Annotated in this window: 50 protein-coding genes and 1 pseudogene (2 of these 51 cut by a window edge); 36 read left to right on the top strand and 15 right to left on the bottom strand. The window is 54.2% G+C overall.

Features of this window, described 5'->3' with window-relative positions:
* On the top strand, positions 1–225 hold the end of the coding sequence (locus ACF8D4_RS06070; protein ID WP_144167975.1) for a 23S rRNA (adenine(2030)-N(6))-methyltransferase RlmJ. 633 nt of this gene lie to the left of the window's left edge; only the last 225 of its 858 coding nucleotides appear in the window; its start codon lies off the left edge, out of view; it ends in the stop codon at positions 223–225.
* 149 nt (positions 226–374) lie between these two features.
* Here the strand turns inward: ACF8D4_RS06070 and ACF8D4_RS06065 are convergent, their stop codons facing one another.
* The 4 genes from ACF8D4_RS06065 to ACF8D4_RS06050 all read right to left on the bottom strand — a co-directional run bounded on the left by ACF8D4_RS06065 (position 375) and on the right by ACF8D4_RS06050 (position 3,323).
* Positions 375–806, bottom strand: coding sequence for a hypothetical protein (locus ACF8D4_RS06065; RefSeq protein WP_144167974.1), 432 nt, complete (start codon positions 804–806; stop codon positions 375–377).
* A gap of 25 nt (positions 807–831) precedes the next feature.
* Positions 832–1,479 carry a lytic transglycosylase domain-containing protein gene (locus ACF8D4_RS06060; RefSeq protein WP_392464816.1) on the bottom strand — a complete coding sequence of 216 codons (648 nt, stop codon included), beginning with the start codon at positions 1,477–1,479 and terminating at the stop codon, positions 832–834.
* Positions 1,480–1,697: 218 nt separating this feature from the next.
* A complete protein-coding gene (locus tag ACF8D4_RS06055; protein WP_045283957.1) occupies positions 1,698–2,732 on the bottom strand; it encodes a DUF3137 domain-containing protein in 1,035 nt (344 codons plus the stop codon).
* A gap of 21 nt (positions 2,733–2,753) precedes the next feature.
* Positions 2,754–3,323, bottom strand: coding sequence for a LemA family protein (locus ACF8D4_RS06050; RefSeq protein ID WP_025010793.1), 570 nt, complete (start codon positions 3,321–3,323; stop codon positions 2,754–2,756).
* A gap of 629 nt (positions 3,324–3,952) precedes the next feature.
* On the opposite strand from ACF8D4_RS06050, the gene ACF8D4_RS06045 reads away from it, so the two are divergent.
* Complete coding sequence (locus tag ACF8D4_RS06045; RefSeq protein ID WP_345842746.1) at positions 3,953–5,551, top strand: AbgT family transporter; 1,599 nt, start codon at positions 3,953–3,955, stop codon at positions 5,549–5,551.
* Positions 5,552–5,652: 101 nt separating this feature from the next.
* Here ACF8D4_RS06045 and ACF8D4_RS06040 read toward each other — a convergent pair whose 3' ends face one another.
* Positions 5,653–6,624 carry a GlxA family transcriptional regulator gene (locus tag ACF8D4_RS06040; protein WP_392464789.1) on the bottom strand — a complete coding sequence of 324 codons (972 nt, stop codon included), beginning with the start codon at positions 6,622–6,624 and terminating at the stop codon, positions 5,653–5,655.
* A 222-nt stretch (positions 6,625–6,846) separates the two neighbouring features.
* Here ACF8D4_RS06040 and ACF8D4_RS06035 point away from each other — a divergent pair, with 222 nt between their 5' ends.
* From ACF8D4_RS06035 to ACF8D4_RS06025, 3 genes are all read left to right on the top strand, one after another.
* Positions 6,847–7,710, top strand: a complete 864-nt coding sequence (locus ACF8D4_RS06035; RefSeq protein WP_392464787.1) for a DJ-1/PfpI family protein — start codon at positions 6,847–6,849, stop codon at positions 7,708–7,710.
* A gap of 140 nt (positions 7,711–7,850) precedes the next feature.
* A complete protein-coding gene (locus ACF8D4_RS06030) occupies positions 7,851–8,255 on the top strand; it encodes a hypothetical protein (protein ID WP_093981625.1) in 405 nt (134 codons plus the stop codon).
* Between the two features lie 41 nt (positions 8,256–8,296).
* A complete protein-coding gene (locus ACF8D4_RS06025; RefSeq protein WP_025010789.1) occupies positions 8,297–9,208 on the top strand; it encodes a cation diffusion facilitator family transporter in 912 nt (303 codons plus the stop codon).
* Positions 9,209–9,229: 21 nt separating this feature from the next.
* On the opposite strand, the gene hmpA is transcribed toward ACF8D4_RS06025, so the two are convergent.
* Complete coding sequence (gene hmpA / locus ACF8D4_RS06020) at positions 9,230–10,420, bottom strand: NO-inducible flavohemoprotein (RefSeq protein ID WP_392464784.1); 1,191 nt, start codon at positions 10,418–10,420, stop codon at positions 9,230–9,232.
* A gap of 389 nt (positions 10,421–10,809) precedes the next feature.
* Here hmpA and ACF8D4_RS06015 point away from each other — a divergent pair, with 389 nt between their 5' ends.
* The 4 genes and pseudogenes from ACF8D4_RS06015 (at position 10,810) to ACF8D4_RS06000 (ending at position 17,110) form a co-directional block, all read left to right on the top strand.
* On the top strand, positions 10,810–12,996 hold the full coding sequence (locus ACF8D4_RS06015; RefSeq protein WP_392464782.1) for an OsmC domain/YcaO domain-containing protein: 2,187 nt from the start codon (positions 10,810–10,812) through the stop codon (positions 12,994–12,996).
* 283 nt (positions 12,997–13,279) lie between these two features.
* Positions 13,280–13,749 (top strand): annotated as a pseudogene (locus ACF8D4_RS06010) (IS110 family transposase); the annotation flags it as partial.
* Positions 13,750–13,836: 87 nt separating this feature from the next.
* Complete coding sequence (locus tag ACF8D4_RS06005; RefSeq protein WP_392464780.1) at positions 13,837–14,826, top strand: transposase; 990 nt, start codon at positions 13,837–13,839, stop codon at positions 14,824–14,826.
* A gap of 1,519 nt (positions 14,827–16,345) precedes the next feature.
* The gene (locus ACF8D4_RS06000) at positions 16,346–17,110 is read left to right on the top strand and encodes a hypothetical protein (protein ID WP_107006002.1); all 765 of its coding nucleotides are present in this window, start codon (positions 16,346–16,348) and stop codon (positions 17,108–17,110) included.
* 288 nt (positions 17,111–17,398) lie between these two features.
* Here ACF8D4_RS06000 and hutI read toward each other — a convergent pair whose 3' ends face one another.
* Positions 17,399–18,625: an imidazolonepropionase gene (gene hutI, locus ACF8D4_RS05995; protein WP_208160344.1), complete on the bottom strand. Its 1,227-nt coding sequence runs from the start codon at positions 18,623–18,625 to the stop codon at positions 17,399–17,401.
* A 146-nt stretch (positions 18,626–18,771) separates the two neighbouring features.
* Between hutI and hutC the strand changes: the two genes are divergently transcribed.
* From hutC to hutH, 3 genes are read left to right on the top strand one after another with little or no spacing between them, the layout of a single operon-like run.
* On the top strand, positions 18,772–19,494 hold the full coding sequence (gene hutC / locus ACF8D4_RS05990; protein WP_144217772.1) for a histidine utilization repressor: 723 nt from the start codon (positions 18,772–18,774) through the stop codon (positions 19,492–19,494).
* Between the two features lie 47 nt (positions 19,495–19,541).
* Positions 19,542–21,212, top strand: coding sequence for a urocanate hydratase (hutU, locus tag ACF8D4_RS05985; protein ID WP_208161788.1), 1,671 nt, complete (start codon positions 19,542–19,544; stop codon positions 21,210–21,212).
* Complete coding sequence (hutH, locus tag ACF8D4_RS05980; RefSeq protein ID WP_101060176.1) at positions 21,212–22,753, top strand: histidine ammonia-lyase; 1,542 nt, start codon at positions 21,212–21,214, stop codon at positions 22,751–22,753. Before hutU ends, hutH begins: the two co-directional genes overlap by 1 nt.
* A gap of 124 nt (positions 22,754–22,877) precedes the next feature.
* Here hutH and ACF8D4_RS05975 read toward each other — a convergent pair whose 3' ends face one another.
* On the bottom strand, positions 22,878–23,552 hold the full coding sequence (locus tag ACF8D4_RS05975) for a DUF3157 family protein (protein ID WP_392468523.1): 675 nt from the start codon (positions 23,550–23,552) through the stop codon (positions 22,878–22,880).
* Positions 23,553–24,063: 511 nt separating this feature from the next.
* Between ACF8D4_RS05975 and ACF8D4_RS05970 the strand changes: the two genes are divergently transcribed.
* Positions 24,064–24,498, top strand: a complete 435-nt coding sequence (locus ACF8D4_RS05970; protein WP_054745069.1) for a hypothetical protein — start codon at positions 24,064–24,066, stop codon at positions 24,496–24,498.
* A 129-nt stretch (positions 24,499–24,627) separates the two neighbouring features.
* Entirely contained in the window at positions 24,628–25,908 is a 1,281-nt protein-coding gene (locus ACF8D4_RS05965) for a mechanosensitive ion channel family protein (protein ID WP_025889546.1), read from the top strand.
* 30 nt (positions 25,909–25,938) lie between these two features.
* Here the strand turns inward: ACF8D4_RS05965 and ACF8D4_RS05960 are convergent, their stop codons facing one another.
* Positions 25,939–26,559 (bottom strand): LysE family translocator, encoded by a 621-nt coding sequence (locus tag ACF8D4_RS05960; protein WP_045283906.1) that lies wholly within the window; start codon positions 26,557–26,559, stop codon positions 25,939–25,941.
* A 64-nt stretch (positions 26,560–26,623) separates the two neighbouring features.
* Positions 26,624–27,181 (bottom strand): lysophospholipid acyltransferase family protein, encoded by a 558-nt coding sequence (locus tag ACF8D4_RS05955; RefSeq protein ID WP_025010597.1) that lies wholly within the window; start codon positions 27,179–27,181, stop codon positions 26,624–26,626.
* 443 nt (positions 27,182–27,624) lie between these two features.
* On the opposite strand from ACF8D4_RS05955, the gene ACF8D4_RS05950 reads away from it, so the two are divergent.
* Complete coding sequence (locus ACF8D4_RS05950; protein ID WP_096142427.1) at positions 27,625–28,050, top strand: SgcJ/EcaC family oxidoreductase; 426 nt, start codon at positions 27,625–27,627, stop codon at positions 28,048–28,050.
* 62 nt (positions 28,051–28,112) lie between these two features.
* Positions 28,113–28,682: a DUF3365 domain-containing protein gene (locus ACF8D4_RS05945; protein WP_392464774.1), complete on the top strand. Its 570-nt coding sequence runs from the start codon at positions 28,113–28,115 to the stop codon at positions 28,680–28,682.
* Here ACF8D4_RS05945 and ACF8D4_RS05940 read toward each other — a convergent pair.
* Both ACF8D4_RS05940 and ACF8D4_RS05935 read right to left on the bottom strand, forming a co-directional pair.
* Positions 28,645–29,424, bottom strand: a complete 780-nt coding sequence (locus ACF8D4_RS05940) for an NRDE family protein (RefSeq protein WP_392464771.1) — start codon at positions 29,422–29,424, stop codon at positions 28,645–28,647. The genes ACF8D4_RS05945 and ACF8D4_RS05940 overlap by 38 nt on opposite strands.
* A 78-nt stretch (positions 29,425–29,502) precedes the next feature.
* The gene (locus tag ACF8D4_RS05935) at positions 29,503–31,107 is read right to left on the bottom strand and encodes a metal transporter (RefSeq protein WP_208125365.1); all 1,605 of its coding nucleotides are present in this window, start codon (positions 31,105–31,107) and stop codon (positions 29,503–29,505) included.
* 186 nt (positions 31,108–31,293) lie between these two features.
* On the opposite strand from ACF8D4_RS05935, the gene ACF8D4_RS05930 reads away from it, so the two are divergent.
* From ACF8D4_RS05930 to ACF8D4_RS05915, 4 genes are read left to right on the top strand one after another with little or no spacing between them, the layout of a single operon-like run.
* Positions 31,294–31,881 (top strand): YhgN family NAAT transporter, encoded by a 588-nt coding sequence (locus ACF8D4_RS05930; RefSeq protein ID WP_028780556.1) that lies wholly within the window; start codon positions 31,294–31,296, stop codon positions 31,879–31,881.
* A gap of 32 nt (positions 31,882–31,913) precedes the next feature.
* Positions 31,914–34,043: a trehalase family glycosidase gene (locus tag ACF8D4_RS05925; RefSeq protein ID WP_392464769.1), complete on the top strand. Its 2,130-nt coding sequence runs from the start codon at positions 31,914–31,916 to the stop codon at positions 34,041–34,043.
* 48 nt (positions 34,044–34,091) lie between these two features.
* Positions 34,092–34,430, top strand: a complete 339-nt coding sequence (locus ACF8D4_RS05920; RefSeq protein ID WP_144220487.1) for a hypothetical protein — start codon at positions 34,092–34,094, stop codon at positions 34,428–34,430.
* Positions 34,427–37,246: an immune inhibitor A domain-containing protein gene (locus tag ACF8D4_RS05915; protein ID WP_392464766.1), complete on the top strand. Its 2,820-nt coding sequence runs from the start codon at positions 34,427–34,429 to the stop codon at positions 37,244–37,246. Before ACF8D4_RS05920 ends, ACF8D4_RS05915 begins: the two co-directional genes overlap by 4 nt.
* Positions 37,247–37,308: 62 nt before the next feature.
* Here ACF8D4_RS05915 and ACF8D4_RS05910 read toward each other — a convergent pair whose 3' ends face one another.
* Entirely contained in the window at positions 37,309–37,887 is a 579-nt protein-coding gene (locus tag ACF8D4_RS05910; RefSeq protein WP_144220489.1) for a chorismate lyase, read from the bottom strand.
* Between the two features lie 105 nt (positions 37,888–37,992).
* On the opposite strand from ACF8D4_RS05910, the gene ACF8D4_RS05905 reads away from it, so the two are divergent.
* Together ACF8D4_RS05905 and rlmF are read left to right on the top strand one after the other, a co-directional pair.
* Entirely contained in the window at positions 37,993–38,400 is a 408-nt protein-coding gene (locus tag ACF8D4_RS05905; RefSeq protein WP_025010605.1) for a flagellar basal body-associated protein FliL, read from the top strand.
* Positions 38,393–39,472, top strand: a complete 1,080-nt coding sequence (gene rlmF / locus ACF8D4_RS05900) for a 23S rRNA (adenine(1618)-N(6))-methyltransferase RlmF (RefSeq protein WP_101060190.1) — start codon at positions 38,393–38,395, stop codon at positions 39,470–39,472. Before ACF8D4_RS05905 ends, rlmF begins: the two co-directional genes overlap by 8 nt.
* A 42-nt stretch (positions 39,473–39,514) precedes the next feature.
* On the opposite strand, the gene ACF8D4_RS05895 is transcribed toward rlmF, so the two are convergent.
* Positions 39,515–40,420 carry a helix-turn-helix transcriptional regulator gene (locus ACF8D4_RS05895; RefSeq protein ID WP_025010607.1) on the bottom strand — a complete coding sequence of 302 codons (906 nt, stop codon included), beginning with the start codon at positions 40,418–40,420 and terminating at the stop codon, positions 39,515–39,517.
* Between the two features lie 24 nt (positions 40,421–40,444).
* Positions 40,445–41,275: a formate dehydrogenase accessory sulfurtransferase FdhD gene (locus tag ACF8D4_RS05890; protein WP_025889561.1), complete on the bottom strand. Its 831-nt coding sequence runs from the start codon at positions 41,273–41,275 to the stop codon at positions 40,445–40,447.
* 278 nt (positions 41,276–41,553) lie between these two features.
* On the opposite strand from ACF8D4_RS05890, the gene ACF8D4_RS05885 reads away from it, so the two are divergent.
* The 14 genes from ACF8D4_RS05885 to ACF8D4_RS05820 all read left to right on the top strand — a co-directional run.
* Positions 41,554–42,012 carry a DUF3305 domain-containing protein gene (locus ACF8D4_RS05885; protein WP_025010609.1) on the top strand — a complete coding sequence of 153 codons (459 nt, stop codon included), beginning with the start codon at positions 41,554–41,556 and terminating at the stop codon, positions 42,010–42,012.
* Positions 42,012–42,638: a DUF3306 domain-containing protein gene (locus tag ACF8D4_RS05880; protein WP_392464765.1), complete on the top strand. Its 627-nt coding sequence runs from the start codon at positions 42,012–42,014 to the stop codon at positions 42,636–42,638. The genes ACF8D4_RS05885 and ACF8D4_RS05880 overlap by 1 nt, the downstream gene beginning before the upstream one ends.
* A 150-nt stretch (positions 42,639–42,788) precedes the next feature.
* On the top strand, positions 42,789–44,453 hold the full coding sequence (locus ACF8D4_RS05875) for a 4Fe-4S binding protein (RefSeq protein ID WP_208133911.1): 1,665 nt from the start codon (positions 42,789–42,791) through the stop codon (positions 44,451–44,453).
* Between the two features lie 10 nt (positions 44,454–44,463).
* The gene (locus ACF8D4_RS05870) at positions 44,464–45,120 is read left to right on the top strand and encodes a molecular chaperone (RefSeq protein WP_025889566.1); all 657 of its coding nucleotides are present in this window, start codon (positions 44,464–44,466) and stop codon (positions 45,118–45,120) included.
* A 75-nt stretch (positions 45,121–45,195) separates the two neighbouring features.
* A complete protein-coding gene (locus ACF8D4_RS05865) occupies positions 45,196–45,393 on the top strand; it encodes a twin-arginine translocation signal domain-containing protein (RefSeq protein ID WP_025010612.1) in 198 nt (65 codons plus the stop codon).
* A gap of 18 nt (positions 45,394–45,411) precedes the next feature.
* Positions 45,412–48,261 carry a molybdopterin-dependent oxidoreductase gene (locus ACF8D4_RS05860; RefSeq protein WP_392464814.1) on the top strand — a complete coding sequence of 950 codons (2,850 nt, stop codon included), beginning with the start codon at positions 45,412–45,414 and terminating at the stop codon, positions 48,259–48,261.
* Between the two features lie 27 nt (positions 48,262–48,288).
* Positions 48,289–48,885, top strand: a complete 597-nt coding sequence (fdh3B, locus tag ACF8D4_RS05855; RefSeq protein ID WP_025010613.1) for a formate dehydrogenase FDH3 subunit beta — start codon at positions 48,289–48,291, stop codon at positions 48,883–48,885.
* Between the two features lie 45 nt (positions 48,886–48,930).
* Positions 48,931–49,935 (top strand): formate dehydrogenase subunit gamma, encoded by a 1,005-nt coding sequence (locus ACF8D4_RS05850; RefSeq protein WP_044733398.1) that lies wholly within the window; start codon positions 48,931–48,933, stop codon positions 49,933–49,935.
* A 371-nt stretch (positions 49,936–50,306) separates the two neighbouring features.
* Entirely contained in the window at positions 50,307–50,504 is a 198-nt protein-coding gene (locus tag ACF8D4_RS05845) for a twin-arginine translocation signal domain-containing protein (protein WP_025010614.1), read from the top strand.
* Positions 50,505–50,522: 18 nt separating this feature from the next.
* A complete protein-coding gene (locus ACF8D4_RS05840; RefSeq protein WP_025889567.1) occupies positions 50,523–53,375 on the top strand; it encodes a molybdopterin-dependent oxidoreductase in 2,853 nt (950 codons plus the stop codon).
* A gap of 29 nt (positions 53,376–53,404) precedes the next feature.
* Positions 53,405–53,974 (top strand): formate dehydrogenase FDH3 subunit beta, encoded by a 570-nt coding sequence (gene fdh3B / locus ACF8D4_RS05835; RefSeq protein ID WP_025010615.1) that lies wholly within the window; start codon positions 53,405–53,407, stop codon positions 53,972–53,974.
* 53 nt (positions 53,975–54,027) lie between these two features.
* Positions 54,028–55,008: a formate dehydrogenase subunit gamma gene (locus ACF8D4_RS05830; protein ID WP_392464763.1), complete on the top strand. Its 981-nt coding sequence runs from the start codon at positions 54,028–54,030 to the stop codon at positions 55,006–55,008.
* A 429-nt stretch (positions 55,009–55,437) separates the two neighbouring features.
* A complete protein-coding gene (locus ACF8D4_RS05825) occupies positions 55,438–57,024 on the top strand; it encodes a methyl-accepting chemotaxis protein (RefSeq protein WP_025010616.1) in 1,587 nt (528 codons plus the stop codon).
* Between the two features lie 257 nt (positions 57,025–57,281).
* Positions 57,282–57,671 carry the beginning of a coproporphyrinogen III oxidase family protein gene (locus ACF8D4_RS05820; protein WP_025010617.1) on the top strand. The gene runs 948 nt beyond the window's last position, so the window shows 390 of its 1,338 coding nt (coding positions 1–390); it begins with the start codon at positions 57,282–57,284; its stop codon lies beyond the right edge, outside the window.

Raw genomic sequence — 57,671 nt, 5'->3', positions numbered from 1 at the left:
GCCATGCTGACGAAGCTGAAAGACAGCGGCATTCGGCGCCAGTTACGGATAGAGCAGAGTATCAAGCCTGACTCGGATGAATTCGGTATGACGGCGGCGGGTCTGTGGGTCATCAACCCGCCCTGGCAGTTGGATACCCAGGCCGAAGAGCTGCTGGCCTGGCTTCACCCCAGGCTCAATCAGGGTGACGGCAGCGTCACTGTCTCCTGGGAAGTGGGCGAGTAAGCTTGGTTCCATCATAAAAACTGTTGGCCGGGTCACTGGGTATTAATTGGGTACTAAGTCGGATACCGAGTTGTGTACTAACGGCCCGGCCTGTTAACAGTGGCCTTTACGGCGTCTAAGCGACTGTGGTGACAAGCGGCTGTGGTGAATTATTCCGACAGTGCTTTCAGCTCGGCCAGCGTCGCCTCATCTACGAGCCCTAGCGCCAGCGCCTGCTGCGGATTGGTCTCTATCAAATAGGCACTGATACTCATCATATTGCGCAGCGCCATGCCGTTGGGGCCATCGTAAGCCGGCTGCTCGTTCCACTGATCCTGAGCCCAGGCGGCCCAAGTGGCCTTGAGGCTGTAGCCCGCCTCACAGAAGATGGTGCGGGTCAGTTGGCTGCCCTTATCCAGCATCTCCTCGTCGTTCATGCTGTTGTCTAGCTCGCCCTTGTGGCTTTGCATGACTTGCTTTACTGCCGCTATCGCTTCGGCGGTTGCGGGAACCGGGCCAAGTTGGCTGTCATCACAGGCTATTACGGTGGAAAAGGGCATCAGCAGACAAGCACAAAAGCCGAGGGACTTGAGGTTAAACATCTTCACTTCCTTGTTGTTGCGCCTCTCAGGCGCGGCTCAAATTGCGGTAGCGCTCCAGCAAAATTTTCACCCGTTTCACATAGGCGCGGGTTTCCGGGTAGGGTGGCACGCCGCGATATTGGGTCACTGTGGTAGGGCCGGCATTGTAGGCCGCCAGCGCCCGGGTCATGTCGCCATCGAAACGGGCCAGCATCTGCGCCAGATAGCGGCTACCGGCATCAATGTTCTGTGATACCACAAAGGCGTTGCTGACACCAAGCTCTTTGGCGGTATCCGGCATCAACTGCATCAGCCCCATAGCGCCGGTACGAGACAGGGCCTTGGCGTTGAAGGCCGACTCGGCGTGGATCACCGCCCGGATTAGCGCAGGATCCAGATTGTAAGTTTGGGCGGCGAGGGCGATTTCGGTGGCATAGTCACTGTCAAACAGAGGGATTGCCTGCCAGTTTACCTTGGAGTCTGGTCGGCAGGCGAAACAATCATAGAGAATGATCTGATATTCCTGGCTGCCGGGGGGCTTGTCGCTGAACGCCATCACACCGTTGGCCTGGCGGTACTGATAGACTTTACGCTTCGGCAGACTGCTGTCACTGATGCCGTGTTCGGAGTAACGCGCCACTATACGGGGTTTGGTCGAAGGCTCTTTAGTCAAAGCTGAAATTTTTTCACCCATGACTGAAGGCTCTTTACTTATAGCTGAAGGCTTTTTTCCTACGGCTGAATGCTCTTTATCCATAGCTGAGGGCTTTTTTTCTACGGCTGAGGGCTCTTCACCCATGGCGGCCTTTTCCGAAGGCATAGGTATCTCGGTGCCGGCAAGCGCAGCAAAGGGCAGCACCGAGCTCAGCAGCCAGAGTAGCAAAGAGATGAGTCCTTGGCCGGAAGTGTGCTTCACGCCTGATAACCCGCCCGTGTTTCCAGTTTCAATATGTCAATGATAGCAAAGAGTTGCTGCATTTCACTGTGGATCTGGCTGAACTCCTTTTCGAAGGTGGCTCCCTCAAAGATGGAGGCGGTCTCGAATCTATCCTTGTTACTGGGAAACAGGATCAACAGCTGCCTGCCGTGGAAGGCGCAGCGCAGATCCCGGCCGAACTTCTTGCTCAAGTCCAGCAAACGCTCCATAAACAAGGGGTTCATCAACACCCGGCCATTGATCTGATTGTCGGCAAAGACATCGAACTCTTTTTCAAACACGGGATCTTCCAGCTTCATCTGCTTCAGCCCCGAATAGCTGGAAGAGAGTTTCCCCAGCAGGCCGCGGTCGCGGATCAATACCGCATGGCAGCCGAAGTTTTGTGGCACGGTAAAGGTCATGGCCAGTCCCTTGAATACCTCGCTGGTACGCTTCTTATTCTTGCTATCCCGATATTCTGACTTCAGCACTAATTCACTGATCCCCAGTTCGACCTGTTTATAGCTACCGGTAATAAAATCACTGGAATGTGCTATGTCGTGCTTGGGCAAAATGCCGGCATCACGAAATGGTCGCAGTGGCAAACCATCGTTGGGACTAAAGGTAAAGTCGTCGCCGAAATAGCGGAAGATCAGCGGGAACAGATCTTTTTTAACCTGTGTTTGAAACGCCTTGATGGGTTTCTTACACCAGAAAAACATCAGCAAAACCGGGGTAAGGGCGAGGGCAAACGAAGCTTCCGGGCCAAGGGAACTGTAGTACATAAGGTCGTACCAATAGTGCCAAACCAGCAGCAGAGTCACCACAAGTGTCAGTACAAACAGGGCTACCCGGGTTCGGCACTGCTTGAGGCTCTTGATCCTCAGTCTTTCATACTTACTGGCCTTGGGCTGTATATGCTGGCGATAGTATTGCTGCAGCTTGGGCAGATCTTCGCTGGGGGCCTGTAAGCCTTTTCCCGGGCGTACCGGGGAAATCTTGGCCCCCATCAGGAAGGTGATAATATTCACGGGTCAATCTTTTACTCTGTCTCAGTTCAAATAGTCGCCGGCATTGACCGGACTTTTGGCGCTTTCATCCGCCTCATAGAAGGGCAGAGCCTGTACCTTGGCCATGGAAGCTATGATTGAACCCGGGAAAATTTCCACCGCATTGTTGAGTTCAGTGACTGCCGAGTTGTAGAAACGCCGCGCCGCAGAAATATGGGCCTCCACTTCGTTATAGGTCTGCATCGCCTGCAACATGGTGTTGTCTGACTTGAGTTCAGGGTAGTTTTCTACCGACACCATCAACTGGCCAACACGGCTGTTGAGCTGGTTGGCCAAATCCAGATGTTGTTTTACCGCATCTGTGTCGGCCGGATTGTAGCTTTGGGTCAGTTGAGTGCGTAATTCGGTGATCTCGGTCAGCAGCTGTTTTTCATGGTCCATGAAGCGCTTGGCTATGGTGAGAATATTGGGTAGCAGATTGGCCCTTTTCTTGAGCTGGACATCTATGCCGGAGAGGGCTTCACGAGCCGTGTTGCGTTTTTTTATCAGGCTGACATACCAGAGATAAATCAGTATCACGGCGATCGCCAGTATCAACAAAAATCCATCCATATTTGCTAAAGTTCCATGCAGTTTTTTCTGAACTGCGCCAGCTAACCATAAAATGGCCGCAAATGCATCTTTGTTGTGATTTTGAACCTATGCTGGCCCTTTGACGGCGAGTCTTGCCAAGTCAATGAAAACCATCACTTATATGGCTTTAAATATAGATTTAAGCAAAAGCCTGTAAATCAAAGGTTTGGTCTGTACGTTTTTAGTACATGGAAATATTATGTAAATGATTCATTTGAAATATTTATCTATTTTTGAGTGGTAAAAAAACAGCAGTTTTTGACTCAAGTCTGTTGGAAGCCGCTATAGGCCATGGGAAAACTGTTTACCGTGCGCCAAAACGAAGAAATGGAATCATACTATTTACAAACAGCTTTTATTATGTTCAGGCAAGGTTCAGACAGCGTATTGTAAATTGTAATGACACAACGTTGGGGCAAAGCGAATTAGTTCAGCGAATTTGCCTTTATGGACCCGCCCTGGGTCCTTTTTTTTGCCTCTAATTTCCCGCCATTCTTCCAGGTTAAGTTTCAGTTAAAAGTGTCACGGCAAAATGGCCGGCCGCTTGTCGTAGATGTTACGGCCATGAAAATAGAACCGGCAGCCGAGCCGGCAGACAGGGAAATCAGATGCAGTCCAATCATTCTCAGCAACCGCTCGAAACCGCCAAGAGTGGCTGGTTTATCCGCTTCCTCAATGTGGTGGAGCGCCTTGGCAACCTTTTGCCACATCCCATCACACTATTTGCGTTGTTTTGCGCAGCCGTCATCCTGATCTCCGGCATTGCCGGTTATTTTGAAGTCACAGTGGTGGACCCTCGTCCCGAAGGCGCCAGTGGCCGCAGCGCCGATGGCCTGATCCATGTGGTCAGTCTAATGAATGCCGAAGGGCTGCGGATGATAGTCTCCAACCTGGTGACCAACTTTACCGGTTTTACGCCGCTGGGCACTGTATTGGTGGCCTTGCTCGGGGTAGGGATTGCCGAACGCTCAGGACTCTTGTCCGCTGGCATGCGGGCGCTGGTGATGGGAGCCTCCAAGCGCCTGGTTACCCTGACTATTGTCTTTGCCGGAATCGTCTCCAATACCGCCGCCGAGCTGGGTTATGTAGTGCTGATCCCCATGGCGGCGATGATCTTCCATTCTCTTGGCAGGCATCCCTTGGCGGGGTTGGCGGCGGCCTTTGCCGGGGTATCCGGTGGCTACAGTGCCAACCTCCTGCTGGGAACCGTGGATCCCCTGTTATCCGGGATCACCGAAGCGGCGGCGCAGATGATAGACCCTGACTACACTGTGGGCCCCGAGGTCAACTGGTACTTCATGTTTGTCTCCACCTTTGTGATCTCTTTCCTCGGCGCCTTGGTGACAGAGAAAATCGTTGAACCCAAGCTCGGTCGCTATGATGTCTCTGAAGCCAGTGTCGATTTGGAAGATCAGCGGATGGAAACCGTCACCGAACTGGAGAAAAAGGGGTTGAAAATGGCCGGTTTGGCGGCGCTGCTGCTCGGCGCAGTCTTGGCATTGACCGTGGTTCCCGAGTGGGGCCCACTGCGTCACCCCGATACGGGGGAAGTGGCCGGCTCGCCGTTTCTCAAGGGAATCGTGGTGTTTATCTTTATCTGCTTTGCCATTCCCGGGCTGGTATACGGCAAGGTGGTGGGCACCATGAAAAAAGATACCGATGTGATCAACGCCATGTCCCACAGCATGAGCACCATGGGCATGTATATCGTATTAGTGTTTTTCGCCTCGCAGTTTGTGGCCTTCTTCAAGTGGACCAATCTGGGCGCCGTGTTGGCGGTGACCGGCGCCGATGCTCTCAGCGCCCTGGGGCTGACCGGGCCGATAGTCTTCCTGCTGTTTATCATGATGTGTGGCTTCATTAACTTGATGCTCGGCAGTGCCTCGGCCCAGTGGGCAGTGACGGCGCCGATATTTGTGCCCATGTTGATGTTGGTGGGTTATGCGCCGGAAACCATTCAGGCGGCCTATCGAATAGGTGACTCAGTGACTAACCTGATCACGCCCATGATGAGTTACTTTGGCCTGATCCTGGCGGTCGCCGCGCGCTACAAGAAGGACCTGGGGATAGGTACTCTTGTGGCCACCATGTTGCCATACACGCTGGTGTTTTTCGTCGGTTGGACCCTGTTCTTCTTCCTCTGGGTATTCGGCCTGGGGCTGCCGGTTGGCCCAGGTGCGGCTACCTACTATTCACCGGCGGGCTGATGGTCTGTAACAGTGAATGACTGAGGATTTTAGTGGGAAGGGGCTTAGGTGATATACGCTAGCCCCTTTTTTAATCTTTTGGCTTTATTCGGCGCCGCGGCTTAAGGACGGCTAAAGCCAGAGTAAGTCTTGCGCCAGTTGCTGGGGCTCACCCCCAGGGCGCGTTTGAAGGCGTCTCGCAGACCGGCGGCACTGGCAAAACCGCAGCTGGAGGCAATCAGTTCCACCGACATATGGCTCGACTCGAGCAAGGATTGCGCCCGGCGGATCCGCGCCTGCCCCAGCCATGCCATAGGCGCCAGTCCGGTTTGCTCCCGGAACTTACGGTTCAGGCTACGCTGGCTTAAACAGGCTCTTTCTGCCAGTTGTGCCAAGGTCAAAGGCAGGTGCAGATTGTCCATCAACCAGAGTTGCAAATTGGCCAGCTGTTGCTGCTGCGGCAGCCATTGGCGATGAATTCTTTGCGACTGACAACCCTGACGCTCGAGCGGCATCACAAAGAAGTCGGCCGTGGTCTCGGCGGCCTGGGCACCAAAGTCACTGGCTATCATATGCAGACACAGATCCTGGCCCGCGGCCAATCCCGCCGAGGTCAATAGCTGGCCGTTGTCGACAAACAGCATGTCCTCTTCCACCTCTATATTGGGATAACGCTTGGCCAGTTCGGGCGTCAGTTGCCAGTGGGTAGTTGCCCTGAGGTTATCCAACAGGCCTGCGGCGGCCAATACGCAGGCGCCGGTGCAGATAGATGCCAGTCGCACTCCGGCCCTCGCGGCTTGCTGCAGCGCCTGAAGAACTTCGGACTCGCTGAACAGCAAGGGGTCGCGGATGCCGGGGATTATCACAGTATCCACTTGACTCAGCAGCTCAAGCGGGGCGATATCCGAGATGCTCAATGCGCCGCTGCAGATGGATTGCGCCGGGCCGCAAAAGCTTACCTGGTAAGGTTTGTGGCCGCCGCTCAGGGAAACCAGAGGAAACATCTGGTAAGGAATGGCGAGATCGAAGGCGACAAAATCCCTCAGTACCAGAATCGCAATCCTGTGCTGAGGTTGAGAAAGAGCTGAAGACATGTTTCCTGCCCGGCGCCATTCCGGCGGCCCAATAGCGTATGTGTGCAAGGCAATCTAGTTCAAGCTCAAAACCCTGTACAGCGGCTTGTGGCCAAAGTGACTGCCTGGATCACAGCCTGCTCAAGTTGGCCAGACTCTTGCGGCAATTGGCCGGTAACCGGCTGTTGCAGCCTGCAATAGGTTACTAATCTCAACGGGACTTTCTGACTCAAAGGAGCGTTTATGAACCGTCGAGACTTTACCTTATCCTGCCTGGGAACGCTGGCCGCAGCCTCTCTGGGCGGCGTGGCACCTCAAGTGCTGGCCGCGGGCGCCTCAGGCCAACGGCCGGCAGCAAACTCTTTACCCGCCGGCACCAAAGCCAGCACGAGCGGCAAGCCACATATCGCCTTTGTACTGTATGAGGGCATGACAGCCCTGGATCTCATAGGGCCGGCTGAAGTGCTCGCCGGTGAACAGTTTGATGTGGACTTTGTTTGGTACGACAAGGAAGTGGTCTATGCCGAGAGCCGCGCCAACAAGCGTTTGGGGTTAATGCCAACCGCAACCTTTGCCGAGATTGAGCAGACAAACATTCTCTGCGTTCCGGGAACCAGTAATCCATACAAACAGCTGGAGCGCACCGAAATGATTGACTGGGTGGCTCGGGTCGGCGCCAAGGCCGACTGGGTCACCAGCGTCTGTACCGGCTCATTTATTCTCGGGGCCGCCGGTTTGCTCAAGGGGTATAAGGCCACCTCTCATTGGGGCGTGTTGCAGGACTTGCGTTACTTTGGCGCCGAGCCTGTAGTCGATAGAGTGGTTCACGACCGCAATCGAGTCACAGGCGCCGGGGTCACTTCAGGGATCGATTTTGGTTTGCTGCTGCTGTCGCTGCTGACAGATGAGCAGACAGCCCGCGGCAAACAGCTGGTGCTTGAATATGATCCCCACCCCCCTTTTAACAGTGGTTCGCCCAAGCTTGCTTCTCCTGCCTTGTTGGAAGCGGTGCGCGGTGGTTATATGGATTATCTGCAAGCGGTTGCCTCCAACTCCCGCAGCCAACTGCAGGCCCTGGCAAGCAATTTGGGGATCAAGCATCCCTGAGACAGGCCTTTAAGGTTTAGCTTCAAGGCGTTGTAAATGAGGACGAAAATGGTTCCGTTTTTGTTCTAACTATAAGCTATTGTTGAACTTTTTCTATTGTCATACACTATCGGGCCCTTTGGTTTGTTGGTTGGGCCCGCATGCGTTTTTCATCTGCACGTTTGTTGCTGCTAATGGCTTGGTTGGCCACGAGTTTTACCCTGGCCGCCGAGATAGGCGACACGGCCGTGGTCGGTAAACTCTATTTCAGCGGCGCCGAACTGCCCGGGCAATTGACTCCAGAGGGGGCCGCTTGGTGGCCGGAGCCTATTTGGTTGCTGTGGCTCATGAGCCTTGGCAGCTTCTTTTGCCGTTTTCGTTGTTTTGCGCTCTGGCTGCTTGCTTTGCTGGCGTTGCAACTCAAGTTTGTGATTCGGGTCGACGACAGCCTGCTGTGGAGCAGTTGGCTAGTGTTGCTATTGCCGACACAAGTTTTGTTTGGCCTGATTTTGCTGTTGATTGACCGGGGCGAGGGCGCACGAGCCCAGGTAATCACCCTTGACTGACGATAGTCCAAGTCCCAAGCCGTATTAAGGGAGAACAATAGATGTCCAGAAAAGCCAGAGCCGCCATGGTCTCGGTCTGCTCCAATATTTCGCTGATCATCATGAAGGTGGCGGCGGGTATTGTCAGTGGCTCGGTCAGTATCATTTCAGAAGCGATTCACTCCGCCATGGATTTGGTGGCGGCCTTGATCGCCCTGTTTGCCGTGCGCCGCGCCGATGTGCCGCCTGACTGGGATCATCCCTACGGCCACGACAAGATAGAGAATGTTTCCGGGGTTATTGAGGCGCTGTTGATTTTGGCGGCGGCCGGCTGGATTATTTTCGAGGCTGTCGGCAAGTTGCTCAGCCCCTCAGAGGTGGAAGGCCTGGGCTGGGGGGTATTGGTGATGCTGTTGTCGGCGCTGGTTAACACAGGCGTCAGTGCCTATCTCTACCGGGTGGCCAGGGAAGAGCAATCGGTGGCGCTTGAGGCCGATGCCCTGCACCTTAAGGCCGATGTGCTCACCTCGCTCGGGGTAGCCGTGGGGCTGCTGCTCATCTGGGTGGGTGGCTATTTTGGCCATAATCTGGCGCTGCTGGATCCCATAGTAGCCATAGGGGTGGCGCTGTTTATTCTCAAAGAAGCGATAAGCATGTTGGATCAGGCCTTCAAGCCGCTGTTGGATCACAGCATCAGCGAAGAGGAGCTGAACCAGGCCGCCGAGATAATCGCGCACCACTGTCCCAATGAAGGCGGCTTTCACGACTTGCGTGGCCGTCAGGCGGGCAGACGGCGTCATATCGACTTCCACCTGACCTTGCCCAAGGAGATGAGTGTTGGCCATTCCCATGCCATTTGTGACCGTATCGAGCAGGCCTTGATGGCTGCCATCCCCCATGCGGCGGTGTTTATCCATGTGGAGCCGCTGGAAGAGCAGCCCGAAGAAGAAGGCTTACTGCAACAGGGCGCCTGAAGCGGCGCCCGTGTGGCTGCATCAGAGCCCTTGATGGGGGCCGAACACTTCATAGTGGATCTGCGTTTCCCCAATACCCAGGGCCAGCAACTGCGCCTTGATGCTCTGCATAAAGCCTATGGGGCCACAGCAGTAGAATTGGCCCTCGGATGGCAGCATGGCCGCTATCGGTTCCAGCACCATGGTGCCATTCAGGTCATAATCCTGTCCCTGAATATCAGTCTCAAGCGGCTGGCGATACCAGGTCAGCGCCTTGAGATTTGTCTGCTCGGCCTGTTTGCGGCGTATATCTTCGGCAAAAGCGTGCTGGGCGCCATTTTCACAGGCATGCAGCCATAGTGTCTCGGCGCAGTCTTGCTGCAGGCGGCTGTTTAACATGCTCAGCATAGGCGTCAGGCCAACTCCGGCAGATAGCAGTACAACCCGGGTGTCAGGCTCAGTATTCAGGAAAAAATCCCCCGCCGGCGGGATTAGCTCAAGCTCACTGCTGATATCGAATTCATTATGCAGCAGGTTGGAAACCAATCCTTCGTTTTCACGTTTAATGCTGATGCGATAGTTGCGGCCGTTGGGGGCATCCGACAATGAGTATTGGCGGATCTCGGTATGGGCCAGCGCCGGATGGCTGAGTTTTAGGTTCAGGTATTGCCCCGGCTTAAAATCGACCACAGGGCCGCCATCCTTGGGCGTGAGTTCGAAGGAGGTAATGGCGGCAGACTCGCGGCGTTTGTTGCTGACAACAAAGGTGCGGGTGCCGCTCCAACCCCCTTGTTTGCCAGCGGCATCGGCATAAATCTGTGCTTCGCGGCCAATAAAGATATTGGCCAACACCCCATAAGCCTTCTCCCAGGCATCCAGCACCTCTGGCGTGACGGCATCGCCGCCGAGTTCTTCCAGGGTGGCAAGCAGATGCTTGCCGACTATGGCGTATTGCTCGGGTTTGATCAGAAAGCCTGTGTGTTTCTGGGCAATTCTTTCCACGGCTTCACCGAGAACGGCCAGGTTGTCGATATGTTGGGCATAGGCGGCGACGGCATTGAACAAGGCTACAGGCTGATCGCCCTTATGCTGATGAGCCAGGTTGAACACATCTTTCAATTCAGGATTGTGGTGGAACATGCGCTGATAGAAGTGTTTGGTCAGCTCTGGGCCGGCGGCAACCAGCAGGGGAATAGTACTCTTGACCACTTGGATAGTGTGTTGATCCAACATAAAGACAACCTCAAAGATTCATTTAAGTTATATGTTCCGCGATAAAATAAACATGCATTTGATTTGGATCAATAAAAATCCTGACTGGATCTGTCAGGCATTTAGTATGGTTCGCAAAAACACTCGTGTGCGTGATGTATATCTATGTTTTATCGTATCTGGACCCTGATTCTGGCTTGTTCGTTTCTTTGGTTCGCTTCTTTGGTTCGCTTTTCTGCTTCCGGTGCCAAGTTGCCTTCAGTGGCCAACAATGACTTTTGCCGCTAAAAAGCGGATAATTCCCCCAATTTTGCTCAATTTGACCCAGATCACAGCCGGTCGCCGGTTTTACCGCTGCGGCGAGTGTCATCGGGAGAGCGGGAAACCCCGCCGGAACTCGGAACTATCCAATGGAAATCAAAGTAAATTTTCTCGACAACCTCAGACTCGAAGCCAAGTTTGATGACTTCAGTGTCATTGCCGACCAGCCAATCCGCTACAAGGGCGATGGCTCGGCACCGAGCCCGTTCGACTACTTTCTGGCTTCATCAGCGCTGTGCGCCGCCTATTTTGTGAAGGTGTACTGTGTCGCCCGCGATATTCCTACCGAAGGCATTCGCCTGTCGCAAAACAACATAGTCGACCCGGAAAACCGTTATAACCAGATCTTCAAGATTCAGGTGGAACTGCCGGACACCATCTCTGACAAAGACCGTGAAGGCATATTGCGTTCCATCGACCGCTGCACTGTGAAGAAAGTGGTTCAGACCGGCCCCGAGTTCCAGTTGGAAACCGTGAATAACCTGGATCAGGACGCCCAGGCGATGCTGATGCTTAAGCCGGATGATAGCCACAGCACCTTTATTCTGGGTAAGGATCTGCCGCTGGAGCAGACCATAGCCAACATGACCAACACCTTGGCCGAACTGGGGATGAAGATAGAGATCTCCTCCTGGCGTAACCTGGTGCCCAACGTTTGGTCGCTGCATATCCGTGACGCCGCTTCGCCCAAGTGTTTTACCAACGGCAAGGGCGCAACCAAAGAGAGCGCGCTCTGCTCGGCTCTGGGCGAGTTTATCGAGCGTCTCAGCTGCAACTTTTTCTACAACGACCAGTATTTCGGCCCCGAGATCGCCAACGCCGAATTTGTTCATTATCCCAATGAGAAGTGGTTCCAGCCCGGCCCCAACGATGAGCTACCGCCCGGGATCCTCGATGACTATTGCCTGGAAATCTACAACCCGGATGGTGAGCTCTGCGGCTCCAACCTTATCGACACCAACTCGGGCAATGTCGAGCGCGGCATCTGCGCCATTCCTTATGTGCGTCAGTCCGATGGCGAGACTGTGTATTTCCCCTCCAACCTGATTGAAAACCTGTATCTCAGTAACGGCATGAGCGCAGGTAACAACCTGGATGAGGCCAAGGTGCAGTGTCTGTCCGAGATTTTCGAGCGGGCGGTGAAACGCCGCATCATAGAAGAGGAGCTGGTTCTGCCTGAGGTGCCGAAAGCCGTGCTGGCCAAGTATCCTTCGATAGTGGCCGGCATAGAGGCGCTGGAAGCCCAGGGTTTTCCGCTGGTGATCAAGGATGCCTCCCTTGGTGGCCAGTTCCCCGTCATGTGTGTGACCCTGATGAACCCCCGCACCGGCGGCGTGTTTGCCTCCTTCGGCGCCCACCCCAGTTTTGAGGTGGCGTTGGAGCGCAGCCTCACCGAACTGCTGCAGGGCCGCAGTTTCGAGGGGCTCAACGATGTGCAAAAGCCTACTTTCAACAGCATGGCGGTGCAGGAGCCGGAGAACTTTGTAGAGCACTTTATCGATTCCAGCGGGGTGATCTCCTGGCGCTTCTTCAGTAGCAAGCCGGACTATGAGTTTGTCGAATGGGACTTCTCCGGCAGCAACGCCGAAGAGAGTCAGAGCCTGTTCGGGATTCTTGAAGAGATGGGCAAAGAGGTCTACATCGCCGAGTTTACCGAGATAGGCAATGCCTGCCGGATCCTGGTGCCAGACTTCTCCGAGGTGTATCCGGTATCGGATCTGATTTGGGACAACACCAACAAGGCGCTGGACTACCGCGAAGATATTCTTAACCTGCATCGCCTCAGCGACAGCCAACTGCAAAGCCTGTCCGAGCGCCTCGAAGACAGCCAATTGGATATCTACACGGATATCATCACCCTGATAGGCATAGAGTTTGATGAAAACACCGTCTGGGGCCAACTGACGATACTCGAACTCAGACTGCTGATCTGTCTAGCCATAGGTGAGCTGGAAGAAGCGCTGGAGCTGACCGAAACCTTCCTGCAGTACAACAACAATACCGTCGCTCGTGGCCTCTTCTATCAATGCCTGCAGGCGGTGTTGGAGATCAGCCTGGACGATGAACTCGAGCTGGACGATTACCGTTACAACTTAGGGCGCATGTTCGGCCAGGAAACCCTGGATGCCGCCATAGGGTCGGTCAATGGCACAGTGCGCTTCTACGGCCTGACCCCAACCAATATGCAGCTCGAAGGCCTGGAAAAACACCAGCGGCTGATCGAAAGCTACAAGAAGCTGCATGCTGCAAGGGCTAAGCTGGCCGCCAAGAAGTAGTCTAAGTTCAAGGGGCGTGTTTGCCCCTTGATAATCCTTATTTGCAACAACGGCTTTCGGCGACACCGAGGGGGAGTCGGTGCAATTCCTCACCCCAAAGTGTCGTATTCAGCTGCAGATATACGCCTAATTCCAGGCACAGGCGGGACTGTGACCGTCGAAAACAGGGACGTTTTCGTCGAGCGCCCATGGATAATGGAATGGACCCATCCCCTTTTAACCGGCCTTGCAATGGGCCACGATGAAGTTGTTGAAAGTCATCTGGAAAGAGGATGGGTCCACTATGAAGATTACAACCATCGGTTTGGATATCGCAAAGTTGGTGTTCCACGCTGTTGCGGTCAACAAAGCAGGTAAGCTGTTGCGGTCAACAAAGCAGGTAAGCTGGTGCGCAAGAAAATGCTTAAACGAAAAGAAGTGCTCGGTTTTTTCGCTAAGTTGGAACCTTGCCTGGTCGCGATTTAAGCCTGTGGTGGCGCTCACTATTGGAACAGGGAAATTACTGCCCTTGGTCATCAGGTTAAGTTGATCCCTCCTCAATATGTCATTCCCTATCGGCAGGGAAATAAAAATGACTACAACGATGCCCTTGCCATAGCGGAGGCGGCTCAGCGACCAAACATGCGCTTCGTGCCCGCCAAATCTATCGAACAACAAGATGTGCAGATGTTGCACAGGGTTCGTGAGCGACTCACACAGCAAACCACCGCCTTGGTGAATCAGGTTCGAGGCATGTTGGCCGAATATGGGATAAAAGACAGGACAGCCATATCTTTTTGATGTTTCGCCCAGCCTTGACTAGGCTTTGAAATACCCATCAAAGCTCAGTCGAGGTTGGTTATGACCACTGCCCGTCGCCAGTTGATAGACGCTGAAAGTACGCCCTTTTACCACGTGATTAACCGTTGCGTTAGAAGGGCATTTTTGTGTGGTGAAGATGCACTATCGGGGCGCAGTTACGAACATAGGCGTGGCTGGATAGTGGATAAAATCAGGCAGTTGTCGTCAATATTCTGCATCGACGTTTGCGCTTATGCGGTTATGAGTAATCACTACCATTTGGTGCTCAAAATCGACCTTGCTGCGCAACAATCGTTGTCACCATTTGAAGTCGTTGAGCGTTGGACAGGGCTCTTTAGGGGCAATCCTGTGGCGGCAAAGTTCCTCAAGGGCGATAGTCTCTCAGAAGGTGAGCGAATACTGTTGGATACGCTGATTAGCGATTGGCAGGAACGCCTTGGCAGTATCAGTTGGTTTATGCGCTGTTTAAATGAAGATATCGCCCGCAAGGCCAATCGAGAAGATGGCTGCAAGGGCGTATTCTGGGAAGGGCGCTTTAAGTCGCAGGCGTTGCTCGATGAACAGGCGCTACTGGCCTGCATGATGTATGTGGATTTAAATCCCATTCGCGCCGGTATTGCAGATTCGCTGCAAACTTCTGATTACACATCCATTCAGGAGCGCATAGAAGAAGTTGCTGAGCCAGCAACTGCCAACACTTCACTTAAGCCTCTGCTGCAATTTGATGGTGCAGCCACTGCCGCCGAACAAAGCGGCATTCCGTTTCACTTTGCCGACTATCTGGAACTGATTGATTGGACAGGTCGCGCGGTGCGGGAAGACAAGCGTGGCTTTATTGCCTGTTCCAGACCCAAACTGCTGTTTGAGCTTGGTATCAGCGACGATTCCTGGATAACTTCCGCCAAGGAGTTTCGCCGTCAGTACAGTGGCATGAGTGGCCGATGGGATGCAATGTGTGCCATGAAGGCCAAATATGGTGGTAAATGGTGCCGGGGTAAGCAACAAAGCCAAGCAATACATCCCCATTAACCTTAAACCGTTGGTGATATTGCAGCAACAGGCTTAAGCCTGCCGCAGGCATGCCTGGCAACCGCAGTTTTTGCATGAAGCATGCAGATTACTCGTCTTAGATAGCCTCATTTCCAAAAATCCGTCGTTATTTATCAGAGACTGACCCCTGCAACGAGCTTCCTTGCAGTTCAGAAAGTGTTTTGGATGTCCTGTCTGCTTTGGTATGAAGCACGCAGATTACTCGTCTCACAAAGGCTCATTTCCAAAAATCCGTCGTTATTTATCAGAGACTGACCCCTGCAACGTGCTCCTCGCGGCTCAGAAAGTGTTTAGGATGTCCTGTATGCTGACTCCGAAAGGGGCGGTTTTCCTATCAATGCGGTCAATGAAGTGAGACGTTCAATCGATCCAACGACAGCGGAGTAACTCAAAAGGGGCTTTGCTTGTTCAAAGTCTCTTGTATCCCCAAGGACACCCCGGATTGTTGCCAAAGTTGCCACTTGGTTTAGAGCCATAATAACCGCTGTGCCAGCGGCATAAAGTCGTGGAGCTTCGCCCCACACCCGAGAAAAGGGGGCTGTATCGACTAGCCCCCTTTTCAAACCCCCAGCGACCCCCGACGTAGCCGAAATCCCCGCTGGCTTATGAAGCAAATTGGCTGCACTCAGGACTCGCATCCGTGCTCGACCTTCGAGCCTCGACATCCCTGTCTCGGCTACGCCAATTTGCAACAACGCCTGCGGCGGCTCCGAAGGGGGAATTGGTGCAATTCTTCCACAACAGTGCTGCTTGATATTGCTTATATACCTGCAGACATATGCCTAATTCCAGGCACAGGCGGAACTGTGACCTTCCGAGCCAGGGATGGCGAGGCAGAGCTTACACGGACGTACTTGTCGCGTGTCACAGGATCGCCTGTGCGAGAGCCCACCGCAGGTGATGGGCTGCATCGTGGCCGGAAGCTCGGTCAAAGCCTATTAGCGACACCTAAGGGGAAGTCAGTGCCATTCTGTAAGGTTTAAATCTACTGATTCATTGATCGTACACCTCACTCGGCGCCCGTGCAGCACACTTCTGGACAATTCCGAGTTACAGTATTTGCTAAATTAGTAGTTATCGGACGAATTGAGGTATGGCAATACCTTCTCTACGCAGAATGGGCTACCTTGAGGCGCGTGTCTACAGATATGGTGGTGTTATACTTCTCCATGAACTAATAGGGTATTGCCATGTACTAATGGGAGAGTTTTTAGTTTTAAATACCTGTTTTTTATCAGTTGTTTAAGGGTGTTTTCTCTTTTCTATTCTCTAGAAAGATTTTGCGAAGACATATTTAAAGACAGCAATGCTTCATGTAAAAAGTACTCATGTTCTACGTATTTGAAGGTTTTCAGGAGGTAGTGATGTTAGAGCTGTTTTTAAGTAGTTTGGAGAGGGTCGCTAAAATACAACCTCAGATAACCATCCTCATTCTAGTGTTAGCCTTATTAGGTAGTGACTTGATCTCGTTCATCAATGACTTTATGGCGGTAATGAAATGACTTTAATGCTCTGGTCTAAAATGCCCTCGAAATGGATTGCAGAGGGAATACTAAGAGAGTCCTTTAGTGGTGGTAGGAGTGTTAGTGATGATATCGCTGCTTTGAAGTTGTTCATTGTACTGTGTCTTCTTGCCAAGCAAGTTAACCGTTCGAGTGGTAGCTCGGTGGATGATGTTTTGGAAATCAGGGCAACATATGATCAGCTTACAGATATGTGTTCACTGAGCCGTTCTTTGGTGTCTAGAGGCTTAAAGAAGTTACATATAACAGGGTTGTTATCATCCGCTGGTGTTCGAACAAAAACATATACTTTTACTCAAGGAGTCTACCGAGGATGGTGCAAGCTTCCAAAAAGAGCACTTGTTAGAAATGAGGAAGAAATCCCAGCGATGAAAGCTTTTCTCAATAGGTATTCCCACGAACGTGATGCTCTAAAATGCTTTTTGTACATACTTGCTAGTCGAAGCAATAGTAGAACTTACGTCGATCTTAGTCGGGGAACTATAGCCCAAAAGACTGGCGTAAGTCTGGATGCTATTGATGGCGCTATCGGATTTCTGCAAAGCACTAGTTTGATTTCTAAAGTAGAGGACAAAGGCTTCTTAGCTAACTCTATTCGTCGTGATTTGTCAGAACGACTGCATAGGTACTGGGTGATTGGTAGCAGCAGTTTGAACTACAAGACATATTCGGTTGAAAGTGAAGACTCTATTCTTGTTAGGGAACCATCGTTGTACTTTATGGAGAACAACAGGAGATAATGCATATTTCATTCTCACGTAATTCAATAATTTATCTATTAATTCAATAGGTTAATTAACGTATTGAGAGGTTGGACTGTTCAGTGATACATAATTTCTAGATGTGCTGAATTCAGATAACTTTTGGTAAGGTAAAATCGTATTACTAGAATGTGCATGAGTATTTGCTCTAAGTGAAAATGGGGCAAAACCAATTTAGGACAATCTGTCAGCTATTCTCTGGCGCTGGGATGTCGGTGCGCAAGCCGACAGCAGGTCGGTGACCTGCCATCCAATCAATTGCCAAACTTATTGATGGATAAGTTTGCCCCCCTTGATGACATCCACCAATGGATTCACGCCGTAGCTGTAGGCGAGTTCCGCTGGGGTTGAGATCCGCCACAGGCAGAAGTCGGCATCCATTCCCTGGCGCAGCATGCCTATGCGCTGTTCGCGACCCAGAGCGCGGGCGGCGTTGCGGGTGACACCGGCCAAGGCCTCTTCCGGCGTCAGGCGGAACAGGGTGCAGCCCAGGTTGAGCATCAACAGAGTTGAGCAGATGGGGGAAGTCCCCGGGTTGAAGTCGCTGGCCAGCACCATGGGCACCTGATATTGGCGCAGCAAGGCTATCGGTGGCAGCTGGGTTTCCCGCAGGAAGTAAAAGGCGCCTGGCAACAAGGTGGCGCAGGTGCCGCTCTCGGCCAAGGCCTTGACCCCGGCTTCATCCAGATACTCGATATGATCCACAGACTTGGCCCCCAGACGGGCGGCCAGTATTGAGCCGCCCATGTTGGAGAGCTGCTCGGCGTGCAACTTGATATCCAGCCCTTTGGCCTTGGCGGCGCTAAGAATGGCTTCTGTTTGCTGCAGGTCGAAGGCGATATTTTCACAAAACACATCCACGGCATCGGCGAGATCTTCCGCCAATACCTGAGGCAGCATCTCCTCGATCACCAGTTGCACATATTCCTGCTCCCGGCCTTGATATTCTGGTGGGAAGGCGTGGGCGCCCAGGAAGGTGGTGACCACATCCACATGGTGGTGTTTGCCCAGCTCGCGGGCGACCCTGAGCAACTTGAGTTCGGTGGCGGTTTCCAGCCCGTAGCCCGATTTTATCTCCACCGTAGTAACCCCTTCTTTGGCCAGGGCGTTGAGGCGGCGGCGAGCCTCGTCGAACAGTTCGGCCTCGCTGGCCTCACGGCAGGCCTTAACCGTGCTGATAATGCCGCCACCGGCACGGGCGATTTCTTCATAGCTGGCGCCTTTGAGACGCAGCTCGAACTCGTTGGCGCGGTTACCGGCAAACACCAGATGGGTATGGGCATCTATCAACCCGGGCGTCAGCCAGCCGCCTTTGCCTTTGTAAACCGGAGTTGCCAGCACGTCGAAGGCAGGCAGTTCGCTGCGCTTGCCAATCCAGGCTATTTTGCCATCTTTGACTGCCAGGGCTGCGTCGGTGATGGCGCCATAAGCCTCTGATACAGAAGGGTCCATAGTGGCAATATTGATATCTATCCAAACCTGATCCCAGGACATGCTTGCTCCTTGTTGTTTGCCTTAAAGCCGGCCGCGGTGGCGGCAACCGCCGTGATTTTGTGAGCTAACTTGTATTTACTTGTATATACAAGCTAGGATTATAGCCGAGTTTTTCAGCAGATTGAAACCAACACAGAGTCGATTCGATGAGCACAGCCAAGTTCGCCCGCATTAAACAGTACATCTCAGACCGCATTGAGTCAGGCGAATGGGTGGAGCACTCCAGGGTGCCTTCCGAAAACCAACTGGCAGAGCTGTTTGAGTGCAGCCGGATGACGGCCAGAAGGGCCTTGACCGAGCTGGTGGACAACGGCGTGCTGGAGCGCAGTCAGGGGCTGGGTACCTTTGTGGCCGAGTTCAAGTCGCAGTCATCCATGTTGTCTATCCGTAATATCGCCGATGAGATCAAGGCCCGCGGCCATGGTTACAGCGTGCAGGTGCTGGAGCTGACCGCCATAGAGGCCCTGGCGCCTATCGCCATCGCCCTGGGGCTGGAGACCGGCAGCCGGGTGTTTTACTCGGTGCTGGTGCATTGTGAAGAGGGGCTGCCGCTACAGCTCGAGGAGCGCTTCGTAAACCCTCAGTTGATCCCCGACTATCTGCAGCAGGATTTCAATTTGCAGACCCCTCATGAATATCTGTCGCAGGTGGCGCCTTTGACCGAAGCACGCCACACCATAGAGGCGATAGTCGCCAATGAACAGATACGCGCCCGCTTGGCGATTCCCGCCAGCGAGCCCTGTTTACAGATACTGCGCCGCACCTGGTCACGCCAGGGGGTGGTGAGTTTTGCCAGGCTGATCCATCCCGGCAGCCGCTTCCGTCTCGGAGGGCATTTGACCTTCAGAGGCGAAAATAAACCTAAATAAAAACAACAAAATAAACCACAAGACAAGCAACAGAGGAATGGAAGTTTATGGATAAGAGATATGATCCGGCGCGCAAAATCATTGCGCCGACCGGCACCACTCTGAACTGTAAGAGCTGGCAGACCGAGGCGCCGCTCAGAATGCTGATGAACAACCTGCATCCGGATGTGGCCGAGCGCCCCGAGGATCTGGTGGTTTACGGCGGCATAGGCCGCGCCGCCCGCGATTGGCAGTGTTTCGACAAAATCGTCGAGGTGCTCAAGCGTCTGGAAGAGGATGAAACCTTGCTTGTGCAATCCGGCAAGCCGGTGGGAGTATTCAAGACCCACAGTGATGCCCCCAGGGTGCTGATCGCCAACTCCAACCTGGTACCCCACTGGGCCAACTGGGAACACTTCAACGAGTTGGACAAGCAAGGGTTGGCTATGTACGGCCAGATGACCGCCGGCTCCTGGATCTATATAGGCACCCAAGGCATAGTCCAGGGTACCTACGAAACCTTTGTAGCCGTGGCCAAGCAGCATTTCGACGGTGAAGCCAAGGGCCGCTGGATCCTGACCGGTGGCCTGGGCGGTATGGGCGGTGCCCAGCCTCTGGCCGGTACCATGGCCGGTTTCTCTGTGCTGGCCTGTGAAGTAGACGAGACCCGTATCGATTTTCGTCTGCGTACCCGTTATCTGGACAAGAAGGCCCACAGCCTGGACGAAGCACTGGCGATGCTGGAAGCCGCCAAGGTCGAGGGCAAGCCGGTTTCCGTCGGTTTGCTGGGCAATGCCGCCGATATCTTCAGTGAGCTGGTTGAGCGCGGCATTACTCCGGATGTGGTGACAGACCAAACTTCGGCGCACGATCCGCTGAATGGCTATCTGCCTCAGGGCTGGACGCTGGAGCAGGCCAAGGAGATACGCCTCAAAGACGAGGCCGCTGTGGTCAAGGCCGCCAAGGCTTCCATGGCGGTGCAGGTTCAGGCCATGTTGGCGCTGCAAAGCCGTGGCGCCGCGACCCTGGACTATGGCAATAACATCCGCCAGATGGCGTTTGACGAAGGAGTGGCTAACGCCTTCGATTTCCCCGGTTTTGTTCCCGCCTATATCAGGCCGCTGTTCTGTGAAGGCATTGGCCCGTTCCGCTGGGCGGCGCTCAGTGGTGACCCTGAGGATATCTACAAGACAGATCAGAAGGTGAAAGAGCTGATCCCGGACGACCCACACCTGCACAACTGGCTGGATATGGCTCGTGAACGTATCGCCTTCCAGGGGCTGCCGGCCCGTATCTGCTGGGTTGGCCTCAAAGATCGCGCCCGTCTGGCGCTGGCCTTCAACGAAATGGTGAAAAACGGCGAGCTGTCGGCGCCTGTGGTCATAGGCAGGGATCATCTGGATTCCGGCTCTGTGGCCAGTCCCAACCGGGAAACCGAATCCATGCTCGATGGCTCGGATGCCGTCTCCGACTGGCCGCTGCTCAATGCGCTGCTCAATACCGCCGGTGGCGCCACCTGGGTGTCGCTGCACCATGGTGGGGGTGTCGGCATGGGCTTCAGTCAGCACTCTGGGGTAGTGATCCTCTGTGACGGCAGCGATGCCGCTGCCAAGCGGGTATCCCGGGTATTGTGGAACGATCCGGCCACGGGCGTGATGCGTCATGCCGATGCCGGCTATGAGATTGCCAAGCGCTGTGCCAAAGAGCAGGGCCTGGATCTGCCTATGTTGGAGGACTGATGATGACCACTCAAATCACTCTGACACCGGGAAGCCTGACACTGTCTGAACTGCGCAGCATCAGCCGCGCGCCAACCCAGCTGCAATTGCATCCGGAATCGCTGGCAGCTATCAACAGCAGCGCCGCCGTGGTGCAAAAAGTATTGGATGAGGGCCGAACGGTTTACGGCATCAACACCGGCTTTGGCCTGTTGGCCAACACCAAGATTGCCCCGGCGGACCTGGAACTGCTGCAGCGCTCTATCGTGTTGTCCCACGCCGCCGGTACCGGCCAATTGATGCGCGATGAAACCGTGCGGCTGATGATGGTGTTGAAGATCAACTCACTGTCCCGCGGTTTTTCCGGGATCCGTCTCGAGGTGATCAACTTCCTGATCGCCCTGGTCAATGCCGGTGTCTACCCTTGTGTTCCCGAGAAGGGTTCAGTGGGCGCCTCGGGCGACTTGGCGCCGCTGTCGCACATGTGTCTGCCGATCATAGGCGAGGGCGAAGTGCGTTATCAGGGGCGCATCATGCCCGCCATCGAGGGCTTGAGTATCGCCGGTCTGAAACCGATTGAATTGGCTGCCAAAGAGGGCCTGGCCCTGCTCAACGGCACCCAGGCATCGACGGCGTTGGCACTGGAAGGCTTGTTCCACGCCGAGGACCTGTTTGCCGCCGGCTCTGTGGTCGGCGCCATGAGTGTCGAGGCGGCCATGGGCAGTCGCAGCCCGTTCGACCCGAGAATTCATGCGGTGCGCGGTCAAAAGGGCCAGATAGACTCGGCGGCAGTATTCCGTCATCTGCTGGGGAGCGGCTCCGAGATTGCCGAGTCACACGCCAATTGTGAAAAGGTGCAGGACCCTTACTCCCTGCGCTGTCAGCCACAGGTGATGGGGGCTTGCCTGACGCAGATCCGTCAGGCGGCCGAAGTGCTGGAAATTGAAGCCAACGGCGTGACAGATAACCCGCTGGTGTTTGAAGATACCGGCGAGATCATCTCAGGCGGTAACTTCCATGCCGAACCCGTGGCCATGGCGGCGGATAATCTGGCGCTGGCCATTGCCGAGCTGGGGGCCATCAGTGAGCGCCGCATTGCGCTGCTGATCGATTCCAATCTTTCCAAGCTGCCGCCATTCTTGGTGGAAAACGGTGGGGTTAACTCGGGCTTTATGATTGCCCAGGTGACAGCCGCGGCACTGGCCAGTGAAAACAAGACCTTTGCTCATCCGGCCTCTGTCGACAGCTTGCCGACCTCGGCCAACCAGGAAGATCATGTTTCCATGGCGACCTTTGCCGCCCGCAGGCTCAAGGATATGGCGGAAAACACCCGCGGAGTACTGGCAGTGGAACTGCTGGCTGCGGCCCAAGGGCTGGATTTCCGGGCACCGCTGCAGCCAAGCCCGGCGGTAGCCAAGGCCAAGGCTGAACTGCGCGAGCGGGTTACCTTCTATGACAAGGACAGGTACTTCGGTCCGGATATCACCAAGGCTACTGAGCTGCTGGCTAGTGGGCGCTATAACGCCTATCTGCCAAAGGAACTGCTGCCAAGCAGCCTCTGAGCCGGGAATAGTTGAAAGGGTCAGCAGGCCCTTTGGCATCTGACGGTAAAAGAGTCCGTATAAGAAACACAAAGAGCGCCATTTGGCGCTCTTTGTTTATTGAAAAAAGACAATATACCCGGCGTTACCAGGTATCCAATTCTGTGATCTTCAGATTCAGCAGCTGCTTTTGCCACTGGTTTTTATCTACTCCTTCAACCCAGATCACCGAGGATTGCCGCTGCTGGCCCTTGCGCAGATAGGTTTCCGGCATACGTTTGATGGCACGCCAGACCTGCAGCTCCTCTTCTTTCATCTTGCGGCCCTGATCGTTATAGAAGCTGGCACTGATCAGGACTTCGACCATATCTTCACTGCTGTTGCTGTCAAGCTCGAAGGTCAGGCCCAGTTTGTCGCCTTTCCACTGCACTTGCTGCAGCGAAACGCTGATCCCTTCTCTGGCTGTCTTGCCGAGCAGTCCGGGAGTGGTCATGGCGCTCTGGGTCAACTGTTCGACCACGGCGGTTTTGCTTGGATCTGGCTTGGTGGCCATTTCCACTGCAGCCGCTGTGGTATGGGCGGCCGTATTCGGCATCTCGGCAACCACTTCTTCAGTGGTCGTTTCGGGTTCGGCGGCGCTGATCACCGCCTCCGTGAGCACATACTCCCAGGTGAAGTCATCTTTGAGTATGACTCTGGCACCATTTTCCAGAGTGACTTCGGCCACCTGGGCCGGCTCGGCGATGGCAAAGCTTGAGCTCAGTACCAGTGCCAGGGCGCTGACGGCAAAGCTGGGTTTGAAAAGATTTTGTTTCGACATGAAAAAATTCGCTCGGCTGAATCCTGCGTCAACAATAACCGGGCTAACCTGGGCTGGCAATGACGAAAAACACAAACTTGGTTGCTTGGCATACAGTAAGCTGGGACTGTATGTTCAAGTGCCTGTGCTTGGGGAAGGTGCGAATAAGTCCCATGTGTGCTCTGCGTTGGCTTACCGGGTTGGATACCAGGCTTGGTTCGCAGCAAATGACCCAGTCCTTAGCAATGAGGTGAGGTTGTTGCTCGCTAATGTGTCAGCCTTGGCTGCAAAGGGTGTCAGAATTTTCTTGTCGGCGACTTTGGCTCTGGGTATGCCTGAAGGGTAAGGGCATTATGATCTTTTATGCTTTGGCTGCGGTAGAGAGTCCTATGACACATCCACCCGGCTTTGTGGCGAATTAAACCATTCAATGAAACAATCGCCAAGTTTGTAACTCTTTGGTCAGCGTTTACTTACAGCATACCCCCCTATATGATCCCGCTCTTAGTCTATTTGATAGTTTGGAGAGGGTATGCCGTCGAATACCAAGGCCTGGTTGTCGAAGGCTCTGCAATTTGGCGGGGGATGCTTTTACCTGTTGCTGGCCTCTTGGAGTCTGTTCCATGTGGCAGGTTGGGTGGGCACACTACCTGACCATAGCGAGCACTGTCAGGAATCGATACTGCTGAGTAGTTGGTCGCCGGATAAAGATTGGCAGGCCGACATCAGTTTCTCCAACTGCAGCCTGCACGGGCACGGACATTGGCAGAGCCATCTGGACTTGACTGATCTTGAGTCGGGTGAGCATTTTCCGAGTTTGCTGGTGGTATCTGGTCGCCACGATGAGTTGAAGCTCGACTGGCACAATCACAGAGAGTTATTGATTTCCGGGCTTCCCATAGATCACCTGGAGCACTTCCAGCAGCCATTGGGTGCTGAAGTGGTGCTCGCCCTAAAAGGTGATTGAGCGCACGTTTTCCTGTGCGGACGGGATCGACTGTTCAGCCAAAGTTAACACCTGTATGTTACTCTGCAACCTGACTCAGGTTTGAGTCGGGATGAGTGATTTTTCTCTGAGAGGTTAATTTTGGATAACTTGGACAAAGACTTGAGATTCGAACTGTCACACTGGTTATCGCAGCTGGGTATCGATAGCCAGCCAGCCGACGGTTTGTCCACTTCGCTCATGGTGCTTGCCTGCCTGTTGTTGGCGGGACTGGCTTATTTCATTGTTCGTCGCGGTGTGGTGCGGGCGATGAACCTGGTGATTCAACGTTCCAAGGTCACCTGGGACGACATCTTTATGCGCCACAGAGTGTTGGAAAAGCTGGCCATGCTGGTGCCGGCCCTGGTGCTCAACCTGCTGATCCCCATAGCACTGACAGACCATAAACTGCTGGCCAGTCTGGTCGACAGGCTGCTGAGTGTCTGGCTGGTCGTCTTGCTGATCCGCGCTGCCTATTCGGCATTGGATGCGGTCAACGAGGTGGCGGACGTTAAGCTGATTAGCCGTCGTCTACCGGTGAAGAGCTTTGTGCAGTTGATAAAGCTGTTCCTGTTCTTCGTTGCCATCATTATTTCCATCTCTGTGCTCGCCAACCAGTCTCCTGTCTACTTCCTCAGCGGCTTGGGTGTCGCCACAGGTTTGGTGATGTTGGTGTTCAAGGACACCATTTTGGGGTTTGTTGCCGGTATTCAGCTGGCGGCTAACCGCATGGTCAGCACCGGCGACTGGATCCAGATGGATAAATACGGCGCCGATGGCGCGGTGGAAGAGGTGTCGCTGACAACGGTCAAGGTTCGCAACTGGGACAAGACCATCACAATGATCCCGGCCTATGCGCTGGTATCAGACGCCTTCCGTAACTGGCGTGGTATGTCTGAGTCCGGCGGCCGCCGAATCAAGCGCTCGGTCAACATAGATATCAACAGCATACGTTTTCTGACCGAAGAGGACAGGAAGAAGCTGGAGAAGATTAACCTGTTGAAAGAGTATCTGCCGAAAAAGATCCATGAGATCACTGAATGTAATGCCAAGGTGTCGGATATCGAAATGCCGGTCAATGGCCGCAGGCTGACCAATGTGGGAACCTTCAGAGCCTACCTGCTGGAGTATCTCAAGCACCACGACAAGGTGCATAAGGAGATGACCCTGATGGTGCGGCAGTTGGCACCCACCACCGAAGGTCTGCCGATCGAGTTATATATCTTCACCAATGATACCCGCTGGGCATATTATGAAGATATTCAGTCAGATATCTTCGATCATATCTTTGCCATCTTGCCACAATTCGATCTGCGTGCCTTCCAGGGCCCAACCGGCAATGATATTCGCAGCTTAAAAGATAATGGAGCCGGTGCAAATAAACCCACGTAGGCTTATTTACACCTTCCCTAAAGCCCTTCCTTAATCTTTAACGGCCAATACAGTGGCGAGGGTGACAAACACCCCGCCACTGACGCGATCCAACCAATGCAGCCGTTGGCTGCGCTTAAGCCATGAGGCCAGCACACTGGCCATAGAGGCGTAAATCATCACAAAGCTGAAGTCTACCAAGGCCCAGGTGGAAGCCAATACTGCCAACTGAGGTCCCTGGGGTGCGCTTACGTCGATAAACTGTGGAAACAGGGCGGCGAAAAACAGCAGATCCTTGGGATTGCTGATCCCCACCAGAAACGCCTGTCGAAACAGACTGAGAGGATGGCCATGTCCCTTGGGGCCGACACTTTGCTCGGCCGCATGGGGCTTGGTGAGCAGCAGTTTAATCCCCAGATACATAAGGTAAGCGGCACCGCACCATTTGAGCAGGGTAAAGCCGTATTCGCTGGCATGCAGCAGGGCGCTCAGTCCAGCGATGGAAGCCAGCATCAACAGCAAGGCTGCTGTGACACTCCCCAAGGCCGTGGCCAGACTGCGGCGTTTACCAAAATGGATCCCGTGAGAGATAGATAACATGGCGATCGGGCCGGGGGAGATGGCTATCAGTAAGATCGCAAACAGGTACAGCAGGAAGGTCTGGTGATCCATAATTTTGTATACAAAGTTTCCGGGTAAGCGTCACTATAGTCCCGTGACGCCTGCCGGACAAGACTCACTTGTCCGCTGAATAGTCCGGAATCGCCTTGGGGAAGCGGCCGCGAATACCGCGGTAGAAGGCGATAAGCTGATCCATGTCTTGCTGCATGTCCGCACTCGGTATCAAAGGCTGATTGATCACTACCGCCTTCTGGCTGAAGTCCAACCCCACGGCCACAATCGGTACCCCTGCCTTGGAGGCGATATGGTAGAAGCCTGTCTTCCAACGCTTCACCGGGCTGCGGGTGCCTTCCGGAGCAAGCGCCAGCTTGAAGTTGGGATCCTGACGATACAACTCGCTGACCGCATCGACCAGATTGTTGTTCTTGCGTCTGTCTACCGGGCTGCCGCCTATGGCTCTGAAAAACCAGCCCCAGGGAGGAATGAAGAGTTGATGCTTGCCGAGAAAGTGGATCTTGACCGCCAGAGCCCCACGGGCGAGCACACCGAGAATAAAATCCCAGTTACTGGTGTGGGGGGCCACTATCACCAGATACTGCGGGGAGTCGGGCAGTTGTCCGCGAATTTGCCAGCCGAACAGAGAAAGCAGCCATTGGCAGATTTTTTTAAACATAGAGAGATGCCAAACCTTGGGTTGATTAAAGGTATAGTCCAAAAGTGGTCAGGGAGACGTCAGTCCTGTGCTTGGCGAAGACTTTCATTGACTTAACATAAACCTTCACTTAAGCAGTGGCCGAGGGAAAACATGATTTCAGCATTATCCCGTTTGTGCAAGCCTGGGTTCTTCTTCCTGAACACAGCCTGGCCGTCCACATCATACCAAGACGATGATTTACCCAGATCTGTCCCTATCGTACAAGGTAAGATGCGAACGAATCTCATATGTGCTCTGCGTCGGCTTACAGGACTGGATGCAAGGCATGGTTCGCAGCAAATGGCCCTGGTCCTTTGCAAGAAGCACTTCCCAAACAGATAGGTTAGTATCATACATAGAAGCCCAGTGATTGTGGCGACACAGTTTCCGGGTCTTGTTCAGGGAGGTGCAAAGGAGGGAGTATGAAAAAATTAATCTTTGGGCTCCTGTCTGTACTGCTGCTTGCGATCGCCCCGGCCAAAGCGGTACCGACAGATGAAATTACCGAGTTGCTCAATCGTCAGCAACAAGCCTGGAATCAAGGCGACATCAATGCCTATATGTTGGGCTACTGGCACGATCCCAAGCTGAGATTTGTCTCCAAAGGCGAGTTCAGATATGGCTGGGACAAGATGCTGGCCGCCTATAAGCGCAGCTATCCGGATCGTGCGACTATGGGCCAGCTCAAGCTGGAGCTCAAGGATGTGCAGATGTTGAGTAACTATTCCGCCTTGGTGGCCGGTCGTTGGGTACTGCTAAGACAAAAGGATAGTCCATCCGGGGTCTTTACCCTGTTGCTGGAGAAGAAAGACGACCACTGGGTAATCACTCACGATCACTCATCATGACTTGCATAGGGAATTAGATTTATCTAATATCTTTCCATTAAAAAAATCTAATGGAACGCCCTATGTTGAAACCTACACTTATCGCCTTGCTGGTTTTCGCCTTGGTGAATCAAGCCATAGCCGAGCCGGCAACGGCAGAATTTAAAACCGAGGCAGCCGCACTGGCCAAGCGCTTTGCCCAAACACTCAAGCCGCAACTGCAGCAAGCTCTGGCCGAAGGTGGCCCGGTGGCAGCCATCGCGGTTTGTTCCCATAAGGCGCCGGAAATTGCCCGCCAGCTTTCGGCCGAGAGTGGTTGGCAGGTGAAACGTGTCAGTCTGAAACCCCGTAATCCGGCGGCCGAGCCGGAGGCCTGGCAGCGACAGGTTTTGCTGTCATTTGATACGCGGGCCGCAGCCGGTGAAGACCCGCAGACTCTGAGCCAGGTTGCCCAGACAGAGTCACAGCTGCGTTTTATGAAGGCCCAGGGCGTAGCACCGCTTTGCCTCACCTGCCACGGCAGCCAATTGGCGCCTGAGGTCAAAACCGCATTGGATGAGCACTACCCGAATGACAGCGCCAGAGGTTATCAACCGGGGCAGATCCGCGGCGCCATCAGCATAGTGGCTCCGCGTTTGTCAGCGCAAAACTGAACTGCTCCAACCCCAATTGCCGCCCCTTGCCATCATACCTGGCTTCGTAAAAGTTCAGCTGACCCTCGCGGGAGAGGAATATCAGGCTGGTGGCCCGGGTGCCGTATTCCGGGTGGCGAATATAGATGGACGACAGGCGCCGCTCCCATTCCAGGCTGACACCTGTGTTTGGCAGGCTGGTGTCCGGCGCCGGGGTCTCATCATGCATTATTGCCAGCAGCTTATCTATATCCGGCTTGGCCGATTGGCTTATCAATCGCTCCAATGCCTGCTCGCCGCGGGCCATCTTGGGCCAGATATCATCCAAGGCACCATTGCTGATGGCGTGAAAGCCCCTGTTCAAGCGGCGCAATGACTTATCCGGGCTGTGATAACACCAAAAGTGCTTGCCCTGGCCGAAAACCAGATTAAAGGGATTATAGTTGTCGCTGTGCTCGCTGAGCCATTGCGGTTCTATTGGGGTTTGGCTATCGAGCGCCTTGAGCACCAGTTCCCCGCGGCTACGCATACCATCCGGCTGAGTGATCGGCTGACGGATATTGGTGAGGCCGGCCACCATTCCCAGGCGATTACAGCCAAGCCAGGTACCCCCTGCCTGCAGATCCTTACCCGCCAGCAGTTGCTGCTGAGGTGGCCAAAAGTGTGCCGGGGCCGTGGGCCTGTGGTGAAACTCATCACGGTTGGCGCAGAGGATCAGCGGATAATCCGGGTGCTGATCCAGTGCCAGAAACAGAATGCACATGGGCTGTCCTTATGCCTGGTCTAAATGCGGGCTTATCCCACAAGTTAGCCAACAAAGGCGCCAATTGACAGGGTTAAATCAGTGAGAGCCTTTGTCTTGATGCTCATGGCCATTATGGTGAGCATGGCCGTGTGAACCATGACTGTGGCCTGAGTCATTGTGTTGTCCCGAGCCATGATCATGGCTGTGGCCTTTGGCCAGCCACATTCCCCGCAAAAACTTGCGTGGCCCCTGACGAAGCAAGCTGCTGGAGTAGAGCAGACACAGCAGCGTCAGCGCCGGGTAGCTTATCTCTTTCGGCAGATCGCCCAGCTCACGCCACTGTGGTTGCCACCAGGCAATGCCGCTAAGCAAAATGAGTAACAGCAACAACATACCGAACCGTTGGCTCCAGCTCATCAACTTGAGTTGTGACAGGTTAAGCACAGGTGCGGCTATCAGGGTCAATGCTACCGCCAAGGGGCTCCAGCCGCTGTAGGCCAGCGACATAGCCAATACGGCGGCGCCCAGATTACAGAAACGCAGCGGCAGAAACAGCAAGGCCAGCACCAGCACTTGCGCCACCGGATGCGACAGCGGCACTGACGGATGGCCTATCAGATTGGCGAGGATCAGACTGAGCAAGATCCAGGGCGCGCTTCTATCCACCAGATGGGTGAAACCGAAATGCCAGGGCGACTGCGGCACCTTGGCGTGGGGATCGGTCAATTCGACGTGGGCACGGCTCAAAAACAGTCCCAACGCGACAAGAGCGAGTGCTTGCAGCAGGGCAAACTGCCAGCCCAGCAGTACCAAGGTCAGCAACAAGGCTTCGGGGCCGGCGAGACGCTGCAGCCAGCGCCCCGGTAGCGAGGCTTGAGTGGGTGACAGCCCCGCGGCAAAACGTATGCTGGCCAGGGCGTAGGCCGCCAGCAATACCGGAGCCAGTAACAACAGCCAGTGCAGCAGTTGATCTGTGCTGTGGTCATGATGAGCGTGTTGGTGGCCGCCGGAATCCATCATTAGCAGCAATGCCAGCAGGCCTATCCCCAGCAGGCTGCCTATGCCGGCATGGTATTCATATTTGCTGCTTGGGGTCTGCTGCCCATGGCCATGGGGCTGATGCAGCACCACATGCAAAATAGAACCTGTGACAAAGGCTTGCAGGTAAACGGTATTATCCAGGCTCAGATGGCTGAGCAGCTGCTCACCGGCGAAGTAGCCCACAGAAGTCAGCGCCATCATGGCCAACAAAACCAGGCTGGCCCAACGAGTGCCGACCTGGGGTTTGAGTAACCACCAAATCGCCAGGCCCACAGGCAGCCTGTGCATGATTACCCCAAGTGCCAACAGGCTGGAGTTGCCTTCCTGTTGTGCCAGCACCATGGCGCCACCATCTGTGATGGTGTGCAGCAACAAGCCGCCGATCCCCAGCGTGAGGGTCAGGTTATGGGTGATCTCTGAATAGCGATGAAACAACTTCTCGCTGGCACTCGGGCCCCAAAGGCCGAGGATTACGAAGATGATCGCCAGTATGCCGCCGTGTTCCAGCAGTTCCGGCAGGATATGGATCAGTACCAGGCCGCCGAGGGAAACAAAAATAAAGCCGTCTAGACCCTTCTGCAAACCGCTTCCTGAAGAGAAGTAGCGATAAAACAGTGGACCCAGGAGCAGGGCGATACAACTGGCGACGAGATAGAGCATGAATTTCACGGCTGAAGTTTAGAGAACGCCATAGTATACCAGCAGCTGCGCAAATGAGCAGTGCCGTTACCTGGAATTTACCTTGAAGGATTTTCCACCCGAGACCAAGGATAAAAGTCCACTGCCGGTGACCAAAAAGTTATACAATAGTCGACTCTATGTTGTTTTGTTGGTGAATGGATATTTATGGATACTCTGTCGGCTGCCGTAATGCTGTTTCTCATTATGGATCCTTTGGGCAACTTGCCTATCTTTGCCTCTATATTGCGTCATATAGAGCCCAAGAAACGCCGCCGAGTGCTGATCAGAGAGCTGATTTTTGCCTTGTTGATCATGCTGTTGTTTCTTTACGCCGGTGAAGCCATCCTGAGTTTCCTCAACCTTAAGTCAGAATCGGTCAGTATTGCCGGTGGCATTATCCTGTTCCTGATAGCCATTAGGATGATCTTCCCCCAACCCGGTGGGGTGGTGGGCCTGGCCGCCGGTGAAGAGCCTTTCATTGTGCCTATGGCGATTCCCTTGATGGCGGGCCCTTCGATTCTGGCGGCGCTGATACTGCTGGCCCATACGGATAGCAGCCGTATGACGGACTGGACCATAGCCCTGGTAGCGGCTTGGGGCGCCAGTGTGGTTATCCTTATGTTCTATAAGCTATTTACTAGGGTGTTGGGTGACAAGGGGCTCACGGCGGTCGAGCGCTTGATGGGCATGGTGCTGGTGATGATTTCGGTGCAGATGTTCCTCGATGGTGTCTCCCGATATTTGAATCCCTGAGTTGTTAACCGTTTTGTTGAGTCGAGGTAGAAGTGCTTAGTTGTGCCCTGATCTGTGCTTTGAGTCTGGCCGCCGGAGATTATGACAATCTCTTGCCCTATCAAGGCACGCCGCAACAAGCACAGGAGCGGGACGTCGCCGGGAATCTGAAGATCCCCGCTGTCTACATGGATATGGGCGCTTGGCATGGATACCACCTGCCGGACGATCCTGCATTTTATGGCAGCTTCACCGGCCCCTTGATCATCGCCCAGGAATACAGCCTACATCTGGCGCCCAGCTTGCAGCACCTCAGTGTATTGGAGTTGAGCACAGGGCAGGCTAAGAATTTTGCCGAAGCGGAGAGACGCCTGTTCAGTCGCCCGGATGGCCTGTATCAGGAATATTGCTGGAAAGATCTCAGCCTAAGTACCAGGCTCTATTTCGCCGATGAGCGCAGTTCTCTGATTGAGACTGTACTGGAAAATACCGGCTCCCAAGCCGGTCAGTGGCAATTGCAGTGGCAGGGAGAGCCCTTCGACAAGGCGGTAGGCAAGCCCTGGATTGCCGGCAGACAATTTGCGACCAATCAACTGGAGTGGCAGTTTCGGCCACTGAGAAAAACCTGGTCGCTGCTGCTCGATGATGCCAAATTCCGCATAAGCTTCCGTGAACCCACCTTCCTGGAAGAGCGGGGGGCTCGGGGGTACCGAGCCAGTTCTGAAGTGCTGAACCTGGCCCCCTCTGAGCGGCGCAGTTTTCTCAGTGCCCAACAATATTTTCACACCGCAGCTGAGGCAAAGCCGCTGCAGTGGCCTAAGTTGTTGCAGAGCGCCGAGCGCAACCATAGTCGCTGGGGTTGGCGTCTGGCCAAGTTAGCCGATGGTGACTTGGGGCAAAAGCGCATGGCGGCCAGGGCCATCAGCACCCTGGCACATAACTGGCGCAGCCCGGCCGGGGCCCTGCGTCACCACGGGGTAACGCCTTCGGTCACCTACCAATGGTTCAATGGTCTCTGGGCCTGGGATAGCTGGAAACAGGCGGTGGCCTTGGCGCGAGTCGAGCCCTGGCTTGCCAAGTCCAATGTGCGGGCGATGTTTGACTATCAATTTGATGAGCAGGATCCCGTCAGGCCCCAGGATGCCGGCAGCATGCCGGATGCGGTGTTTTACAACCAAGATGCGGCCCGCGGCGGTGACGGCGGCAACTGGAATGAGCGGAATGGCAAACCGCCGCTGGCGGCCTGGGCCGTATGGGAGATTTACCTTCAGGACGGTGACAAGGCATTTGTCGCCGAGCTTTACCCAAGACTGATGGCCCTGCATGCCTGGTGGTATCGCAACCGGGATCATGACGGCAATGGCCTGGCAGAATATGGCGCCAATCTGCATCCGCTGCACGGTGAGCCCGGGTCGCTTAATCGTGATGCCATCATTCAGGCAGCAGCCTGGGAGTCCGGGATGGACAATGCGCCTAGATTCGATGCCGATAACAGCCTGCTGGTACTGGAAAACCGCGACGCCAAGGGGCGTTTGCTCGGCTACTCACTCAATCAGGAGAGTGTCGATCTCAATGCATTTCTCTATGCCGATAAGCAGTATCTGGCGCAAATGGCCAGTCTGCTGGGGCGGGAAGCCGAAGCAATGCAACTGCGGCAACAGGCCCAGCGACTGGGACAAGCGATTCGGCAGACGTTTTACGACCCTGCCAGCGGTTTCTTCTACGATGTACGCTTCGATGCCGAGGGCAAGCGGCGATTGCTCAGCGACAATAAGGGCACTGAAGGTTGGATCCCGCTGTGGGCCAGTGTCGCTTCGCCTGAGCAGGCCGAAGCGCTGGTAAAGCGGCAACTTAGGCCAGAAAGCTTCGGCACCCAGGTGCCGTTTCCGACCGTGAGCCGCGACAGCCCAGAGTTTGCCCCCGACAGATACTGGCGCGGGCCGGTATGGCTGGATCAGGCCTTCTTTGCCATCAAGGGGTTGCAGCATTACGGTTACCGGCAACAGGCAAGTGCAATGTCGCGGCGTTTGCTGGCGGCCACTGCCGCCGATAGCCGGGATCTGCCGATACGGGAAAATTACCATCCGCTCAGTGGTGAAGGACTGCATTGCACCAACTTCAGCTGGTCAGCTTCGGTCTTGTTGTTGCTTTATAACGAAGGTTTGTTGTCTGAGGCTGAATAATCCCTGAATGAGGCGAATTGGTCGCGACTTTCTGCTGTGCAATCTCATGTGCTGCTGTTAATCTTCTGTACTATCTCTGTTAACGATAAGGTGCGGCCGGTGCGACTGCCATCAACTCTTGCTATCTGTTTGTTTCTGGGTGCCTGTCAGACTGGGGACGGCACGGGAACCGACGTCGTTCAGGAAGGAAACCGAGAGGTTAAACCTTTGTTGCCCTGTGGCAGTGGGGCACCTGTAGTAAATCGGGCTAAAATTAAAGCCAGTCTGATAGAGCGCAACATCATCACTCCGCAAATGAGTGAGCAAGAGGCCGAAGCCAAGGTCTCTGAGTATATTCAGCAGCGCAATCAGAAGTTTGAAAAGTGTATTAAGGAGCCCAAGTCATGAGTTTGAAGTCGTTACTGGCCCTGGCCTTGGGGGCATCTTGCCTATTTGGGGCAACGAATGTTTTAGCCGCTACGGCTCCGGCGGATCCCGGAGTGATCAATAAAGAGCAGATCCTCTATTGGCTGGTGAAACGTGGTGAACTCGATGCCGAGGCCTCTGAAGAGGAACGGCAGCAGGCGCTGGCGGCTTATACGGCCAAATCTACTGGTGCAGGCAGCAAGGCCGCACAAGTGCTCAAGGCCAGAGAACAGCAACTGTTGCAACAGGCACGCAGTAATAGTCTGCGTCAAAGCAAGTTAATGCGGGCACAGTCGCGGGTGGCCGATACCGATGTAACCAAGCGGGTCAAGGTGTTGGCCGTGCTGGTGGATTTTCCCGACTTGCCCTATAACAACAATCGCCTGAGTCCAGGCGATACCGAGATGTATTACGCCAACTATTCGGTAGCCCATTACCGAGGTCTATTGTTTTCCGATGCAGGTTTCCCTGGGCCCCAGGGGCAAACACTGCCCTCAGCCTATCAGTACTATCAAGCCGTTTCCGGCCAGAGCTTTTTCTTCAACGGTGATGTGAAAGGTTGGTTCAGAGCCAGCCAGAATGCCGCCTACTATGGTGCCAACGACCCGAATAACAACAATGACGACAAAGCTGCCACCGAATTGGTGGAAGAGGCGGTCGCGGCTGCAGTTGCTACCATGAGCGCCGATGAGCTGGCGCAGTATGATATTGAAGATCCTTATGATATCGACGGTGACGGCAACCTGGATGAACCCGATGGGATTTTGGATCATGTGATGATCTTCCATTCCAGCATAGGTGAAGAGGCCGGTGGCGGCGTGCTCGGTGATGATGCCATCTGGTCACACAGATTCTTTGTTCCCTCGGCGCCAGGTCAATATGGTCAGGCTATCCCGGGCAGCAATATGCGTCTGTTCGGTTACACCATTCAGCCGCTGGATGCCGGAACCGGTGTCTGTACCCATGAGTTTGGTCACGACCTCGGTTTACCGGATGAGTATGACACCAGTACCGAAGCCAGCGACGGTTCGCCTGTGGGCCTCTGGTCTCTGATGTCCGGCGGCAGCTGGGCAGGTTCTCCGAGAGGCTCGCAGCCAAGTGGTTTCAGCCCCTATGCCCGCTCATTCCTGCAGGACAGATACAAGGGCCGCTGGGTCAACGAACAATCCATGGATTATCAGGCGCTGGATAGCAACGGTACTCAGGTGTCGCTTGCGCATGCCAATAGCAGTGGCGTAAACCAGTTGGCCATCAAGCTGCCGTCTGATTCCATCGCCTTTACCCCTGCCTATCAGGGGCAATACCAGTACTATTCGAATCAGGGCGATCAGCTCAACAATGCATTGTCGTTCGAGTTGCAACTACCCATGAGTACCAGTTTGACCCTGAAGATGAAGGCCCATTGGCAGATAGAGCAGGACTACGACTATGTGCAGCTGCTGGTGGATGGGGTGCCATTGGCGGGAAGCCATACCAAGAGCAGCAACAGCATCAACAATGCCGCCAATATTATCAGTGGTGACTCGGCGGCCTTGTCCGGTGGTGAGGGGGAACAGGGCTGGCAGGAGATAAGCTTTGATCTCAGCGCCTATGCCGGTATGAGCAAGCAGATAAGCCTGGTGTATCGTACCGATGAGGCGGTCGGTGGCTATGGCTTTGCTGTCGATGATATACGTCTCGAGAGTGACGGTAATCTGGTCTACAGCGATGATGCCGAGACGGCTCTGGAGACTGTGGTGCTTTCCGGTTTTGTTCGCACCGACGATACTCGCCCGGGCGCGCCGCGGCGTTATCTGCTGCAACTGCGCAACTACCAGGGCGTTGATGCCGGACTGCAGCAGGATAGCTATGAGCCGGGGCTCTTGGTTTGGTATGAAAACTTGGCCTACAGCGACAACAAGGTGGCTGAGCATCCTGGATACGGCCTCATTGGGGTGGTAGATGCGGATCAAAACCTGATAGGTAACCGGGACTCTGAGGTGCAGGTCCGTGATGCCAGCTTCAGTCTCTATCCACAGTCGGCTTTCTTCGGTGATACCCATCTTGGCAACAATAGCCTGTTTGATGACAGCGATGACTATAGCGCACCACTCAAGCCTCAGGCTGGCCTGGTGCTGCCCAAGCTGGGTCTTATGGTGCAGCTGCTGACCCAGGAGCAAGACAGCAGCCAGGCGCAGGTGTTGGTGAGTAAACGCGGCGACAGCAACGGCACAGAACTCAGCGCCAGCATTTCGGCCCAGCAGGAAGGTGGCGATGTCAGTTTCAGCGCCAATCTCAGTGGCGGTACTGCACCTTACACTTATCAGTGGGACTTTGGTGTCGGCGGCGTTGGCAGTACCCAAGCGACGCCTCAATACAGCTACAGTGAGTCCGGCACCTACACAGTCACACTGACGGTGACAGACGCCAATAACCGGCAAACCGTGACCAGCTTGCAACTGACTGTCAGCATTCCTCTGTCGGCGCTGTTCGATATCAGTGGTACAGGTTTAACCGTGCAGTTCAATAATCTCAGCCGCGGTGGCAGCGGAGAACTCAGTTATCAGTGGGACTTTGGTGATGGCCAGAGCAGCACAGTTGCTTCTCCCTCGCATACCTACAGTGCGGCGGGCAGCTACAGTGTGCGCTTGGTTGTGACTGACTCACAGAATAATCAGAGCAGTAATAGTCGCACCTTGGTGGTCTCCAACCCGGTTGTGCCCAATACGACACAAAGCAGTTCCGGCGGTGGTGGTGGAAGTCTCGGTGGCCTGAGCCTATTGGGGCTGGCACTGATCGCCTGGCGGCGCAGGCGTTGACAGAATAAGGGACGCCTTGGCGTCCCTTATGTTTTGGGGAGTTCAGCAAAGGCTTTGTTTGATTAGGGGGCTAGTGGGCCTTGGTTAATGGCGGCAACCGCCGCCGGCAGGAAAATTTCACCGACAATCAGCTGTTGCTCCTGGAAGTGAAAATAACGTCTTCTGCCCCATATTGCCTCAGTGGTGGGTTGTGACAGTGAATCGGCGAGGGAGGCAATCCTGGATTGGCTGTCGAAACTGGCGACTTCTATGGCGCCGGGTTCAAAGCCGATATCGCCGAACAACAACTCTCCCAGTGGGCGGGAGCCCAACTTGCCCAGTCTCTGCTGTTGCTCCAGCAGCTTTGCCGGGATCAGGGTGCGGCCAAAGACCCAGGGAGTACCGTCCAGGCAGAGCAATACTTCCCTGATCCAGATGGCTTTATGTTCCTTACCCTGCCACTCCCGAGTGGATGAGGGCAGCATGGCTTCGCCGAGCAGTTTGACCTCAAAGTGGTTGCAGCAACTCTTGAGTCTCTTGGTGAGACTGCCGGTCGCCAGCAGCCAATCGTGCAATGGCGCTGCGGGAAGTTGCTGTGATTGCTCTGGCGAAAACCACTGAATTGATTCACCATAAGGAAAGCTTAAACTGGTCACACTCATCGGATACCCGGTACAATATTACAACCCGGGAGTCTATCACGCTTGTCCACAGGCAGATAGATCGCAAGGGGCGTCGGCACAAGTCACGGGAGCTTGATACTCAATATGAAACGCGTTTTGACACTGTTGTTTTTTATGCTGGCAGGCATGTTGCAGCCTGTGATGGCGGCCGATGAAAAGCCCGCCGAAGATACTTATGCTTACTATGGCTTCGAGCCTGAAATAGTGACCAACTATATCTCCAACCGCAAGAAGTTGGGGTTTGTGCGCATCAGTGTTGAGCTTATGGTGAAAGACCCCCAGGACCTGGTGGCCTTGCAACACCATGATCCCCTGCTGCGGGCCGCGATAGTGGAGATTCTCGGTAACCAACCCGAGGACAGGGTCAAGTCGCTTACCGGCAGAGAAGAGATCCGCCGTGAATGTTACGACACAGTCAATCGTTTGCTGGAGCAGGAAACCGGTCGGGCGCTGGTGGTGAATCTGCTGTTTACCAAATACCTGTATGACTGAGGTAAAAAAGCATCGGCTCAACGCCTCGAAAGGCAAGGCCAGGGCCGAGATAAAGGTTAGGACAAGAGTAAAGAAAAAGACCCAAGAGACGACGGTCGGCAAAACCTCGGTTAAAACGGGCGGAAAAGCCAAGGACAAGGGCCTCCATCCGCGCAACCTGCACCGCCAGGGCTATGATTTTACCGCCCTGGCCGCCAGTTATCCTACGCTTGCGCCTCACCTTATCACCACAGACTATGGCCAGGTTTCGATTCCCTTTGCCGAGCCGCAAGCTGTCTTGGCCCTCAATGCCGCCTTGTTGCAGCACCATTATCATATCCAGGATTGGCAGTTGCCCGAGGGCTATCTGTGCCCGCCCATCCCGGGGCGGGTGGACTATCTGCATCATATCGCCGACCTGCTGGCCGAAGGCGGTAAAATCCCCCAAGGCCGGCGTATTCGCGGCCTGGATATAGGCACGGGAGCCAACGGCGTCTACCCCTTGCTTGGCTCAAGTGTCTATGGCTGGCAGTTTGTCGGGGCCGATATCAACCCTGTGGCGCTGGATAATGTCGCCGGCGTTTTACAGCACAACCCCAAGTTGGTCAGCGCCATTGAACTGCGGCTACAGCCCGAACCGGATCAGATATTTCATGGTCTTTTGCAGACGGGAGAGTGTTTTGATTTCAGCCTCTGTAACCCGCCGTTTCATGCCTCGGCCGCCGATGCCCTTAGCGGCAGTGAACGCAAACAGCGCAATTTGGCGGCAAGTCGCGGTGAGCAACATCAGCATCAGGAGCACAAGCTGAACTTCGGCGGTTGTCAGGCCGAGCTTTGGTGCGATGGCGGTGAGCTGGGGTTCCTGCTGCGGATGATTCACGAAAGCCGCGACTATGGCGGACAAGTGCTGTGGTTTTCTTCGCTGGTGTCCAAGGGTGACAACCTCAAACCTTGTCAGCAGGCGTTAAAGCAACTTGGCACCAAAGAGGTCAAGATACTGGAGATGCAGCAGGGCAATAAGCAGACCCGGGTATTGGCCTGGAGTTTCTTTGATGCCGCCGCCAGACGCCAATGGTGGAAGTTCAAGGCTTGAGGCCCACCGCTGGCAGACCTCAAAGTGGATTGAAAATCCGAGTTACTCCGGACTCCAAAGCAGCTGACCACAGTCGGTGAGGTCATAGCCGCCAAGCAGGGCGGCCATCTGCCGGGTGTGGCTGCCGCCGAGCATCTTGAACAGTTGCTGCAACTGGCGGCGGAAGTAGATCCCCTGTGGCATGACGAAGTCGAAAGACTCAGTCACCAAGGGCACAAAGCTCAGGCCGCTTTCCATGGCGACAGCCTGACAGCCGAAACCTATATCGGCATCGCCTCGGGCAATATAACCCGCCAGTTCCCGCTCACTGAAGGCGGTGAGTACTGAGTTGAGCTGCTCAAGCTTGGCGCCCTGTTTCAACAGCCAATGTTCCAGATGTTGCTGGCTACCGGCGCCGCCTTGGCGGGTAACCCAACGCCAGGAGAGTTGCAGTACCTTGCTTTCTTCCTGACACCTGTGGTGCATATCCGGCCGCACAATTAGCCCCTGCTGGCGGTTATAGCCGTGAACCATGATCCATTGCTGGTGGTTGGGATACCCCTTCAGCAACGCCGTATGGCGGATATTGCGCTCTTCCAAACTGCCCCAATGCAAGGTACAGACATCGGCGTAGCCCTTGGACAAGAGCTCCAGCCCCAGGCGGGAACCTGTGGCGCTGTAGCTGATCAGTTCTCGACTGCCTACCTGGGCCATCAACCTGGCCACCTGCATCGACAGCAAGGGGTCATCACTGCCGGTGATCAACAGTCGGTCGGTTAACATGCCACTGTGGCAGGAGTCCATGATCCAACGGTCGATTAATATTTTTGGAAATAGCCATTTACCTGTGATTTTGGTCGCCGGCAGCATACGCTCGTTGGCCATGGCATAGACCTTCTTTTCGTTGAGGTCCAGATACTCGGCCACCTGCTTGGCGCTCATATAGACAAGTTCGCTGGGCTCCGTCATCACATCTCCTTGGTATCTTGGGTATCAGCGTGGATTGCTGGCATCAAACTCGATATTGTCGGCACCATTGTACACCAGGAAATGGCGCCCTTTAGCGCGGGCGACCATGGTGATCCCCAGCTTTTGTGCCAGTTCCAGGCCCATTTGGGTGACACCGCTGCGGGACAAGAGCACAGGGATCCCCATCTTGGCAACCTTGATAACCATCTCGGAAGTGAGCCGCCCCGTGGTGTAGAAAATCTTGTTGTCGCCTCTGTCCTGCTCCAGCCACATCTCACCGGCCAGGGTATCCACCGCATTGTGGCGGCCAACATCTTCGACAAAGGACTTTATCTTATCCGCTTCACACAGACCACAGCCGTGAACTGCGCCGGCATTCTTGTAGGTTTGGTTGTATTCACTGATGTTTTTCAACAGGGAGTAGAGCATGCTCTGCTTCAGTTTCGGTTGCGGCAGGACTATGTCGTCCAATCCTTCCATAAAGCCGCCGAAGACAGTGCCCTGGCCACAGCCTGTGGTAACTGTCTTGTCGGCCAGCTTGGCGTCCAGATTCTCAGTCTGCTCACGGGTGATCACGGCAGCGGAAGCCACGTCCCAGTCGACAATCACAGATTCCAGTTGCGATACATCATTGATAAAGCCTTGATTCTTCAGGTAACCCAGTGCCAGGGCCTCGGCTCTTGCACCCAAGGTCATCAGGGTGACTATCGGTCGCCAGTTGAGGTAGACAGTCAGCGGTCTTTCACAGGCGACATACTTCTCCTGCAGTTGGCCATTTTCATCGACCGCAGTCACGGCAATGGTCAAAGGCACCTGGGTATTGGTCTTGATCAATTGGGGTTTGGCACTGGTCATTATCGAACCTTCACAGAGAGCATGGGCCACAGCATAGCAATATTTATACCGTCACAGGATTCAGGCTGCAAAATGCGTGATCCGCAGCAAGTGCCGGCGGCACTCAGGTCATGAATGTCCCAAACCAGATTGCATATTGGACAAAATGTCCTATTTTTAGCCTTAAATAGATGATCAAGTTCAAACTTATTTCTCAAATGGCAACTGGCACTAAAATTGCAAAGTCTTGGGGATCTTACTTATGCCCGAAAATAATCCCATCGGGAGGGAGAGTCAGTATGCAACATTCCGAAAGCGTATGGCCCATGTACGTTTCACTGAAAAAAGTGGAGAAACAGGTCGGTCGTTGGACATCCATCAGCTGGGAGCTGGACCAAATCGTGCCCGCCACCCATGAGGCGCCTCCGGGAGCCAAGCTGGTCCTGTTGGAGTTGTTTCGTGATGAGCGTGCCAGTTACCGCCTTAATCTGGATATGGACAATCCCATGCTTTACATAGTTTGCGACGAAGATGTCGAGGGCAACTGGATCCCAGCCGCCATCTCCGCCGACCAAAATGTCGCAGCCGGTTGTCTCGAAGGGGATACCCCAGTACTGAACATGCCGATGCCGGAGGCGATTGCCTGCTGGATTGAAGCCTTCATTACCCGCCACGGTGAAGTGGAAATCACCGCCCACAGACGTAAACATGTTAACCGCCGCAAGGAATTGGCCGAAGACAACATTCGGAGGCACTGATGGCCGAAAAGAGTGGATTCCTCAGCCGCTGGGCACTGCGTAAGCAGCAAGTACAGGACGGTGAAACCCCTATCGATGAACCGCTGCAAGACGTTCCTCCCCAAGCGGAAGTTGTTGCAGAGGCAGAGCCGGAAACTCAGGCCGCGCTCGAATCTCAGCCAGAGACTGAGTCGCAGGAAGAAAAACTGCTGACTGCCGAAGACTTGCCCGACCCCAGCGGTATCGAGGTTGGCGGCAGTTTCGCCAGCTTTATGGCCAAGAATGTCGACCCGGCAGTCAAGACCGCCGCACTGCGTACCCTGTGGAAACAACCTCACTTCAATGAAATCGACGGCTTACTCGAGTACGCACTCGATTACAGCAACCAACCCAAGCTAACCGCTGAAGCTTCGGCTGAATTGGCCAAGAAAGTTTTCCGTCACGTACTGGAAAAAGAGGAGCCGGAAGAGGCAGAAGAAGCCCTGGCCGAAACCGATGCTTCCCAAGGGGATGCCGAGGTCGGCACGTCACAGTTGGCAGAGCAATCTGCGCCACAGTCGCCAACGGACAATTTGGACGGGGATGTGACTACTGAGGCCCAAAATGCCACAGATGCAGTGGCCGAAACTCATAAGCCGGTTGTTTGACGTCAGTTTAACAGCCTTTAATGCCCATAATTTTGGTATGTGAATTGCTGTATTCAGGCTATAGCAAGCTGTAAATCAATAATAAAAGCAGCAAGATAAAGAATACGGCCACCGCCATAAACTGTTCAGGAACGCAAAGTGAACAATAGTGTGAGCAATAATCCCGCCCAGCAAGCGCTGCGGCAGGTGCGTCGTGAGGTCAGCCAGCAGACTCAGATTCTGCAAAACCTGATCCCGCCGACCGTAAGTTACACCACAGAGGGGAATGTCCTGGTAATAGGCCCCGAGGATCTGGCTCGGCTGGCGGCAGACAAACTGTCTGCCATGGCCGGTAGAGTGATCTTGGCTAACGAGCCTATCACCAGCCAGGAAGAGGCCCATCTCGAAGCCGTAATGGCTGCCGCCGAAGATGTCGAGAGCTACTACAACAAGCTGATTGGTATCAAAGGCTTCCTCGGTCAATTCCAGGTGAGTGTCGAACATGACAATGGCGCCGCCGAGCTCAGTGTGGTTGCACTGCGCAAGCCGCATTTTGACCTGATCCTCGACCTGAGCCGCGAGCCGCAAATTCAGCTGGAAATGCTGCCACCCGGCTATTTCTATGTGGGTCAGGACCCGCAGAAACTGGCCGAAGCCTTGCAAGAGTTGCCCCAGATGATCGGCCAGTTTGACAAGCCTCGCTATGTCAAGGTCAACGCCGATCTCTGTGCCCATAACCGCAACGGCAATAATGGTTGTAACCGCTGCCTCAACTTCTGTCCGGCCGATGCTATCAAGAGCGTGGCCAAGCAGATTGAGATAGACCCCTATCTGTGCCACGGCGCCGGCAGCTGTACCAATGCCTGTCCAACCGGGGCCATTGCCTATGACCAGCCAACCCCTCAGGCGCTGCATTCATACCTGAACAAGTTGATTTCCCGCTTCCGCGAGCAGGCCCAAACCGCGCCTGTGGTGCTGTTCCATGACATGGGACAGGGCGGCGCCCTAATCAACGACGAGTTGCCGGGCGAGGTTCTGCCGGTAGCACTTGAAGAAGTCACGGTTGCCAGCATGGATCATTGGATGGCTTCTTTGGCCTGGGGTGCGCGCCAGGTGTTGATCCTCAACACCAGTGCCACAGCACCGACTCTGACTCAGATGCTCAAGGGTGAACAGGGATTGGCCAATGCCATTTTGGATGAGATGGGGCAGCCACAAAGGATTCGGGTTATCGACGAAGCCGAGCTTGCCAATCTCTGGCCTATACTGGATGTAAGTCTGGACTGGCCTGTGATAGTGCCTGCGGCGCTCACTGAGGGTAACAAGCGCACCCAGCTGTATGCTGCTATCGATCACCTCAATGAGCAGGCAGCCAATGTTGATACCCAACTGACCATGGGCAATGTTCCTTATGGCCTGGTTAATATCAATGCCGACAAGTGCACCTTGTGTATGTCTTGTGTCGCGACCTGTCCTACCCAGGCGCTGACCGACGGTGGCGACACTCCGGCACTGTATTTTGTCGAGCAGGATTGTGTGCAGTGTGGTCTGTGTGAGGCCGCCTGTCCGGAGAAGGTGATCAGCCTGACTCCTCAGGTCAATCTGGATAAGGCTGCACGGCAGCAGCGCCGGATCCTGAAAGAAGAAGCTCCGTTCGAATGTATTCGTTGTGGAGCGCCGTTCGCGACCCAGTCTATGGTGCACCGGATGCTGGATATGGTCGGAAGCCACAGCGCCTTCAGCGCCAACATTGAGCGTTTGAAGATGTGTGGTGATTGCCGGGTTAAGGATATGTTTGAAGACATACTCCAGGATCCGGAAAAGCAACTGAGATAAGAGATCCGCTATGACCGAAACAGTAAGAGAAGTATCAGAAAACGATCAGCTTAGAGCAGATATCTATCAGCTGCTGGCGGCGCTGCTGAGGCGCCACCCCAGCCCGGAATTGCTGAGTTTTCTTGGCGACCTCGAAGTCGACGCCAATGACGACAGTGATATGACCAAGGCCTGGTTGGCGCTCAAGTTGGCGGCCGTCCAGTTCGACAGTAACCAGTTGGAAGATGAGTATTTCAACATCTTCCTCGGCGTGGGCTCGGGGGAAATCCTGCCCTATGGCAGCTGGTTTATGACAGGTTCGCTGATGGACAAGCCCTTGGCTTTGCTGCGTCAGGATCTGATGCAGCTGGGCTTCGAGCGCGAAGAAAACGTCAAGGAGCCGGAAGATCATGTTGCCGCCCTGTGCGAGGTGATGAGCGTATTGCTGCTGGAAGCTCCGGCCCATCAGCAACTGGCCTTCTACCGCCGCCATATCGGCAGCTGGATCATACGTTTCTTCGATACCTTGTCCCGTTGTCCCTCCGCCGCGTTTTACGCCGTGGTGGCACAACTCGGCCGGGCCTTCTTTGAAACCGAAATCAATGAGTTTGAACAGCTGGTGCTGAGCACGCCCGTGGTGGAAACCCCGGCGGTACAGATCCAGCCCAAGGCCAGCGAGTTGGCCTGAGAATTTGCCCGTGGCAACACGGGCTAAAGCATGCGGGGGAGTTTCCCCCGTCTACCTTCAACACGAGGAGACACTATGAAGAAGCAAGCTTCCGACATGGGTCGTCGTCAACTGCTCAAGGCATTGGCGATCGGCAGTGCGGCAGGCGCGGTTGCGACTGTCAGTGGTCAAGCCTTGGCGGCCAAGCCTGAAGCACCAGAAGTGCCAAAGGGTGAGGGCTACCGTGAGACTGACCATGTGCGCAATTATTACGCCTCACTGCGTAACAAATAACGATAAGGAGAGTGTGTGATGCGATTAACCCGCAAAACAGACCAGGTCGCGGTGGCTGAAAAGCCCGCTCTGGGTCTGAATCGTCGTCAGTTCCTTAAGTCTGCCGGTTTGGCTACCGGTGGGATTGCCGCAGCATCTATGCTGGGCGCAGGAATGATGCGTAAAGCCGAGGCCAAAGATGTTCCTCACGATGCACCCACTGAAGTGAAGCGTACTATCTGCTCTCACTGCTCAGTAGGTTGTGGTATCTACGCCGAAGTGCAAAACGGTGTTTGGACCGGGCAGGAGCCTGCCGTGGACCATCCATTCAACCGTGGTGGTCACTGTGCCAAGGGCGCGTCACTGCGTGAGCACGGCCATGGTGAGAAACGTCTCAAGTATCCAATGAAACTCGAAGGCGGTAAGTGGAAGCGTCTCAGCTGGGAGCAGGCTATCAATGAAGTCGGCGACAAGATGCTGAAGATCCGCGAAGAATCCGGCCCTGACTCTGTGTACTTCATGGGTAGTGCCAAGTTCTCCAACGAGCAGTCTTACCTGTACCGCAAACTCGCAGCCATGTGGGGCACCAACAACGTCGACCACTCGGCGCGTATTTGTCACTCTACCACTGTAGCCGGTGTGGCCAACACCTGGGGCTATGGTGCGCAAACCAACTCCTTCAACGATATGCACAATGCCAAGTGCATGCTGTTTATCGGCTCCAACCCCAGTGAAGCTCACCCTGTGGCGATGCAACACATTCTGGTAGGTAAAGAGCGCGGTGCCAAAGTCATAGTGGTTGATCCACGTTTCACCCGTACTGCAGCCAAGTCTGACGAGTACGTGCATATCCGTCCCGGTACCGACATTCCTTTCATCTACGGTCTGCTGTGGCATATCTTCGAAAATGGCTGGGAAGATCAGAGCTTTATCGATCAGCGTGTGTACGGCATGGAACGTATCCGCGAAGAGGTGAAGAAGTACAACCCTGCCGAGGTTGAGCATGTTGCCGGTGTCGGTGAAGCTCAGATGCGTCGCGTCGCCAAGATGATGGCCGAGCACAAGCCCGGCACTATCGTTTGGTGTATGGGTGGTACTCAGCACCACGTAGGTAACGCCAATACCCGTGCTTACTGTATCCTGCAGTTGGCTCTGGGTAACATGGGTGTTTCCGGTGGTGGTACCAACATCTTCCGTGGTCACGACAACGTACAGGGCGCCACTGACTTTGGTCTGCTGTTCGATAACCTGCCTGGTTACTATGGTCTGACTTCCGGCGCCTGGGCGCACTGGAGCAATGTGTGGGATCTGGATCCTGCCTGGGTCAGCAGCCGTTTCGACCAAGGCGAGTATCTGGGCCAGAAGCCACAGACTTCAGCCGGTATCCCTTGTTCCCGCTGGCACGACGGTGTGCTGGAAGACAAGAACAAGATTGCCCAGAAAGACAATATCCGTCTGGCCTTCTTCTGGGGTCAGTCTGTCAACACCGAAACCCGTGGCCGTGAGGTGCGTGAAGCACTGAACAAGATGGACACTGTGGTAGTCGTTGACCCATTCCCAACCATGGCCGGTGTTATGCACCAGCGTAAAGATGGCGTTTACCTGCTGCCGGCAGCGACTCAGTTCGAAACCTATGGTTCTGTGTCAGCTTCCAACCGTTCACTGCAGTGGCGTTCTCAGGTCATCGACCCTCTGTTCGAATCGCTGCCTGACCATGTGATCATGTATAAGCTGGCCAAGAAGTGGGGCGTTGAGAAAGAGTTCTGTAAGCACATCAAGGTCAACGGTGAAGAACCGCTGGTTGAAGATGTCACCCGCGAGTTCAACCGCGGTATGTGGACCATAGGTTACACAGGTCAGAGCCCTGAGCGTCTGAAGATGCACCAGGAAAACTGGGGTACCTTCGACTTTGATACCCTCGAAGCACCCGGCGGCCCAGCCAAGGGTGAAACTTATGGTCTGCCATGGCCATGTTGGGGCACGCCTGAGATGAAACATCCAGGTACCCAAATCCTCTATCGTACCGACCGTGAAGTCCGCTACGGCGGTGGTAACTTCCGTGCCCGTTACGGTGTTGAGCACAATGGCAACAACATACTTGCCGAAGGTTCCTTCTCCAAAGGCAGTGAGATTCAGGATGGTTACCCTGAGTTTACCGACAAGATGCTCAAGCAGCTGGGTTGGTGGGATGACCTGACCGAAGAAGAGAAGAAACACGCCGAAGGCAAAAACTGGAAAACCGATATTTCCGGTGGTATTCAGCGTGTGGCCATAGCTCACGGCTGTATCCCTTATGGTAACGCCAAGGCTCGTTGTATCGTATGGAACTTCCCGGACGACATTCCGTTGCACCGTGAACCTCTGTACACGCCTCGTCGTGACCTGGTCGCCAAGTACCCCACCTACGAAGACCGTATGGTGGCGCGTCTGCCGACCCTGTACAAGTCAATTCAGGACAAAGACTTCACCAAAGACTTCCCGCTGGCACTGACCTCTGGTCGTCTGGTGGAATATGAAGGCGGCGGTGAAGAAACCCGTTCCAACCCCTGGCTGGCCGAGTTGCAGCAGGAGATGTTTATCGAGATCAGCCCAGGCGATGCAGCCGACCGCGGTCTACGCGATGGCGACGATGTTTGGGTACACAGCCCAGAAGGCGCCAAGATCAAGGTCAAGGCCATGGTAACGCCAAGGGTGATCAACGGTGAATGTTTCATGCCGTACCACTTCGCCGGTATCTTCGAAGGCGAGAGCCTGGTGAAGAACTATCCGGAAGGTACTGTACCTTACGTTCAGGGTGAATCGGCCAACACGGTTCTGACTTACGGCTATGATGTGGTGACACAGATGCAGGAAACCAAATCCAGCCTGTGCCAGATCACCAAAGCCTAACCGTACTTGATGAGGAGATAAGCCATTATGGCAGTCATGAAATTCTTATGTGACACCAAGCGCTGCATCGAGTGTAACGGTTGCGTCACTGCCTGTAAAAACGAAAACGACTCCGCGCTCGAATGGGGTATCCAGCGTCGCCGTGTGGTGACCATCAATGATGGTCAGCCCGGTGAAGCGTCCATTTCAGTTGCCTGTATGCATTGTACCGACGCGCCTTGTATGGCCGTTTGTCCTGCAGACTGCTTCTACCGCACTGACGATGGCATAGTGCTGCACAACAAAGATACCTGTATCGGTTGTGGCTACTGCTTCTATGCCTGTCCTTTCGGGGCGCCTCAGTTCCCGAAAAAGACCGCCTTCGGCAGTCGCGGCAAGATGGATAAGTGTACTTTCTGTGCCGGTGGTCCAGAGGAAAACTTCTCTGAAGCCGAGCGTAAGAAGTACGGTGCCAACCGTATCGCCGAAGGTAAGTTGCCTATGTGTGCCGAGCTTTGCTCCACCAAGGCACTGCTGGCCGGTGACGCGGAAGTGGTATCCAACATCTATCGTGAGCGGATGGCCGCCAGGGGTAACCCCAATGTGATTTGGGGCTACAATCCCAAGACCGGTGAGATCAACTGAGACAGAGCGGGGGTGGGCTAAGGCCCACCCTGACGAGGAGTGACTATGTTAATCAAATCACTGCGCAGTCTGTTCGCTCTGCTGGTATTGGTTGCCGGGCTGGGGTTTGCTTCCACAGCCATGGCCGCCGATGAACAGTCGAGCCAGCAACAGGCGCAGGCGCAAACCAGTGAGGCCGATCTTTGGCGCGCGGTAAAATCCGGTGAATCCGGCTATACCACAGCCAAGGGGGTTGAAACCGGCGTGCTGATCAACGTGGCCGGTAATCAGGGCAAGGAGCTGCGCAATCAGTACCTGACACCCATTATGGCGATTGCCGTAGTCGGTGTGTTTGGGGCGTTCGTGCTCTTTTACCTGGTGAATGGACCATCCAAGCTGCACCACGGTTTTTCCGGCAAGTTGGTGTTCCGTTGGAGTAAGGCGGACCTGATCATCCACTGGGTAGTGGCAATCAGTTGTCTTATCCTGATCTTCACCGGGCTCAACATCATGTTGGGTAAGCATGTGCTGCAACCATATGTCAGTGGCGATATTTGGGCGGCACTGATCTATGGCTCCAAGACGATCCACGATTGGGTCGGGCCACTGTTCATCGCTTCCTGGGCGGTACTGGTGGTGAAATGGATGCCGGATCAGCTGTTCAAGAGCTATGACCTCAAGTGGTTCATGCTGGTGGGTGGCTACATCAACTTCGGCCCCTTCAAGGGTAAGCACCCGGATTCGGGTTTTGCCAACGCCGGTGAGAAGATGTGGTTCTGGACCCTGGCCATTTTCGGTCTGTTTATCAGCATTTCCGGCATCATGATGGTGTTGCCCAACCTGGATTTGCCCCGTGAAGCCTCAATGGCGGCGTTGTTGGTGCATGGTGTCAGTGCCACGCTCATTATCGCCTTCACCATAGTGCATATCTGGATGGCAACCGTACTGTCCGAGGGCGGTATGGAGTGTATGAAGTCCGGTTACTGTGATGAGAACTGGGCGATGCAGCATCACAATGTTTGGTATGACGAAATCAAAGCCAACGGTACGCTCAAATATCGAGATAATTGAGCCCCGACCTGATTAAAGACTGCAAACACCCCGGCCTGCCGGGGTGTTTTTTTATGATCTGTTTTTTAACATTGTTTACTTCAAAATCCGCGCGTCACTGATACTTTCGCTATTTTCCTTTTATTGAAAGTTTGAAGCAGTTAACGCTTTGAACAGCCGTTCCCATGGGGCTTACATTCAAACTGTCCCAGATCAAAATCCATCCAGTTGCAAAGCCTTATATTGCCCACGCTTATAGAAGGACTCTATTCATACGTAACGGAATTTTTACCTTTTTTGTACATGAGTGCAGCTTGAGTTGTTAAAGGGCTGGAGTGCACAAAAGAGAGTCGTGTCACCCGCAACGCGGGTGAAAATTATCAGGAGCGAAGATGAAAGACCAGAAGCCAGATCTGAACCGCAGATCCCTGCTGAAGGCTATCACCATAGGCAGTGCCGCGGGTGCCGCGATTGCTGCTACAGGGGTGAGCGCCGCTCAGGCCAATGAGCCTGTTGAAGCGAAGTCCGCAAAAAAGGGCTATCACGAAACAGCGCATATCCGCAGCTATTACAACAGTCTGCGTAGCTAATCCAGGAGATCTCAAGCGATGAAGTTAACTCGCACATCCAATGTCGCCCCTAAGGCTGACAAACCAAAACTGGGGATCAGCCGTCGTCAGTTTATGAAGAATGCCGGTATTACTGCCGGTGGTATCGCTGCCGCCTCTATGCTGGGTGCCGGCATGATGCGTCGTGCCGAAGCCAAAGATGTACCTCATGATGCGCCTATCGAAGTCAAGCGTACTATTTGTAGTGCCTGTGCCGTAGGTTGTGGTCTGTATGCCGAAGTACAAAACGGTGTTTGGACTGGTCAGGAGCCTGCCTTCGATCACCCATTCAACGCCGGTGGTCACTGTGCCAAAGGTGCTGCACTGCGCGAGCACGGCCATGGTGAGAAGCGTCTCAAGTATCCAATGAAGCTTGAAGGCGGTAAGTGGAAGCGTATCAGCTGGGATCAGGCCATCAACGAAGTTGGTGACAAGATGCTGAAGATCCGCCAGGAATCTGGTCCGGATTCTGTTTACTTTATGGGTAGTGCCAAGTTCTCCAACGAAGGCTGCTACATGTATCGTAAGCTGGCCGCCATGTGGGGTACCAACAACGTCGACCACTCTGCCCGTATTTGTCACTCTACCACTGTAGCCGGTGTGGCCAACACCTGGGGCTATGGTGCGCAAACCAACTCTTTCAACGACATTCAGAATGCCCGCGCCATCTTCTTCATTGGTGCCAACCCTGCAGAAGCACACCCTGTTTCCATGCAGCACATTCTGATCGCCAAAGAGAAGAACAATGCCAAGCTGATCGTGGTTGATCCACGTTTCTCCCGCACCGCGGCTCATGCCGATCTGCATTGCTCTATCCGTCCGGGTACCGACATTCCGTTTATCTACGGTATGTTGTGGCATATCTTCGAAAACGGCTGGGAAGACAAGACTTTCATCAAAGAACGTGTGTTCGAGATGGAAACCATCCGTGCAGAAGCCAAGAAGTTCCCACCTAAAGAAGTGGCCAACATCACTGGCTGTAGCGAAGAGTACCTGTACCAGGCCGCCAAGATGATGGCCGATAACCGTCCAGGCACTGTGGTTTGGTGTATGGGTGGTACCCAGCACCACGTAGGTAATGCCAACACCCGTGCTTACTGTATCCTGCAGTTGGCTCTGGGTAACATGGGTGTTTCCGGTGGTGGTACCAACATCTTCCGTGGTCACGATAACGTACAGGGCGCTACCGACCTGGGTCTGCTGTTCGATAACCTGCCAGGTTACTACGGCCTGACCTCTGCGGCATGGCAACACTGGACCCACGTATGGGATCTGGATATGGAGTGGATGAAGAGCCGCTTCGACCAGGGTACCTACCTGGGCCGCGAACCTATGACGACTCCGGGTATTCCTTGTTCCCGTTGGCACGACGGTGTGTTGGAAGACAAGCAGAAGCTGGCACAGAAAGACAACGTGCGCCTGGCCTTCTTCTGGGGTCAGTCTGTCAACACTGAAACCCGTCAGCGTGACGTGCGTGATGCACTGGACAAGATGGATACAGTCGTTGTTGTTGACCCATTCCCAACTATGGCCGGTGTTATGCACCGTCGTAAGGATGGCGTTTACCTGCTGCCTGCCGCGACTCAGTTTGAGACCCGTGGTTCCATCTCCAACTCAGGCCGTTCTATCCAATGGCGTGAGCAGGTTATCGAGCCGCTGTTTGAGTCCAAGACAGATATCGAAATCATGTATCGTCTGGCACAGAAACTGGGCTTCGCCGAGCAGTACACCAAGCGTATCAAGAAAGAGAATGGTCTGCCTCTGATCGAAGACATCACTCGCGAAATCAACCGCGGTATGTGGACTATCGGTATGTCCGGCCAAAGCCCTGAGCGTTTGAAGCAACACACAATGAATTGGGGCACTTTCTCCAACAAGACTCTGGAAGCCGAAGGTGGGCCATGCAAGGGCGAAACCTATGGTCTGCCTTGGCCATGTTGGGGTACACCTGAGATGAAGCATCCAGGTACCCAGATCCTCTATAACACAAGCAAGCACGTCAAAGACGGTGGCGGTAACTTCCGTGCCCGTTACGGTGTGGAATATCAAGGCAAGAACCTGCTGGCCGAAGGCTCCTTCTCCAAAGGTGCTGAAATCCAGGACGGTTATCCTGAGTTCTCCGACAAGCTGCTCAAGCAATTGGGCTGGTGGGACGAGCTGACTGCTGAAGAGAAAGCCGAAGCCGAAGGTAAGAACTGGAAGACCGACCTTTCAGGCGGTATTGTCCGGGTTGCCATCAAGCACGGTTGTATCCCATTCGGTAACGCCAAGGCCCGTTGTATCGTGTGGACCTTCCCTGATCAGGTGCCAGTACACCGCGAGCCGCTGTACACAGCCCGTCGCGATCTGGTAGCCAAGTACCCAACTTATGACGACATGCAGGTACATCGTCTGCCGACTCTGTACAAGTCTATTCAGGAGAAAGATGTCAGTGGCAAGTACCCACTGGTACTGACTTCCGGTCGTCTGGTGGAATACGAGGGTGGTGGTGAAGAATCACGTTCCAACCCATGGCTGGCCGAGCTGCAGCAGGAGATGTTCGTTGAGATCAACCCTGGTGATGCTGCCGACCGCGGTATCCGTGACGGTGAGAAGGTATGGCTGGAAGGCGCCGAAGGCGGCCGAATTCTGGTTCAAGCCATGGTGACCCCAAGGGTTAAACCTGGTGTGACCTGGATGCCTTACCACTTTGCCGGGATCATGCACGGCGAGAGCCTGGAACCCAACTATCCGGAAGGCACAGTGCCTTACGTATTGGGTGAATCCTGTAACACTGCGCTGACCTATGGTTATGACCCAGTGACTCAGATGCAGGAAACCAAGGCGTCGCTTTGTCAGATCGTCAAAGCATAAGTGCAGCTTAAGCGAGGAGAATTGCCACTATGGCTACAATGAAATTTCTGTGTGATACCAAGCGCTGCATTGAATGTAATGGCTGTGTCACCGCTTGTAAAAACGAAAACGACTCCGCTCTCGAGTGGGGTATCCAACGTCGCCGTGTAGTGACCATCAAAGATGGTCAGCCCGGCGAGGCCTCTATCTCTGTGGCTTGTATGCATTGCAGCGACGCGCCTTGTATGGCCGTATGTCCTGCCAACTGCTTCTACCGCACCGAAGATGGCATAGTGCTGCACAACAAAGATACCTGTATCGGTTGTGGTTACTGTCTCTATGCTTGCCCATTCGGCGCACCTCAGTTCCCGAAATCAGGTGCCTTCGGCTCCCGTGGCAAGATGGACAAATGTACCTTCTGTGCCGGTGGTCCTGAAGAAAACCATTCGGATGCCGAGCGTCAGAAATACGGTGCCAACCGTATTGCAGAAGGCAAGCTGCCTATGTGTGCCGAACTCTGTGCAACCAAGGCCCTGCTGGCCGGTGATGCGGAAGTGGTTTCCGGCATCTACCGCGAGCGTGTGGCTTATCGCGGTGCCGAAAACGGCGCCTGGAAGTAACAGACGGCACGAATATCCGACCCGGTACTACCGGGTCGGTGAGAGAGGTTAATATGAACAAATGGTTCAAACACATAGGCTTGGCTATTGCGCTCTTGTTCAGTGCGGTTTGCTTTGCCAATGGTGCTGATGCACCTGTGGAACCACAAGCGAGCGACGCCCAGATCTGGGCACAACTCAAGGATGGGGCAACGGGTTACACCACGTCCCAGAGCCAGTTCCACAACCAGCCGATCAACACCTATGATCTGCGGGTACTGGAACTGCGCAGCGACTGGCTGGCCCCCGGGTTGATGCTGGCCCTGTTCGGCATGATCATCATTTTTGCCCTGTTTATCATGGTTAACGGTATTTCCAAACTGCACCATGGTTTCTCCGGCAAGATGGTACATCGTTGGTCCAAGTTTGATGTGAGCATTCACTGGCTGGGGGCGATTCCCTGCTTGCTGCTGATCCTCACCGGCTTGGTGCTGTTGGCCGGGCGTTTCTTCTTCCTGCCTTATCTGGGTGAAGGCTTCTGGGCATCCATGGTCAATGGTGCCAAGCAAGTGCACGACGTGATGGCGATTCCCTTCATGTTCGGCTGGGCGCTGATGACTCTGTTGTGGGCCAAGAACCAGTTACCCAAGATGTATGACGTCAAGTGGTTTATGGTCGTGGGCGGGTACATCAACTTCGGTCCTTTCAAGGGCAAACACCCTGATGCCGGCTTTGCCAACGCCGGTGAGAAGATGTGGTTCTGGGCCTTTGCCTTCTTTGGGCTGATCATCTCTGCCTCAGGCATGCTGCTGCTGTTCCCCAACCTGTTTGAACCCAGCCGTACCCTGAGCCTGATAGCTCTGGTGTTGCACTCAATCAGTGCCATCATCATCTGTGCCTTCTCCATAGTGCATATCTTCATGGCAACTGTTATGTCTGAAGGTGGTATGGAGTGTATGGTTTCCGGTTACTGTGATGAAAACTGGGCAACTCAGCACCACAACCTGTGGTATGACGAGATCAAGGCCAACGGTACTCTGAAATACAGAGACTGAGGCCAGCCCTTTGCAGAAAAGCCGTGTCAGTCGACACGGCTTTTTTTATCAATAATGAAAAATAAAGCGGTGATTATTTTATTTATGGCACTTATACCTCTAAATAGGTGGTCAAAGTGCCATTTTCTTGAGTGATTGGCATTAATTAACTGTTTTTAATCATTAAATTATTTTAATCCTTAGCTTAATTCTTCTGCTGTTTAACTGTTTTTGTAACAAAATTTCTGACTTGATCCGTAAAATAGTTAACGATTTGACTTCCAAAGTGTAAAAAATACAATTCAAATAAAACAACATCATGTTTATTAAGATTTATTTCAATTTTTAATGACATTATGATGGATTGCTTATTTAATCACCAATATGTAAAATGGTTCTACAAACGTAACAAAGTTACGCATCTTTTTCTTCATTCAATCAGATACCATCATGATCAACAATACCAGAACCAGTGTGTTATCCATGCTGCCGTCTTTGCTGTCCAGTGTGCTACTTATAGTGATCGGCATCTTTGCTTATCGTGCTTTTTTCCAACTCAATGACGTCAGCGAACGTCTGGTGAACAACAACAATCTGACCGAGACTTTCGCCGGGATCCGCGAAGAGTTCTATCAACTGCGACTGGCTTCCCTGGTGCACAACACTCAAGGGGTACGCCAGCATCAAGACAGAGTGCATGACCTGATAGCCCGCCTGAGTAAATTCGACACAGCCTTTATGAAGAATGGTGGTGCGCGAATCGCCGTTCTCAAACCCGGAATCGACAGATACACCCGTCTCTACTTCGATGAGCTGGCGCTGGCCGAGCGAACCGGCACAGAGCCGGTTCTCACTCCGGTAAGACGAGATCTGGGCCCTGAGGTGAGTGCCGAGATCAATCTGCTGGTGGCGCAGATAACCGAGCGTAACCAGGAATTGGGGCAGATGACGGTTTCCGAGGTGGATAATGCCGAAGCTATTCTGCTCGGTCTGATCCTGTTTGCCATAGTGGCTTCCTTGCTGATGGCACTCCTTATGAGCCGCCATCTGGTGGCCATTGTCAGCCGGATCCAACAATCTGTCGCCAAGCTGGCGGTCGGCGACCTGACCCACAAGATAGGGATCCAGGGCAAGAATGAACTCTGCACTCTGGCGGCCGATCTGGATCAGCTCAGCGACAGATTACAAGTCATGATCCGTGAAATCGCCCAAGCCTCGGAACATATGGCGCAGCAGGTCGGTGAGCTCAATGTGCAGTCTGAGTCCAACTCGGCGGCATTGCAGGCCCACGCCTTGGAAACCGACCAGGTTGTCACCGCGGTTGAAGAGATGAGCGCTACCGCTCAAGGGGTTGCCAACGATGCTGCCTCCGCCGCACAGTTGACCGATAAGGCCAGAGCTCAAGGGGATGAGTCCCGTCAGGCGGTCGAACAGGCTTCCAACAATGTGATGGCGCTGGTCAGCGAAGTCGACAGTGCCTCCCAGACCATTGCCGAGATGGATGAAAGCACCCGTAGAATTGCCGGTGTGCTGGATGTGATAGGTGAGATTGCCGAGCAAACCAACCTGCTGGCGCTGAATGCGGCCATCGAAGCGGCCCGAGCCGGTGAGCAGGGACGTGGCTTTGCCGTGGTGGCAGACGAAGTCAGGGCGTTGGCGGCACGCACCCAGGCCAGCACTTCAGAGATCAACAATATGTTGGAACAGCTGCGTCAGGGAGCAGATTCGGCGGTGAATGCCATGAATCGTACCCGCCAGAGCTGTCAGGCAACGGCCGATACCACGACTCTGGTGGCCGAAAGTTTGCAGGGGCTGACCGAGCATGTATTTGATATCAATGGCCTCAGTAGCCAGATAGCCACGGCTGCCGAAGAGCAGAGCTCGGTTTCTGAAGAGATTACCCGCAACCTCAGTGTCATTCGCGAAATGGTGGAAGAGCTAAATCAGAGTGGTAAGGCGACACTCGGCAGCACCGCGGCACTGGCCGCTGCCAAAGATCAGCTCTCCAGTGTGGTCAGACAGTTTAAGCTCAGCTGAAAATAAGGGGTCTGCGGACCCCTTTTTGCTGCCTGGTGTAAAGGCACCCCTCGAAAGGTTGATTTTTCATCCGTTAATGCTAAAACATGATCTGCTTAACAAAACGCCACTCTCGATACTGATAGGTATTGTTAACTTCTAGCCAGTTCACGTTTTGACTCCTGTGCAGGAGGTAGTCTACAAACAGCTGGCAGTACCTTGGAAATCACCTAACTGTTTGTGGTATCTAAGGATTAGCAAAACTAACAGGAAGCCTTATGTCATCAATTATCCAAACTCTCGATCGCCAACTGGTCACTCCATACCAAGCCAATATTACAGTACCCAACTGGATGCTGGGGGCCATGGAGCGGGTGATGCAGTACTATGTTGACAAGAACCTGAGGCTGGACACTATTTCTGCTGATGTGATGCCGGCTCCGGTAGAGGGCAAGAAATACATGCTCTATGCCCATGTGCCTTTCTGCCACACGCTTTGCTCTTACTGTACCTTCCACCGCTTCCTGTTCAAGGAAGACAAGGCCCGTGCCTATTTTGTGGCGCTGCGTAAAGAGATGGATATGGTCAAGCAGTTGGGCTATGACTTCGAGTCCATGTACATAGGCGGCGGCACTACGACTGTGCTGGAAGATGAACTGGCGCGCACT

It is taken from the genome of Shewanella sp. YQ_9 (genome assembly GCF_043103185.1).
Lineage (GTDB): Bacteria > Pseudomonadota > Gammaproteobacteria > Enterobacterales > Shewanellaceae > Shewanella > Shewanella algae.
Note: the sequence above shows the minus strand (reverse complement) of the source record. Positions and strands in the feature narration are given on the sequence as shown.

Coding starts and splice junctions, on each gene's coding strand:
- ACF8D4_RS05955 (WP_025010597.1), bottom strand. CDS start 27,181: ATGTTTAAAAAAATCTGCCAATGGCTGCTTTCTCTGTTCGGCTGGCAA.
- ACF8D4_RS06030 (WP_093981625.1), top strand. CDS start 7,851: ATGCGTTTTTCATCTGCACGTTTGTTGCTGCTAATGGCTTGGTTGGCC.
- ACF8D4_RS05840 (WP_025889567.1), top strand. CDS start 50,523: ATGAAGTTAACTCGCACATCCAATGTCGCCCCTAAGGCTGACAAACCA.
- ACF8D4_RS05860 (WP_392464814.1), top strand. CDS start 45,412: ATGCGATTAACCCGCAAAACAGACCAGGTCGCGGTGGCTGAAAAGCCC.
- ACF8D4_RS06065 (WP_144167974.1), bottom strand. CDS start 806: ATGTTTAACCTCAAGTCCCTCGGCTTTTGTGCTTGTCTGCTGATGCCC.
- ACF8D4_RS06045 (WP_345842746.1), top strand. CDS start 3,953: ATGCAGTCCAATCATTCTCAGCAACCGCTCGAAACCGCCAAGAGTGGC.
- hutU (WP_208161788.1), top strand. CDS start 19,542: ATGGATAAGAGATATGATCCGGCGCGCAAAATCATTGCGCCGACCGGC.
- ACF8D4_RS05930 (WP_028780556.1), top strand. CDS start 31,294: ATGGATACTCTGTCGGCTGCCGTAATGCTGTTTCTCATTATGGATCCT.
- ACF8D4_RS06050 (WP_025010793.1), bottom strand. CDS start 3,323: ATGGATGGATTTTTGTTGATACTGGCGATCGCCGTGATACTGATTTAT.
- ACF8D4_RS06025 (WP_025010789.1), top strand. CDS start 8,297: ATGTCCAGAAAAGCCAGAGCCGCCATGGTCTCGGTCTGCTCCAATATT.
- ACF8D4_RS05865 (WP_025010612.1), top strand. CDS start 45,196: ATGAAGAAGCAAGCTTCCGACATGGGTCGTCGTCAACTGCTCAAGGCA.
- hmpA (WP_392464784.1), bottom strand. CDS start 10,420: ATGTTGGATCAACACACTATCCAAGTGGTCAAGAGTACTATTCCCCTG.
- rlmF (WP_101060190.1), top strand. CDS start 38,393: ATGACTGAGGTAAAAAAGCATCGGCTCAACGCCTCGAAAGGCAAGGCC.
- ACF8D4_RS05960 (WP_045283906.1), bottom strand. CDS start 26,559: ATGGATCACCAGACCTTCCTGCTGTACCTGTTTGCGATCTTACTGATA.
- ACF8D4_RS06035 (WP_392464787.1), top strand. CDS start 6,847: ATGAACCGTCGAGACTTTACCTTATCCTGCCTGGGAACGCTGGCCGCA.
- ACF8D4_RS05825 (WP_025010616.1), top strand. CDS start 55,438: ATGATCAACAATACCAGAACCAGTGTGTTATCCATGCTGCCGTCTTTG.
- ACF8D4_RS05880 (WP_392464765.1), top strand. CDS start 42,012: ATGGCCGAAAAGAGTGGATTCCTCAGCCGCTGGGCACTGCGTAAGCAG.
- ACF8D4_RS05910 (WP_144220489.1), bottom strand. CDS start 37,887: ATGAGTGTGACCAGTTTAAGCTTTCCTTATGGTGAATCAATTCAGTGG.
- ACF8D4_RS05970 (WP_054745069.1), top strand. CDS start 24,064: ATGCCGTCGAATACCAAGGCCTGGTTGTCGAAGGCTCTGCAATTTGGC.
- ACF8D4_RS05890 (WP_025889561.1), bottom strand. CDS start 41,275: ATGACCAGTGCCAAACCCCAATTGATCAAGACCAATACCCAGGTGCCT.
- ACF8D4_RS05945 (WP_392464774.1), top strand. CDS start 28,113: ATGTTGAAACCTACACTTATCGCCTTGCTGGTTTTCGCCTTGGTGAAT.
- ACF8D4_RS05935 (WP_208125365.1), bottom strand. CDS start 31,107: ATGCTCTATCTCGTCGCCAGTTGTATCGCCCTGCTCCTGGGTCCACTG.
- ACF8D4_RS05885 (WP_025010609.1), top strand. CDS start 41,554: ATGCAACATTCCGAAAGCGTATGGCCCATGTACGTTTCACTGAAAAAA.
- ACF8D4_RS06040 (WP_392464789.1), bottom strand. CDS start 6,624: ATGTCTTCAGCTCTTTCTCAACCTCAGCACAGGATTGCGATTCTGGTA.
- fdh3B (WP_025010615.1), top strand. CDS start 53,405: ATGGCTACAATGAAATTTCTGTGTGATACCAAGCGCTGCATTGAATGT.
- hutC (WP_144217772.1), top strand. CDS start 18,772: ATGAGCACAGCCAAGTTCGCCCGCATTAAACAGTACATCTCAGACCGC.
- ACF8D4_RS05870 (WP_025889566.1), top strand. CDS start 44,464: ATGACCGAAACAGTAAGAGAAGTATCAGAAAACGATCAGCTTAGAGCA.
- ACF8D4_RS05950 (WP_096142427.1), top strand. CDS start 27,625: ATGAAAAAATTAATCTTTGGGCTCCTGTCTGTACTGCTGCTTGCGATC.
- ACF8D4_RS05940 (WP_392464771.1), bottom strand. CDS start 29,424: ATGTGCATTCTGTTTCTGGCACTGGATCAGCACCCGGATTATCCGCTG.
- ACF8D4_RS05975 (WP_392468523.1), bottom strand. CDS start 23,552: ATGTCGAAACAAAATCTTTTCAAACCCAGCTTTGCCGTCAGCGCCCTG.
- ACF8D4_RS06015 (WP_392464782.1), top strand. CDS start 10,810: ATGGAAATCAAAGTAAATTTTCTCGACAACCTCAGACTCGAAGCCAAG.
- fdh3B (WP_025010613.1), top strand. CDS start 48,289: ATGGCAGTCATGAAATTCTTATGTGACACCAAGCGCTGCATCGAGTGT.
- ACF8D4_RS05830 (WP_392464763.1), top strand. CDS start 54,028: ATGAACAAATGGTTCAAACACATAGGCTTGGCTATTGCGCTCTTGTTC.
- ACF8D4_RS06060 (WP_392464816.1), bottom strand. CDS start 1,479: ATGGGTGAAAAAATTTCAGCTTTGACTAAAGAGCCTTCGACCAAACCC.
- ACF8D4_RS06000 (WP_107006002.1), top strand. CDS start 16,346: ATGACTTTAATGCTCTGGTCTAAAATGCCCTCGAAATGGATTGCAGAG.
- hutI (WP_208160344.1), bottom strand. CDS start 18,625: ATGTCCTGGGATCAGGTTTGGATAGATATCAATATTGCCACTATGGAC.
- ACF8D4_RS05915 (WP_392464766.1), top strand. CDS start 34,427: ATGAGTTTGAAGTCGTTACTGGCCCTGGCCTTGGGGGCATCTTGCCTA.
- ACF8D4_RS05905 (WP_025010605.1), top strand. CDS start 37,993: ATGAAACGCGTTTTGACACTGTTGTTTTTTATGCTGGCAGGCATGTTG.
- ACF8D4_RS06005 (WP_392464780.1), top strand. CDS start 13,837: ATGACCACTGCCCGTCGCCAGTTGATAGACGCTGAAAGTACGCCCTTT.
- hutH (WP_101060176.1), top strand. CDS start 21,212: ATGATGACCACTCAAATCACTCTGACACCGGGAAGCCTGACACTGTCT.
- ACF8D4_RS05845 (WP_025010614.1), top strand. CDS start 50,307: ATGAAAGACCAGAAGCCAGATCTGAACCGCAGATCCCTGCTGAAGGCT.
- ACF8D4_RS05850 (WP_044733398.1), top strand. CDS start 48,931: ATGTTAATCAAATCACTGCGCAGTCTGTTCGCTCTGCTGGTATTGGTT.
- ACF8D4_RS05895 (WP_025010607.1), bottom strand. CDS start 40,420: ATGACGGAGCCCAGCGAACTTGTCTATATGAGCGCCAAGCAGGTGGCC.